Annotated in this window: 57 protein-coding genes (2 of these 57 cut by a window edge); 12 read left to right on the top strand and 45 right to left on the bottom strand. The window is 48.3% G+C overall.

The features are described from left to right. Positions 1-1,268, bottom strand: the 5' portion of a protein-coding gene (locus tag ACZ45G_RS29045) for a sigma-54 interaction domain-containing protein (RefSeq protein ID WP_464174092.1). The gene continues 253 nt to the left of window position 1, outside the view; 1,268 of the gene's 1,521 nt are visible here — the first part of the coding sequence; it begins with the start codon at positions 1,266-1,268; its stop codon lies beyond the left edge, outside the window. Between the two features lie 190 nt (positions 1,269-1,458). Here ACZ45G_RS29045 and ACZ45G_RS29040 point away from each other — a divergent pair, with 190 nt between their 5' ends. Together ACZ45G_RS29040 and ACZ45G_RS29035 are read left to right on the top strand one after the other, a co-directional pair. Continuing rightward, complete coding sequence (locus ACZ45G_RS29040) at positions 1,459-2,637, top strand: GAF domain-containing protein (protein WP_464174091.1); 1,179 nt, start codon at positions 1,459-1,461, stop codon at positions 2,635-2,637. A 95-nt stretch (positions 2,638-2,732) separates the two neighbouring features. Next, on the top strand, positions 2,733-3,938 hold the full coding sequence (locus ACZ45G_RS29035) for a GAF domain-containing protein (protein ID WP_464174090.1): 1,206 nt from the start codon (positions 2,733-2,735) through the stop codon (positions 3,936-3,938). 28 nt (positions 3,939-3,966) lie between these two features. Here the strand turns inward: ACZ45G_RS29035 and ACZ45G_RS29030 are convergent, their stop codons facing one another. The 44 genes from ACZ45G_RS29030 to ACZ45G_RS28815 all read right to left on the bottom strand — a co-directional run bounded on the left by ACZ45G_RS29030 (position 3,967) and on the right by ACZ45G_RS28815 (position 49,693). Further along, positions 3,967-4,788 carry a hypothetical protein gene (locus ACZ45G_RS29030; RefSeq protein ID WP_464174089.1) on the bottom strand — a complete coding sequence of 274 codons (822 nt, stop codon included), beginning with the start codon at positions 4,786-4,788 and terminating at the stop codon, positions 3,967-3,969. Between the two features lie 11 nt (positions 4,789-4,799). Further along, positions 4,800-5,531: a hypothetical protein gene (locus ACZ45G_RS29025; RefSeq protein ID WP_464174088.1), complete on the bottom strand. Its 732-nt coding sequence runs from the start codon at positions 5,529-5,531 to the stop codon at positions 4,800-4,802. Next, a complete protein-coding gene (locus ACZ45G_RS29020; RefSeq protein WP_464174087.1) occupies positions 5,521-6,357 on the bottom strand; it encodes an ABC transporter ATP-binding protein in 837 nt (278 codons plus the stop codon). The genes ACZ45G_RS29025 and ACZ45G_RS29020 overlap by 11 nt, the downstream gene beginning before the upstream one ends. Continuing rightward, a complete protein-coding gene (locus tag ACZ45G_RS29015) occupies positions 6,348-7,370 on the bottom strand; it encodes a FecCD family ABC transporter permease (RefSeq protein WP_464174085.1) in 1,023 nt (340 codons plus the stop codon). Before ACZ45G_RS29015 ends, ACZ45G_RS29020 begins: the two co-directional genes overlap by 10 nt. A 33-nt stretch (positions 7,371-7,403) precedes the next feature. Continuing rightward, complete coding sequence (locus ACZ45G_RS29010; RefSeq protein WP_464174084.1) at positions 7,404-8,459, bottom strand: ABC transporter substrate-binding protein; 1,056 nt, start codon at positions 8,457-8,459, stop codon at positions 7,404-7,406. A 226-nt stretch (positions 8,460-8,685) separates the two neighbouring features. Continuing rightward, positions 8,686-9,561, bottom strand: coding sequence for a 1,4-dihydroxy-2-naphthoate polyprenyltransferase (locus ACZ45G_RS29005; protein ID WP_464174083.1), 876 nt, complete (start codon positions 9,559-9,561; stop codon positions 8,686-8,688). Between the two features lie 260 nt (positions 9,562-9,821). Further along, positions 9,822-10,664 carry a phosphate ABC transporter substrate-binding protein gene (locus ACZ45G_RS29000; protein ID WP_464174082.1) on the bottom strand — a complete coding sequence of 281 codons (843 nt, stop codon included), beginning with the start codon at positions 10,662-10,664 and terminating at the stop codon, positions 9,822-9,824. A 188-nt stretch (positions 10,665-10,852) separates the two neighbouring features. Further along, positions 10,853-11,191 carry a CPBP family glutamic-type intramembrane protease gene (locus ACZ45G_RS28995; protein WP_464180049.1) on the bottom strand — a complete coding sequence of 113 codons (339 nt, stop codon included), beginning with the start codon at positions 11,189-11,191 and terminating at the stop codon, positions 10,853-10,855. A gap of 104 nt (positions 11,192-11,295) precedes the next feature. After that, the gene (locus ACZ45G_RS28990; RefSeq protein WP_464174081.1) at positions 11,296-12,120 is read right to left on the bottom strand and encodes a beta-keto acid cleavage family enzyme; all 825 of its coding nucleotides are present in this window, start codon (positions 12,118-12,120) and stop codon (positions 11,296-11,298) included. Continuing rightward, positions 12,110-12,514: a 3-aminobutyryl-CoA ammonia lyase gene (gene kal, locus ACZ45G_RS28985; protein ID WP_464174080.1), complete on the bottom strand. Its 405-nt coding sequence runs from the start codon at positions 12,512-12,514 to the stop codon at positions 12,110-12,112. Before kal ends, ACZ45G_RS28990 begins: the two co-directional genes overlap by 11 nt. Positions 12,515-12,545: 31 nt before the next feature. Continuing rightward, positions 12,546-13,289 carry a lysine 5,6-aminomutase subunit beta gene (kamE, locus tag ACZ45G_RS28980; RefSeq protein ID WP_464174078.1) on the bottom strand — a complete coding sequence of 248 codons (744 nt, stop codon included), beginning with the start codon at positions 13,287-13,289 and terminating at the stop codon, positions 12,546-12,548. Then, positions 13,279-14,844: a lysine 5,6-aminomutase subunit alpha gene (kamD, locus tag ACZ45G_RS28975; protein WP_464174077.1), complete on the bottom strand. Its 1,566-nt coding sequence runs from the start codon at positions 14,842-14,844 to the stop codon at positions 13,279-13,281. The genes kamE and kamD overlap by 11 nt, the downstream gene beginning before the upstream one ends. Before the next feature lie 36 nt (positions 14,845-14,880). Then, the gene (locus tag ACZ45G_RS28970; RefSeq protein WP_464174076.1) at positions 14,881-16,512 is read right to left on the bottom strand and encodes a MutS-related protein; all 1,632 of its coding nucleotides are present in this window, start codon (positions 16,510-16,512) and stop codon (positions 14,881-14,883) included. Then, positions 16,496-17,476, bottom strand: a complete 981-nt coding sequence (locus tag ACZ45G_RS28965; RefSeq protein WP_464174074.1) for a hypothetical protein — start codon at positions 17,474-17,476, stop codon at positions 16,496-16,498. Before ACZ45G_RS28965 ends, ACZ45G_RS28970 begins: the two co-directional genes overlap by 17 nt. A 9-nt stretch (positions 17,477-17,485) precedes the next feature. Further along, positions 17,486-18,079, bottom strand: coding sequence for a TetR/AcrR family transcriptional regulator (locus tag ACZ45G_RS28960; protein WP_464174073.1), 594 nt, complete (start codon positions 18,077-18,079; stop codon positions 17,486-17,488). A gap of 60 nt (positions 18,080-18,139) precedes the next feature. Further along, positions 18,140-18,826, bottom strand: coding sequence for an ABC transporter permease (locus ACZ45G_RS28955; protein WP_464174072.1), 687 nt, complete (start codon positions 18,824-18,826; stop codon positions 18,140-18,142). After that, a complete protein-coding gene (locus ACZ45G_RS28950; protein ID WP_464174071.1) occupies positions 18,826-19,515 on the bottom strand; it encodes an ABC transporter permease in 690 nt (229 codons plus the stop codon). Before ACZ45G_RS28950 ends, ACZ45G_RS28955 begins: the two co-directional genes overlap by 1 nt. Before the next feature lie 31 nt (positions 19,516-19,546). Then, positions 19,547-20,374: an ABC transporter ATP-binding protein gene (locus ACZ45G_RS28945; RefSeq protein WP_464174070.1), complete on the bottom strand. Its 828-nt coding sequence runs from the start codon at positions 20,372-20,374 to the stop codon at positions 19,547-19,549. A 74-nt stretch (positions 20,375-20,448) separates the two neighbouring features. After that, positions 20,449-21,504 carry an L-erythro-3,5-diaminohexanoate dehydrogenase gene (gene kdd / locus ACZ45G_RS28940; protein WP_464174069.1) on the bottom strand — a complete coding sequence of 352 codons (1,056 nt, stop codon included), beginning with the start codon at positions 21,502-21,504 and terminating at the stop codon, positions 20,449-20,451. 104 nt (positions 21,505-21,608) lie between these two features. Beyond that, a complete protein-coding gene (locus ACZ45G_RS28935; RefSeq protein ID WP_464174068.1) occupies positions 21,609-22,391 on the bottom strand; it encodes an ABC transporter substrate-binding protein in 783 nt (260 codons plus the stop codon). Positions 22,392-22,926: 535 nt separating this feature from the next. Next, on the bottom strand, positions 22,927-23,841 hold the full coding sequence (locus ACZ45G_RS28930) for a sugar phosphate isomerase/epimerase family protein (protein WP_464174067.1): 915 nt from the start codon (positions 23,839-23,841) through the stop codon (positions 22,927-22,929). Between the two features lie 40 nt (positions 23,842-23,881). Next, positions 23,882-25,453 (bottom strand): phosphonate ABC transporter, permease protein PhnE, encoded by a 1,572-nt coding sequence (gene phnE, locus ACZ45G_RS28925; protein ID WP_464174066.1) that lies wholly within the window; start codon positions 25,451-25,453, stop codon positions 23,882-23,884. Between the two features lie 3 nt (positions 25,454-25,456). Next, on the bottom strand, positions 25,457-26,320 hold the full coding sequence (gene phnD, locus ACZ45G_RS28920) for a phosphonate ABC transporter substrate-binding protein (protein WP_464174065.1): 864 nt from the start codon (positions 26,318-26,320) through the stop codon (positions 25,457-25,459). A 122-nt stretch (positions 26,321-26,442) separates the two neighbouring features. Then, positions 26,443-27,276: a phosphonate ABC transporter ATP-binding protein gene (gene phnC / locus ACZ45G_RS28915; RefSeq protein WP_464174064.1), complete on the bottom strand. Its 834-nt coding sequence runs from the start codon at positions 27,274-27,276 to the stop codon at positions 26,443-26,445. A 2-nt stretch (positions 27,277-27,278) separates the two neighbouring features. Then, on the bottom strand, positions 27,279-28,472 hold the full coding sequence (locus ACZ45G_RS28910; protein ID WP_464174063.1) for an alpha-D-ribose 1-methylphosphonate 5-triphosphate diphosphatase: 1,194 nt from the start codon (positions 28,470-28,472) through the stop codon (positions 27,279-27,281). Positions 28,473-28,533: 61 nt separating this feature from the next. Beyond that, a complete protein-coding gene (gene phnL / locus ACZ45G_RS28905; protein ID WP_464174062.1) occupies positions 28,534-29,214 on the bottom strand; it encodes a phosphonate C-P lyase system protein PhnL in 681 nt (226 codons plus the stop codon). A gap of 15 nt (positions 29,215-29,229) precedes the next feature. Continuing rightward, complete coding sequence (gene phnK, locus ACZ45G_RS28900) at positions 29,230-30,033, bottom strand: phosphonate C-P lyase system protein PhnK (RefSeq protein WP_464174061.1); 804 nt, start codon at positions 30,031-30,033, stop codon at positions 29,230-29,232. Continuing rightward, entirely contained in the window at positions 30,021-30,869 is an 849-nt protein-coding gene (locus ACZ45G_RS28895) for an alpha-D-ribose 1-methylphosphonate 5-phosphate C-P-lyase PhnJ (RefSeq protein WP_464174060.1), read from the bottom strand. The genes phnK and ACZ45G_RS28895 overlap by 13 nt, the downstream gene beginning before the upstream one ends. Next, positions 30,870-32,030: a carbon-phosphorus lyase complex subunit gene (locus ACZ45G_RS28890; protein ID WP_464174059.1), complete on the bottom strand. Its 1,161-nt coding sequence runs from the start codon at positions 32,028-32,030 to the stop codon at positions 30,870-30,872. It abuts the gene before it with no gap. After that, entirely contained in the window at positions 32,030-32,620 is a 591-nt protein-coding gene (gene phnH / locus ACZ45G_RS28885; RefSeq protein WP_464174058.1) for a phosphonate C-P lyase system protein PhnH, read from the bottom strand. Before phnH ends, ACZ45G_RS28890 begins: the two co-directional genes overlap by 1 nt. Beyond that, positions 32,620-33,081 (bottom strand): phosphonate C-P lyase system protein PhnG, encoded by a 462-nt coding sequence (phnG, locus tag ACZ45G_RS28880; RefSeq protein WP_464174057.1) that lies wholly within the window; start codon positions 33,079-33,081, stop codon positions 32,620-32,622. The genes phnH and phnG overlap by 1 nt, the downstream gene beginning before the upstream one ends. Positions 33,082-33,259: 178 nt before the next feature. After that, a complete protein-coding gene (locus ACZ45G_RS28875) occupies positions 33,260-34,012 on the bottom strand; it encodes an SGNH/GDSL hydrolase family protein (protein ID WP_464174056.1) in 753 nt (250 codons plus the stop codon). A gap of 361 nt (positions 34,013-34,373) precedes the next feature. Beyond that, on the bottom strand, positions 34,374-35,453 hold the full coding sequence (locus ACZ45G_RS28870; RefSeq protein WP_464174055.1) for a metallophosphoesterase family protein: 1,080 nt from the start codon (positions 35,451-35,453) through the stop codon (positions 34,374-34,376). Positions 35,454-35,593: 140 nt separating this feature from the next. After that, on the bottom strand, positions 35,594-37,987 hold the full coding sequence (locus tag ACZ45G_RS28865; protein ID WP_464174054.1) for a multiheme c-type cytochrome: 2,394 nt from the start codon (positions 37,985-37,987) through the stop codon (positions 35,594-35,596). Between the two features lie 3 nt (positions 37,988-37,990). Further along, positions 37,991-38,668, bottom strand: a complete 678-nt coding sequence (locus ACZ45G_RS28860) for a nucleoside deaminase (protein ID WP_464174053.1) — start codon at positions 38,666-38,668, stop codon at positions 37,991-37,993. Between the two features lie 4 nt (positions 38,669-38,672). Further along, positions 38,673-39,863: a hypothetical protein gene (locus ACZ45G_RS28855; RefSeq protein WP_464174052.1), complete on the bottom strand. Its 1,191-nt coding sequence runs from the start codon at positions 39,861-39,863 to the stop codon at positions 38,673-38,675. Further along, positions 39,860-41,686 (bottom strand): ATP-binding cassette domain-containing protein, encoded by a 1,827-nt coding sequence (locus ACZ45G_RS28850; protein ID WP_464174051.1) that lies wholly within the window; start codon positions 41,684-41,686, stop codon positions 39,860-39,862. Before ACZ45G_RS28850 ends, ACZ45G_RS28855 begins: the two co-directional genes overlap by 4 nt. Next, positions 41,676-42,692, bottom strand: a complete 1,017-nt coding sequence (locus tag ACZ45G_RS28845; protein WP_464174050.1) for a FecCD family ABC transporter permease — start codon at positions 42,690-42,692, stop codon at positions 41,676-41,678. The genes ACZ45G_RS28850 and ACZ45G_RS28845 overlap by 11 nt, the downstream gene beginning before the upstream one ends. Then, complete coding sequence (locus ACZ45G_RS28840; protein WP_464174049.1) at positions 42,689-43,720, bottom strand: ABC transporter substrate-binding protein; 1,032 nt, start codon at positions 43,718-43,720, stop codon at positions 42,689-42,691. Before ACZ45G_RS28840 ends, ACZ45G_RS28845 begins: the two co-directional genes overlap by 4 nt. Beyond that, a complete protein-coding gene (locus ACZ45G_RS28835) occupies positions 43,717-44,595 on the bottom strand; it encodes a class I SAM-dependent methyltransferase (RefSeq protein ID WP_464174047.1) in 879 nt (292 codons plus the stop codon). The genes ACZ45G_RS28840 and ACZ45G_RS28835 overlap by 4 nt, the downstream gene beginning before the upstream one ends. Continuing rightward, the gene (locus ACZ45G_RS28830) at positions 44,583-45,419 is read right to left on the bottom strand and encodes an ABC transporter ATP-binding protein (RefSeq protein ID WP_464174046.1); all 837 of its coding nucleotides are present in this window, start codon (positions 45,417-45,419) and stop codon (positions 44,583-44,585) included. Before ACZ45G_RS28830 ends, ACZ45G_RS28835 begins: the two co-directional genes overlap by 13 nt. A 3-nt stretch (positions 45,420-45,422) precedes the next feature. After that, on the bottom strand, positions 45,423-46,385 hold the full coding sequence (locus ACZ45G_RS28825) for a FecCD family ABC transporter permease (protein ID WP_464180047.1): 963 nt from the start codon (positions 46,383-46,385) through the stop codon (positions 45,423-45,425). Positions 46,386-46,455: 70 nt separating this feature from the next. Continuing rightward, positions 46,456-47,571: an ABC transporter substrate-binding protein gene (locus ACZ45G_RS28820; protein WP_464174045.1), complete on the bottom strand. Its 1,116-nt coding sequence runs from the start codon at positions 47,569-47,571 to the stop codon at positions 46,456-46,458. 82 nt (positions 47,572-47,653) lie between these two features. Then, complete coding sequence (locus ACZ45G_RS28815) at positions 47,654-49,693, bottom strand: TonB-dependent receptor plug domain-containing protein (protein ID WP_464174044.1); 2,040 nt, start codon at positions 49,691-49,693, stop codon at positions 47,654-47,656. A 360-nt stretch (positions 49,694-50,053) separates the two neighbouring features. On the opposite strand from ACZ45G_RS28815, the gene ACZ45G_RS28810 reads away from it, so the two are divergent. The 10 genes from ACZ45G_RS28810 to cobS form a co-directional block, all read left to right on the top strand. Beyond that, complete coding sequence (locus tag ACZ45G_RS28810) at positions 50,054-51,826, top strand: hypothetical protein (protein WP_464174043.1); 1,773 nt, start codon at positions 50,054-50,056, stop codon at positions 51,824-51,826. Positions 51,827-51,841: 15 nt separating this feature from the next. Continuing rightward, complete coding sequence (locus ACZ45G_RS28805; RefSeq protein WP_464174042.1) at positions 51,842-52,450, top strand: MotA/TolQ/ExbB proton channel family protein; 609 nt, start codon at positions 51,842-51,844, stop codon at positions 52,448-52,450. A gap of 1 nt (position 52,451) precedes the next feature. Beyond that, on the top strand, positions 52,452-52,859 hold the full coding sequence (locus ACZ45G_RS28800; protein ID WP_464174041.1) for an ExbD/TolR family protein: 408 nt from the start codon (positions 52,452-52,454) through the stop codon (positions 52,857-52,859). A 7-nt stretch (positions 52,860-52,866) separates the two neighbouring features. Then, positions 52,867-53,571 (top strand): energy transducer TonB, encoded by a 705-nt coding sequence (locus tag ACZ45G_RS28795; RefSeq protein WP_464174040.1) that lies wholly within the window; start codon positions 52,867-52,869, stop codon positions 53,569-53,571. Between the two features lie 55 nt (positions 53,572-53,626). Beyond that, a complete protein-coding gene (locus tag ACZ45G_RS28790) occupies positions 53,627-54,376 on the top strand; it encodes a hypothetical protein (protein ID WP_464174039.1) in 750 nt (249 codons plus the stop codon). Between the two features lie 46 nt (positions 54,377-54,422). Then, positions 54,423-54,959, top strand: a complete 537-nt coding sequence (locus ACZ45G_RS28785; RefSeq protein ID WP_464174038.1) for a GNAT family N-acetyltransferase — start codon at positions 54,423-54,425, stop codon at positions 54,957-54,959. A 218-nt stretch (positions 54,960-55,177) separates the two neighbouring features. Beyond that, the gene (locus ACZ45G_RS28780) at positions 55,178-55,972 is read left to right on the top strand and encodes a peptidylprolyl isomerase (protein ID WP_464174037.1); all 795 of its coding nucleotides are present in this window, start codon (positions 55,178-55,180) and stop codon (positions 55,970-55,972) included. A gap of 51 nt (positions 55,973-56,023) precedes the next feature. Then, the gene (cobU, locus tag ACZ45G_RS28775) at positions 56,024-56,593 is read left to right on the top strand and encodes a bifunctional adenosylcobinamide kinase/adenosylcobinamide-phosphate guanylyltransferase (RefSeq protein ID WP_464174035.1); all 570 of its coding nucleotides are present in this window, start codon (positions 56,024-56,026) and stop codon (positions 56,591-56,593) included. 16 nt (positions 56,594-56,609) lie between these two features. Continuing rightward, positions 56,610-57,545, top strand: a complete 936-nt coding sequence (locus ACZ45G_RS28770; RefSeq protein ID WP_464174034.1) for a radical SAM protein — start codon at positions 56,610-56,612, stop codon at positions 57,543-57,545. Between the two features lie 15 nt (positions 57,546-57,560). Then, positions 57,561-57,671, top strand: the start of a protein-coding gene (gene cobS, locus ACZ45G_RS28765) for an adenosylcobinamide-GDP ribazoletransferase (protein WP_464174033.1). It continues 654 nt past the right edge of the window; only the first 111 of its 765 coding nucleotides appear in the window; it begins with the start codon at positions 57,561-57,563; its stop codon lies beyond the right edge, outside the window.

Here is a 57,671-nt window from a genome sequence, read left to right as displayed (position 1 = left end):
GCCCTCTCAAGGCAGTTCTCAAGCTCCCGGACATTTCCGGGCCAGTGGTATTCCATCATCATGTCAATGGCCGGGGTGGTGATCCGTTTGATGTCCTTTGAATGCTCTCGTACATACTTTTCCAAAAAATGATCCGCCAGGAGGATGATATCGGTTTTGCGCATGCGAAGACTAGGGATATAAATGGGAAAGACATTGAGTCTGAAATAAAGATCATCCCGAAATTTTCCGTGCTGCACCATGTCTTCCAGGTTGGCGTTGGTGGCTGCCACAATCCTGACATCGGAGCGGATGGGTTTGTATCCCCCCACCCGCTCAAATTCTTTTTCCTGGAGGACCCGCAACAGTTTTACCTGGGCACCCAGAGCCATGTTCCCAATCTCGTCCAGAAAAATGGTCCCTCGGTTGGCAATTTCGAATTTTCCTTTTTTCTGGTGGGAGGCACCGGTAAAGGCCCCTTTTTCATGGCCGAATAATTCACTTTCAATGAGGTTTTCCGGAATGGCCGCACAATTGATTTTGATAAAGGGCTGGTGGTTTCGTTTACTATTATAGTGGATGGCATTTGCCACCAATTCTTTTCCGGTACCGCTTTCCCCCCGGATCAGGACGGTGGCCGAAGAGGAGGATACCTGGGATATCATCTGGAGCACCTCCCTCATCTTGTTGGAATTGCCGATGATATTGGTAAAGCTATATTTATTTTCCAGTTCAGATTTGAGTCGAACATTTTCTGTTTTGAGCTGTTCTTTTTCCACCCTTACGGTTTCAATATTGATCACATGGTGGGCCACCATGGCCGCCACCACCGACAAAAGTTTCTCGCCGGCAACCAGGGCTTTTTTGCCTTCATAGGGCCGGTCGGCACTGATGGCTCCCACCACCCGGGTGTCTTTTTTTATGGGAACACAGATAAAGGAATAATCGTGACCTTCGGCAACCTTGCGGGAGTCTGTTTTATCAAGGAACAGGGGCTCTTTGCTGATTCTGGGAACCACCGCAGGGTTTCCGGATTCAATGACCTGTCCGATAATGCCTTCCCCGGGCAGGTAGCGGATGTGTCGGGTGGTTTCTTCTGAAATGCCGTGGGCCATTTCTATCCGTATTTCTCCTGTTTCCGAATTGGTAAGAAAAATGATTCCCCTGACCAGGTTCAGGGATTCAGCCAATACACTCAAAACTTTTATCAGGGACTTTTTCATGTCCATGTGCTGGTTCAGGGCTTCACTGATTTCATACAAAAGGGAAGTTTCTTCAATGGATTTCATAACGGATTCTTTTGGTACGTCCTTGTTATTAAAATATCTTTGTACTACTCATTTAGTCTCTGTTTTGCTATAAATATAGATGAATATATCCTGTTATCCCATAAAAATCAATTTCATAACAGGAGATAATCGGAATCCTAAGGAAAAAAGGATTCGCCAACTGTAGAAAGAAAACCGGAGAAAGAAAGCCGTGGAAAAAAGACCCGTGGAAACGAGAGATGACGCCAAAACCCTTGAGGTGTTGTTTGAAATATCCGAAGCGGTCACCCATACCCTGAATTTGGATGAATTATACAAGGTTATTCACCGTTCCCTTGGCAAAATTTTCAATGTGGATAATTTTTATATCGCCCTCCACCATGAAGAAAAAGATTCCATCACTTTCCCCTACCATGTGGATGAAAACGATGAAAATCCCAGTGAAATATTTAATTTTAGTAAAACCGCATCCCTGACGGGCAAGGTGATTCAGTCCCAAAAACCCTTGATTTTTTTTGAAGAGGATATCATCGGCTTTGCCAGACAACAGAACCAGGATGTCATTGGCACCATCAGCAAAATTTGGCTGGGGGCTCCTTTGATTATTAAAAATCGAGTGATTGGGGTGATTGCCATTCAAAATTTTCATTCCGCCACTGCCCACGGCCCAAGGGACCTGGATTTGCTCAATACCATTTCCCAGCACATTGGCCTGGCCATTGAAAGAAAAGAATCTGAAAAAAAATTTTTAACCCGGCAGCAGCTGCTTGAAACTATTATAGAATCCTCCTCTGTGGGAATTTGCCTGCTGGAAAATCGGCTCTTTAAATGGGTGAATACCGAAATGGTGCGCCTGTTTGGATATGATTCCAAAGCCGCCTTTACCGGTCAGAATATCCGGATGATCTATGCTTCCAAACAGGCTTACAAGGATGCCGATGCCATTGTTCAGAAGAATTTGAACCTAGATGCCAAGACTGACGCTGATCTTGAGTTGAAACGCAGGGACGGCAGTCTGTTTAAGGCCCATATGATTTTAACCAGTTTCGACCGGGAGAATCTCCTGAAAAGCACCATTGCAACCTTTACCGATATTTCATTGAGGGATGTCACCCAGCAGGAAAAACGAGAAAAAGAGAAACTCCAGGGGGTCCTGGAAATGGCCAGGGCTATTGGTCACGAAATCAACCAGCCTCTCCAGGCCATTATCGGTTATACCGACCTGTTTGACCCCCCCGGGGCCATTACCGCCAAAGAATTGGAACAACTTAAATTCCAGGCCGCTCGCATTGGGGATATTACCAAAAGGCTTTCCAAAATTACCCGGTATAAAACCATTACCCATCCCGGAAACACAAAAATCGTTGATATTTGGGAGTCCAGCAGTTGAAAAAGGAGTTTGATTCAAGCGTTGGGTCTTGATTAAATAGGCCATTAATGAAATAATATTGTGATTTTAGACACACTTCAGTGGGCAGGGTAAAAATGGGCGATACGAAATCAAGCGGAAAATATAAAAGGCGGGATCTGGCAAGGACCATTGATGTCTTGTTTGAAATATCCGATGCTGTCACCCATACCCGGAATTTGCCTGAACTCTACAAAGCGATTCATCAGTCTTTGGATAAAATTCTCAACGTGGATAATTTTTTTATTGCCTTGCTGGATGAAGAACGGGATGTCATCACCTTTCCCTATCATGTGGATGAACGAGATGATATTCCCGAAGAAATTTTAAATTTCAGTAAAGAGTCCACATTCACAAGCAGGATTATCAAACAAAAATCGCCTCTGATTTTTTATGAAAAAGATTTTGTTGAAATGGTTCGAAAAAAGGGAAAAAATCCCCTTGGTACTGCCTTTAAAATTTGGCTGGGCGCTCCTTTGATTATACGAGATCGGGTTCTTGGGGCCATTGTAATTCAAGACTATAACTCTGCAAGCGCTTATCGGGATCAGGATCTGGCCCTGTTAAATTCAATTTCTCAGCACGTGGCCCTGGCCATTGAAAGAAAAGAGGCTGAAAAAAAGATAAAAGAACAGCGCGGGATTATGGAAAAAATTCTGGAATCTTCCCCCGTGGGGATGGCCATGGTTCAGAACCAAACTTTTAAATGGGTGAATTCGGAAATGGTGCGGATGTTTGGGTATGAGACCAAAGAAAAATTTCATAACAAAAGTGTCCACATGATTTATACAGCTGCTGAGGATTATGACTATGCCGGTCAGACGATTTATGACAACGTGATTACCCAGGGAACAGCAGATTATGAAATAGATGTGGTGAAAAATGATGGAACGCTCTTTCCCGCCCATATTCTCCTCAATTGTCCGGATAGCAATGACCCAATGGCCTGGACCATTGCCACGGTTATTGATATGTCCCAGAGAAAGGCGGCGGACAAAGAAACCTATGAACGGGAACGGCTCCAGGGAGTTTTGGAGATGGCTGGTGCCGTCTGCCATGAAATCAACCAGCCCCTTCAGGCGATTTTAGGTTATTCTGAACTGCTGCTCATGGGTTTCCCCCAGGAACCCATGGGCGATCACCTGAGCTCTATTAAATCCCAGGCCACCCGGTTGGGGAAAATAACCAAAAGATTGTCCAACATTACCCGGTACAAGACAGTTGATTATCCAGGCAACACCAAGATTGTGGATATATGGGGGGCTGACAGCGATTCTGTATAGGGAAAGCTGCCCAGGCGTTGTTTTTTGTTCAGGGTCTTTTCCAGGTCATTGCCGTAAATCCGGCCAGGGCAAGGATCATCACCCCGTACACCATAAAAAAGAACCTGTTGAGAAAATTATGGGTCAGGGTCAATACCACCCCTAGCTGGTGGTTCGGCTCAAGGGGGTCCGCCTGTTGGTTGTCCGCCTGTTGGTTGTCCGATGGGTGGATTACAAATTTAATCAGGGTGATCTGAACGGATTTGTACCGCAGGGGCGAAAGCATCATCACCTTTTTTGAGGCAAGGATACGCTTGTTTTTCAGGAGGGTCAGAAGGACAAAATTTTCATGGATATGGATGTTTTTCCGGGTCATCAGCTGTCGCTGTTTTTTTTTCGGCGCTGTTAATATTTGTCGATCATCGGTGAAGACCACATCCGAAACCTGGATTTCATACTGGCCAAAGGCGTGCGCCTGACCTGGAAAAAGATTCACCCGGCTTTGTTTCTCCCCTGCCACCAGGATCAGTCCATGGCAGATCAACACCAGTATAAACAGGCAGTGAAGGATAAAAAACAGCCAGTTTTTCATTCGGCCGGATCGTTTTGCCAGGGACAGTTGCCGGGCCAGGCTGCAGCAAAGGGCATTTATCAACAAAATTCCGGCGGTAAGACACAACAGGAAAAACCAGACCACCAAGATGGGATCTGTGTGCCAGGTGGCGTTGAGCCAGCTGAAAATATTGACCTCGTTCATTCGGGTGAAGGCGGCTTTATGGGAGATATTTAAAAGAACCCCCGCCCCCATGAGAAGGACCAGGACAGTAAGGTTGTAAAAGGTGAGGGTTACAGAACTTAAGCGCTGAATCATGGTGTTTTTCCTTAATGATAAAATATCATCCACAAAATAAAAATACCCGGCAGGGTGCCTGTTATTCCCCGGGCGATTTTGTTTCGGGTGAGACCCGGGGGAAGGTGGCAGACCGCCATGATAAGCAGAAAGAGGATGGAGGCTTTAAAGAACCCCCGGCTCCATTGCCAGGAATCTCCGAACCAGTTCAGACACCAGAGGGAGCCTGCCCATTCACTTACAAGATAAAGACAAGCCCCTGCCAAAAGTGTATTTCGTCCTCCCATTGATAAAGTTTCGGTATCTTGTTTTCCCAGGAGATGGGCAAGGTATTGACTGGCCCCGTGGACAAGAAACGCTGCGGTCAGCAGCCGGAAATTAAAAAAAATATTGACCCAGAGGTTGCCATACATGAAATAATCGTCATTGAGTCCCATGGGTTTGTCCCATTGTATGAACAGAATCATCAGGGTTCCAAGGCTGTTGAACAGGGCAAACCCTGAAAGGGGGCCGGCATTTTTTTGGAATACCAGGGCCAGGATTCCCATGACACCCACCATATAAATACTGGCTTCAAAGGGACCGAACAGGGGTGGCCTTCCCACGGAAAAGCATATGAAGAGAATGCCGGCAAGGCAGGTCCCGATCCGCAGGTGTAAAAACAGGCCATATATCCTATTTTGTTTGATTCCTGCGGTGAATAGTTCCAGTATAGCCAGTCCTGTGATCACCCGGTAAATCAGTGTGGGGAAATCAATGGTCACCTTTGTCCTCCTCATTTCTTGTTTTTGTGGGGTTCATGGGTTCGCTTAAAATACTTTCCGGAAAAAATAGTTTTTTCTGCTTATTGATCTTAACAATCCCCAGAGGGATGTCATACAAAGCAGAGATATTTTTTTTTGTCATGGTTTCATCGGCAGATCCTTGTTCCATAATGGTGTTGTTCTTGACCATGATCAGATCATCGGCAAAAAGAGCGGCCATATTGGGATCATGCAGGGTGGCCACAATACTGATTCCCTTGGAGCGGCAAAGGGATTTTATGGCAGACAGCAAATGGTATTGGTTGTTAAAATCCAGGTGGTTGGTGGGTTCATCCAGGAGCATGAGGTGTCTTGTCTGGGTTATGGCCCTTGCCAGCAGGCATATCTGGCGTTCCCCTCCTGAAATTTGATTAAAATTTTTTAAGGCCAGGGAACCGGCATTCAAAAAATCCAAGGCCTGTCGGGCTGCTTTAAAATCCGAGGGGCCTGGCCGTTGTGACAGGCGTAAAAAAGGAGCTCTTCCCATGACCACCACATCAATCACCTGGTAGGGAAAGATGTCCAGGTGCTCCTGGGGGACCAGGCTGATCTTTTGGGCAATCTGGTTCTGGCCCATATCCGCGATATCCTGGCCATGGACCAGCACCTCGCCGGAATCGGGGGTTAGTATGTTGTTCAGGCAATGGAGAAGGGTGGTTTTTCCCGAACCGTTTCGCCCCAGAATGGCGCAGAACCGTCCGGAATGAACCTTAAAAGAGATATGTTCCAGCACCGGTACCTGACGGTAGGTAAACCGAAGATTCCTGCATTCAAGGACTACAGCCATCCGCTTCCCCTGTTTTTAATCATGAGATATCCAAAGATGGGGGCGCCGGTCAGGGCGGTGATGATGCCCACGGGAATTTCAGCCGTTGAGACGGTTCTGGCAAGGGTATCGGCTGCCAATAAAAAAATGGCGCCCAGCAGGGCTGTCATGGGGATCATTCGTTCATGTTTCGGTCCTGCAATGGCCCGGGCCATGTGGGGAATGATCAGGCCGATCCAGGCGATCTGGCCGCAGGTGGCCACCGATATAGCCACCATGAAAGAACTGGTGACGATGAGCAGCCGTCTGAAAAAAGAGGGGCTCATCCCCAGGGATCTGGCTTGGATATCTCCCAGGGAAAGAATATTCAGCCTGAACCCCAGCAGTATAAAGAGAAGAATTCCCGCCAGGGTAAAGGGTGCCATGACCAGAACATTCTCCCAGGTGACCCGGGACAGGCTGCCCATGACCCAGAAAATGATACTGGGCAATTGCTCATAGGGATCTGAAAAATATTTCAGGATCATGAGCAGGGCGTTGAAAAAAGAGAGGACCACCATGCCGGCCAGCACCAGAATCATCACGGCTTTTATGGCGATCATCCGGGCCAGGGCAATGCTCATGGACACGGCCAAAAGTCCGAAACCAAAGGACATGACATGGACCAGATAAAAAGAATCAAAGGGAAGCACCAGCCCGAGGGCAGCTCCAAAGGTGCAACCGGCAGAGACCCCTAAAATATCCGGGGAGACCAGAGGATTCCGGAACAAGGCTTGGTAAACCGCCCCGGAAATTGCCAGGCCCGATCCCACCAGGATGGCCATGAGGCACCTGGGAACTCGGATCCACCAGAAGACCAACTCTCTGGACAGCAGATCCTTTGCAGTTTCATTGCCGGAAAAAAAATTGATCACCAGGGTGAGAAGGTCGCTTGCCCGGATAAAGACCCGGCCCATGGATACGGATACCAGAAAAAGGATCAACAGCACCAGGGAAAAGATCAAGAGTTTGCCTTTGGGGTTAGTGGATCTCAAAAATATTTTTCACCTGTATGATTCATTTTATTATCATCGTTCCCATTGAATGGTATCATCCAGGCTTCCCCCCATTTCATCCATTGTTTTGCCGAACAGGACCCTGTGAAATTCATTGATTTTGTCCAGAAGGTCAATGTCAAAAAAATAGTCCGGATAGACACGTTTTGCCAGCCAGAGACTTGCCAGCACAGACAAGGGAGAAGGGAAATCCCAGGGGGACAGGGAGGAAGGGCAGCGAAAGACCTGTCGGGTTGAGATGGCGGTCACCCGGGACAAGGCTTTGTTGGAAAGCCGCGCGGCTTCGCTTCTTTTCATGTGCCGGGACAACACCATGAGGTCCGGATTCCAGCGAAACAGCTGCTCCGGAGAAATATCCTGGAAATAGCCGGTCAGCTCCCCGGATACATTTTCAATGCCGGCAGTGGTAAAAATTTCATGCTGGAGCATGTTGCCGGTGGTGGTGCTGAACATCCCCCTGGAAGAGGCAAAATAACCGGTTTTCCGTTTTTCTTGGGGAAGATCTTTGAGCCGTTCCCGGATCAGGTGGAGCAGGTTGTCCATCTGCTGTTCCACGGCCAAAATATTGGTTTCCCCTCCCACGGCCCGGGCAATGAGTTCCAGGGAGAGCTGGATGGTCTGAAAACTTTCCGGCAAAATTACAATGGCGGGAATGTTCAGGATAGCCAGGCGATTCGCCATTTGAAGCCCGTCCTTCTGGGAATAGAGAATCACCAGATCCGGTTCCAGGCTGACCAGGGTTTCAAAATTGATGCCCATGGATTTGTTGCCGATGCCGGTCACTTGATTTATTTTCGGGAAAACCGTTTTGGACAATCGATCCCGTTTAGAAGAGGTATCAACGCCAATCAGCTTTGGTGCAAGTCCCAGGGAAAGCACACACAAGGTGGCGGGTTTAAAGGTGGTGACAATTTTATTGACCACTCCCGGTATCACTACCTGGCGGCCAGCCTGGTCCATTACCATGCGGCTGTTCGGGTGTTCCTTGCCAATTGCATTGGGTCCAAAGACATGGATTAAAAGGGTCAAAAGAAGAACACCCGTCCACACTCTTATCTTTTGCGCCATGATTCCCTCCCTTACCTGTGTTGACAACAGCATATTTCCATTATTAATATGGCAATTCAGTTATGATTTTTGGTGGCTTATGTCAAGGTAAGATAAAAATATATGGTTAAACAAACTAAAAAGAACTAATTCTTACAACAAATTTGAACTTGCTGCTTGGGTTCAACTGGTAAAAATTTCCCCCTTTGAATCGGTGCAACCTTTTTATCGAAACGCCTATTCGGTTCTAACCGGCAAGAAGACCGATTGAAAACAGGAGACTGAACATGAGTGACAGCCTGGCTGTGTCGGCAAGGCAGCGGTTCATCACCTCCCCTTTTTGTTCGGAAATGGTTTTTAACAAAGGAAAGGAGATCTTGAAAACCGCCAGGGGCAGCAGGATAAAACCTGTATAACGGCCGGTTGCAAACATCAGGCAGGGCATTAGAAAAGAGATCAGGATTAGGGCGACATACCCGGTTTTGGTATTGGAATGTCCCAGGATGACGGCAAGGGTCCGTTTGCCGGCGTTGGCATCGGTGTCAATGTCCCTTAAATTGTTCACCACAATGATGGCCGTGATCAGACATCCCACCGGCAGGGAAGCTGCAATGCTTGAAAAGGAGATGCTGTCGGCCATGAGATAATAGGTGCCGCAGACAGCCACAGGGCCGAAAAAAATAAAGACAAAAAGCTCTCCAAGGCCGTTGGATGCGATGGGGTAAGGCCCTCCACTGTAGCAGACCACACAGACCAGGGAGGCAATGACGATGAAAAGAATCACCAGCCCTCCCTCAAAGATGAGAAAGAAGCCTATCAGCAATGCTAAAACCTGGGTCAGTATAAAGGCATTTCTCACCGTTTCCGGTTTGATCAAACCGCTCTGGGTCACCCGGACAGGCCCTTTTCTGTCCGGGGTATCGATATGGTGTTTAAAATCAAAATAATCATTGGCCAGGTTCACTGAAATCTGTATCAGCACAGCGCCTGCCAATGCAGCCGCAAAAATTAAAAATGAAAAGGTGAGGTCAGATGCTGCACAGGCTGCACCCACCAGGACGGGGCAGACCGCTGCCGGAAGGGTTTTGGGGCGGATGGCCAGCCACCAGTACTTTATCTTCATAAATTCAATTTCCCAATCTCAGTAGATTCCAAGGGTTGAGAGTGAAAATAGGACAGGCACTGGCCTTTTGTCAATGATATGGGTGAAAATTATCATTTCAAAAAAAGATGGTTCCATATTGTGTTTGTCCATTTTTTGAGTGATACTAAAAAAGTTTCAGTTGGCAGCTGTTATATTTAAAAAGACCATCATACCTATGAATACTTTACTATTTGATGCTGCCGTGAACAAGGGAATCGATCAGATAAGCCCGGATGAAATTATTGCCATCCAAAAAAAATGGCTGAAGAAAAGAATCCACTCTCCTGGAATATTTTTTTGACCTCTTTGTCCATGAGGGTGAAAATGATGAATGTCTTAACGCTCCCTGTAAATTTATTTTCATCCACATATAGAAAAAGAGGTCTCTTTATGGGATGACTTTTATGCCAAAGTTCCTTGTTTCCAATGCCAACGCCATCCACCCGAAGCGGTTTGATCTCCGAATTTATAAAAGAGTGACTGATATACCCGATGGCATTTTCATCTGCCGCGATGTATGCCAGAACAGAACTGTTGGAAACCAGTGTTTTCCCTGTCACATGAGTTTCAGGGGCAAAGATGCGGTGCCAGACGGCAGCTGTCCCAGAGTCGTTGTTTCGATGAATCGCCTCTATCAATGCATCCTTTCCCCCCAGTTCTGACCAGTTTCGGATCTTCCCCCCATAAATCGCTTTTAATTGATCAAAGGAAATGTTGGATACCTTGTTTCCCGGATTTACAATGGGGACGATAAGATCAACCCCCAGCAGGAAGGATTTAATTTTGATTCCCTTGTTTTTTGCAGAAAGTTGATGATGTGGTAGCAGGTCCGATGAGGACATGACAATATCACACGAGCCGTCAAGAAGAGAATTTATCCCGCCAATGGAACCGGGAGCTGTGATGGTGATCTTTGTGTCGTTTGGTCGCTTATACCGAGCTGCCACTTTTTTCATAAACGGCTCAATGGTGGTTGAACCACTGATGTGGATTGTTTTTTCATCTTTCTCAGCGCAAGAGGAAAACAAAAAAAACAAAGACGCCACCAGACATATGCTTAAAAAACCGATTGTTTTATTCATAATACCTCCTGATAAAATTCAATTGCTATTTAAAGATAAACAATTTTTGTTAGGAATCCATTAGGATCGGGCAGAAAAAGGCTTGGCTTCACACCCGATCTGTCTGGTTTTAACAGATATCCAATCTTCGGCAGATGGGCAAAAAGGCAAGCTATTTCATTCAAGTTATAAGATTTGCGGCCCTAGGTTCAAATCACGTCAAGAAATATTGCCAGAGCCCCGAGCAGGGAGTGGGAGATTGCAATCCCCCAGATATTGGGCCATTTTGTGAATATAATTCCCCAGGTCAATCCGCTTATCAATGCAATAAGGAGCAGTGGCGGGTGTCTGTATATGAGATGAAGAAAGCAAAAAGAAAGGGTCGATATCAATAGAATCCATTTGTTGTCGAGTATTTGCGCCCGTTTCATTTCTGCAAAGAGAATTCCCCTAAAAAAGACTTCCTGGACAGGACTTGGCTTAATAGTAAATACTTCTTGAATAAACCTATCCTTTATGTAAAGGCATCCGTAGCAGAAATTGGTCACTTGTTCATATTTCAAACTCGGGTGTTTACAATTTTATAGCAGCGGATGGTTTTTTTGATCTTGCGCCTTAATGATATTTTCTTTTTTCTTGGCCGATCGTATGATCAAGCCCTTTTTATGGAAAGAATCTTTCTGGCCGTTTCAACATCTGCCACCGGTCGATCCAACTCCCGGGCAATTCGCACCACCCGTTCAACCAATTGTGCGCTGGAGGCTGTCATCTCTCCTTTCCGGTAATAGATATTGTCTTCAATACCCACACGGACATGGCCGTCCATGGCAATGGCATGGGTGGTCATGGGCAGTTGAGCTCGTCCCATGGCGGCGACAGACCAGCTTTGATCCTTTTCAAGAAGATCGGTTAAAAGAATCAGGTTTTTAATGGTGGCAGCCATGCCGCCGGGAACACCGAGAACAAAGCCCAGATGAAATTTCTCCCCGATTTTTCCAAGCTTTATAAAACGGGCCACCGTATCCATCATCCCGTAATCAAATACTTCCAGTTCGGGCATAATCCCGTGTTTGACAATCTCGGCGCAGATTTTGCTGATGGTGTGCAGACTGTTCTCATAAATTTCTGAACCAAAATTCATGGTTCCCATGGACAGGGTTGCCATTTCCGGTTTCAGACAAAGGGGTGCGAAGCGATCTTCAAGGTTAGTTCCCACGGCACCCCCGGTTGAATATTGGACAATACAATCACACCGATTATAAATTTTTTCGGTGACCGTCTGGAAAAGATCCACCCGCTGGGAGGGCCTGCCCTCTTCATCCCGCACATGGAGATGGATGATGCTGGCCCCGGCGTTGACCGCCTCCTTGGCAGCATCTGCGATCTCATCGGGTGTCAGGGGAAGCCAAGGATAGGTGCTTTTGTCCAGTTCCGCTCCCACAATGGCGGCAGAGATAACAAGCGGGTTATCGGTCATGGCTGAACCTCTGACACGCTTTGGGTGTAACACAGGTGCCGATAGCCTTGCATACCAGCACGGGTTCTTTAAGGCATTGTGCCGCGCTTTGGCCATTTTCAGGGCAGGAAGAGATCACCTTCCAGGCCTCAAACGCCATCTGTCTGGAGCTGTTTCCTGTCTTGATAATACGGCCCCGGGCTTCAATATAATCCCCCACACGCACCGGAGCGAAAAACTCCACGGAACTGTATGCACGGAAAAGGCCTTCATCTCCGTCATATTGAATCAGAAGTTCCGTTGCCACATCTCCAAAAAGGTTCATCATTTTCGCCCCGTCCACAAGCTCCCCTGCATAATGGGCATCATGGGCACTCATACGTAATCGTATTAAAGATTCTGCCGGATATTTCATTTTTATCTCCTGAAAAGTTATGTTCATAAAATTATATTCTGCCCCTGGCCTTCACCATGGCTGTGGCAATAAAAGAGGCCACATGGGAGGGCCTTGTGCCGGGACCAAACCCGGCGTCATAGCCAAGTTCCACGGCCAGATCATTGGTAATTCTCGGCCCGCCCGCAATCAGGATAAACCGGTCTCTTACCTTTTCTGCTTCAAGCAATTCAATCATCTCGGTGAAATTTGTAATATGGGTTTCTTTTTGTGTCACGGTTTGTGATACAAGAATGACATCCGCTTTTTCGGCAACGGCTTTTTTAAAAAGTTCCTCACAGGGAACCTGGGCCCCCATATTAAAGGCGTTTAGCTGCGGATACCGCTCCAGGCCATAGTCCTGGTCGTAGCCTTTCATATTCATGATGGCATCAATTCCCACAGAATGCGCATCACTGCCGATGGAGGCGCCAACAACCCTCACAGCTCTGTTGAGTTTTGATTTTATCAGTTCATTGATCTGATAAAAATCCAAGCGTTCAACACTGGCTTCGCTGGCGTGCACCGTAGAAAAATCAAGTTCAGGAATTGCTTTCCCGTACACAACAAAATAGGTGAAATTTTCTGCGATCTCCCTTGCATGGGAGACTAAAATATTTGTAAAATTCAGTTTGGCCACATACATCTGTGCGGCTTTTTTTGCCCGGGGCCCGTTGGGAACCGGCAGGGTAAATGCCAATTGAACCATACCGTCATTAAGCGTATCCCCATAGGGCTTGATTATATCATCCGTCATTGATCACTCCTTGTTGTTCAATTAGTTCTAAAATCGGGTTTGAATAGGATGGGCCCTTTTTAAAAACACCGTCCAGGCCCTTGCCGCCGTCCTCGGCACGTTTAATATCGGCAAACTGGCCCTGGGCAATGGCGCTGGTAAGCCCTTTATCTCGAATATCCAAAAGAAATTTTTCCACCTGATCCATCACCAGGCTTGCCCGTTTTGAAATGATACCGTCTTTTTTGAATTCAATCTCATCACCAAAATTTTTTGCTGAATTAAACACATAGTTTATCGAAGAGATGGCCTGAAAACGATCCTGCATCAAAGGGGTATGGATGGCCTCGGTTAAAATTCCTGCCAGATGAATTCCCTGGCCGGTTGCAACAGACGCCAGATTGAACATGGTATCCATGGCATGGGAAAAGAAAATATCCGTACTTTTATATTTTGTGGGGGGCATGTATTTAAGAGGGGCATCGGGAAAGAGCTGACGTGCAAGCTGTGCATGGGCGATCTCATACAGAAAACCGTTTTCAATGGAAGGGTTTATCTCAAATGCATGTCCTATCCCGAGAAGATCGTTTGTCAAAAGAGAATTTTTCCCCATGGCTTCATTGATAAGCTGGGAAGCGGTTACGGTAAAGGCGTTCTCAACGGCATCAGCGGTGGTAAGGTAATTGTCCTCGCCGGTATTGATGATAATGTTGGCCCGTGAGCAGATCAATCGTGAAAAATGCTGGTCAACAAAGGTTCGTTTCATGTTTATATCACGGAAAAGAATGCCGTACATGGAATCATTGAGCAGCATATCCAGATTTTCCTGGGCGGCACAGGCCGCTATTTCAGCCATGCACAGCCCGGAAGCGTAGTTGACCAGACGAATATAACGGCCTGTATCCTCACCTGTTTGGTCCAAAGAGTTGCGCATGATCCTGAAGTTTTCCCGGGTGGCAAATGTCCCGCCAAACCCTTCGGTGGTGGGGCCATGGGGAATATAGTCCAGCAGCGACTGGGCCGTGCTTCTGATCACAGCGATGATATCCGCTCCAGATTTAGCGGCCGCCTGGGCCTGCAGCCGATCCTCATAGATATTGCCGGTGGCGACAATCATATACTTCCAGGGCTGTTCCCCCAAAGGGTATTTTTTTTGTTTTGCCCGTTTGGCCACACGTGTGCCGTCTAAAACCGCCATGGCTGTCTGGACCAGTTCTTTTTCCTTTGCCTTCACCTGCCCATGGGAGAACCGGTTGATAGTTCCAAAATCGATTTTCCCCTGTTCAATCAGGTCAGCCGTGGTTTGCACATCCCTGCCGGATTCAAGCATTGCCGCGGCAAATTGAATGGAAGCCCCTGATTTGAGCAGATCTTTTTCCTTAAGAATATCCACCAATATGTTGGGCAAAGGCGTCCCATCCTCATCAACGCCGTCAACCCCGTAAAGCCGTAAAACAGCCCTTTCAACGGAAACCGTAGAGTAGTTATCTATCATCGTCTGGACCTGGTCGGCGATCTCTTTTGCAAGGCCTTTAAGCCGCTTGATCTGATCGCTGTCTAACTGAATGTGAGCCATATGAATACCCTTTTTGCTAAGTTATTTGAATCGTTCTTAATTTTTTTTCGGTTTTTCCCGGAGATGCAATTGTTTATTTTCAAAACCATCACCTGTGAATTCATCAATTTTTTGCCTGATCTTCTCCTTAATTCCATGGGGAAGGTCAAAGAGCAAAGCGATGTGAAGGGGGGTCAGGTCCTGACTGACGGCTGATTCTCCCACATCCCCACAAATTTGTTCAACCCTGTAAGGCATTATCTTTTGAAGATGATCCAGGTCTATCTTCTGCTTTGCCAGGCAGGCAAGATTGGGATCTTGCATTCTTAACAGGCCGATCCCCGGAATATCCAGCACCTGGGGATAATGGGTGGAGCAGAAAAAAAACATATCGCTATGGGCAAATTCCTGAATAAAAATACGCGATAACCGGGCGCCGTTTACCGGGTCCGTTGACAAGAACAGCTCATCACACAGCAAATACCCCTTTTTCGACCGGCTGCTGGTCAGAAAACAAATTTCCTCACCAAAGCTGGATATATCTGAATGAAGGTCACCCGAGGACTTGAGCAATATGGACAGATCTTCGGGGTAGTCAATCTCAAGGGCCTGGGCGGGAATTGGAAGCCCTGCCCGCACCAAGGTGAGAAGAAAATAAACGGTCTTCAATACCGTGGTCTTGCCGCTCATATTCGCCCCGTAAAGAACATTGGCCCCTTGATCCAGGGTGATGTCCAAGGGGATACACTTTTCTTTTTTCCGTTGTTTGAGCCCAAACACATACCCTTTTTTAATGGTGCATCTATTGGCCGTAAAACTTGGAAGGGCAAACCCCCAGCTATTTTTCACAAAAAGAATTGCATAACGCCATGTGCGCTTTTTGCGCAGATCATAATATTTTTTAAACCCTTGGTAAAATGGCAGCAAGCGAAGATTCAGCTCTCCCAATTTTTTTTCCATCAGGCAGGACAATTGGGCCACAAGCTGGTCTTGTTTTTTCACAAGGTCCCGTATGGTTTGTCCCGGCTGATAGTCAATATGAAAGATATCATCTTGATTGACAACCGATAAAAGCTCAGTTTTTCGTATCTTTTCTGCCCTCCCAGGGGAGATGTGAACCTCCTTGGGATAGGGGTAGATCATTTTAAGCCCGGTGGCCTTAAAAATTTTGTCTTCATATTCCAGCAGCTTTTTTTTCAAACCCGCATTTACTTCATCCATTGCCTGTTGTATAGGGGCTTGGTCATCACCGGCCAGAAACGAGGAGAAATTGTCTCGTGTATATTCGGATAAAAGGGTATACATCTCATTTAAATACCCGTCCAACCCGGAAGCCAGGGCAAATTTTTTCTCCTGATGTACCAGCCTTTTGTTTACCATTAAAAAACGCCCCAGTTCAAATAGGTGGTATTGCTCCAGTGTCCCCGATTGAAAAAACGGCATCAGCTCGTCCAGATTGGGCAGTTCACCGCTTTCTTCTGTAAGCACTTTAATCTGTTGGCCGGTAAAAAAGCTTGCCACCTCAGAAAGGGCAGTAAAATGGGCAATGCCGCTTTGTTTGTCCATGGGCCTTAGTATTTTGGATGGAATCAGCGGGATATTCAGGTCAAAAAGATCAAGAAAAAGCCTGAAATCAAGTTCCCTGTTCAGGGCATTGGTAACAAAATCTTGCTCAAATTCCAATTTCATGGGGGTCCCCTCTAAAAAGATTGACTGCCGGTAAATCTTGGGCAAGCAGCTGGCCGCTGTAATCCATCTCCTGCTTTACAAAAATCTTGCCCACCTTGACAGGGGCGAGCACTTGGATCAAAGGCCTGAAAGTGATTGCTTTGCCGGGCAGAACACAGGCGCCCTGATAATAGGTAAAATTATCAAGCACCAGTGTCAGATTCCCCAAGGGCGCTAAAAAACCATAAAGGGATTTTGTCAGCGCGCCGTTAAGGTAAAGCGTGGTTTTCACCCCGGTCCTTTCCATACAATGGAGGCAAAGATTTTTATCGCAAAAAGGGGCCTGCTCCCCGTGGTAAATTATCCGATCGGCCTCGTCCAAAAGCAGTGTTTTGGTTTTATCACGCTTTTCATTGCCAATCACCTGGGCAATTTCATGATTGCATCCGGCAAGGGTGATGGCATCAAGGAAGGCGGTTGTTTTTTTTAGGGGCCGGCTTTTTGAAAAAAGGACAGAAACGTACACCCGGTCACTGATGATTGGATTGGCAATAAACTGCCGGTCAATGGATCCGTCGATCAACAGATAGCTTTCCCCGGAAAGAATGGAAGCCACACGACACTTTAATCGAATGAGCTCAGGGCCGGTGTTGGGACCTTCAAGAAGGGTTTCAAAAGCAACCCGGCAACGCCCCAGAATATAGGTCTGTGTAAAATCAGGGATCTTGAACACCTCGATCATCTCATACTTGCCGGTATGACCTTTTAAATGGGTGTCTAAGGTTATAAAAAAGCTTTTCTTGCGTATGAGAATCCGCGGCTTAACACTTCCCTCATACTGATCTATATTTTCACCGTTTATACCGATGGAGGTGATGCACACGGCGCTGTTCTTCATCTGTTTGCAGATTTTACCGTAGATGAAGTTAAATGCCGTTGTTTTGCCCGAATTTTTATCTGATCCAATGAAACAATATGTTTCCATAATTTAATATCAGCCGAGGCGATCTGCCAATACCCCCCGGCAAAACAGATCCATATAGGTATCTTCAATTTCATTGATGGTCAAAGGCCCGTCAGGTCTGTACCAAAGAGAGATCCCGGTACACATCTGCAGCAGCGCACGGGAGGTGATGGATAGATTTGTAATCTCCATGACCCCGGTAGCCCGTCCTTCTCGCAGAATATCCCTGTAAACCGCTTCATAATTATTTCTCATACCCACTATGATTTTATAATTATCAGCAGACAGACTCCGAAGTTCAGCGTCGGTAACATAGGTCTCATCCGCATCAATGGTGTGATATTCAATGTGACAGCGCATGGCGCTGCGCAGTTTATCAAGGACCCCCTGTTCATTTTCAATCTCCTGTCTTACCCTTTGGATCAGATTGCCCATGGTGTACTTCATGATCATAAAGAGAATTTCCTGCTTGGATGCAAAATGATGATAAATGCTTCCTCCCTTTATACCCACCCGCGTTGCAAGCTGCCTGAGGGTTGATCCGTTATACCCCTTCTCCCTGAACAGACAGGCAGCTTCTCTTAATATACTGGTTTTTCTTGTACTATCGGGCTCCCATCCCATGGCAAAATGACTCCTTTGACCGATTATAATCAACGGCAGTTCCCTATTGATAATAGGTAATTATTGATACAGGTAATTATTGATATTTTTTTCAACCCGCTTAAAAATAAAAAGCACCCCATAAACAATGATCAGGTAGATTACGGCCACAGCTAAAAACAACTCGTAAAAAGCAAAACTTCTTGCGGAGATCGACCGTGCCACCCCTGTAAGATCCATGATTGTAATAATGGACACCAATGAAGAGGCCTGGAATAAAAATACAACCTCATTGGTATAGGCGGGCCATGCAATTCTGAACGCCTTGGGCAGTATAATCCTTTTAAACAGCCGCACACCGGAGTATCCAAGGGATTGGGCAGCCTCTATTTCACCGGCGGGAACGGCCTGGATTCCGCCACGGAGAATTTCTGCGGTATAGGCCGCCGTATTGAGCATCAAAGCAAGAACGGCACAAAAATAGGCTTCCTTGAAAAAATACCACAACCCTGTTTTTGTAAAAAACTCCTGGAACTGGCCGCTGCCGTAATAGATGAGAAAGATTTGGACCAGCAGAGGGGTACCGCGAAAATAAAAATTAAAGCAGGACGCAGGAATCCTGATCCAGCCGTTCTTTGACACCCTGGCCACTGCAATTAAGATTGCAAGAACCAGCCCCAAAGCCAGGCTGATACTGGTAAGCTCCACCGTAAGAAAAGCGCCGTTGAGAAGCCGCGCCATATTATCCACAATTATTTCCAGATCCATTATACGCTCCTTATCCCTCGGTTTGCCCATGCTTCGGCACGAGATTGAAATAAATAGGAAAAACAGGAGATCATAAGGTACACCAGGGATGCGGCAAAATAACAGGTAAACGGCTGCTTTGTGGCCCGGGACGCAATATCTGCATTGCGCATGAGTTCTGGTAATTGTATCACCGAAACCAAAGCCGTTGCCTTGATCAGGATCATCCAGACATTGCCAAGTCCGGGTATGGCAAACCGCCACATCTGGGGAAGAATAATTCTCCTGAAAGTAAGCATTCGGCCCATGCCGCAGGCATGGGCCGCTTCAATCTGCCCTTTTTCAACGGCCAGGTAAGCCCCCCTGAAGATCTCCGTGGAAAAGGCACCGTAAATAAAACCAATGGTGACAACGCCTGCTACAAAGGGGTTTAAATCGATGTAAACCTCTTTATGCAGCAACCCCGCCACATCCTGTATCAGGGTCGGCACCCCGTAATACACCAGCAAAATAAGTACCAGTTCGGGTATCCCTCTGATAATAAGTGTATAAATTTCGGCAATCAACGCCGCAACTTTGTTTCCAGACAATTTGCCCCAGGCACCTAAAAGGCCGAAGCCCATGGCAACCACCATGGCGCACAAACTGATGTAAATCGTAAGTTTTGCCCCTTCCAGAAGCAAACCACCATAACCGTCAATATTCAGCATATCCTCTCCTTTTGCCTAAGTGTTTTAAGGATTATCCCATAAAATGCGAAAGAAACTCACGGCAGCGTTTTGATTCAGGGGTAACAAAAATTTTATCGGGTTTGCCTTGTTCCTCGATAATTCCATTATCGAAAAAAAGTACCTGGGAGGAGACCTGTTTGGCAAAATCCATCTCATGTGTGGTCATAATCATGGTTCGTCCCTCATCTGCAAGCTTTCGGATCACCTGAAGCACTTCTCCCACAAGCTCAGGATCCAGTGCCGACGTCGGTTCGTCAAAGAGCATTACATCGGGCTCCATGGCAAGGGCCCGGGCAATGGCTGCCCGCTGCTGCTGGCCTCCGGAAAGGTTGCAGGGATAATAGTTTGCACGGTCGGCAATCCCCACCTTGTCCAAGATATCCATTGCCATATCGCGTACCTCATCTTTGTTTCGTTTCAGCACATGGACAGGGGCTTCCATAATGTTTTCGAGAACCGTCATATGACTCCAGAGATTAAAATGCTGAAAAACCATCCCCAACTGGGTTCGTATACGGTCAACCTTTTTTTGGGAGACGGGTAAACGTTTCTTTTTGCGCGGTTTCTCTGATTTTTTTCCAAAATCGATCTTTTCTTGATTAATGACAAGATTGCCTGAATCCGGGATTTCCAGAAGGTTGGTGCACCGCAGAAAGGTACTCTTTCCGGAGCCGCTCGGTCCTATAATGGAAATCACATCCCCTTTGCGGGCGGAAAATGAAATCCCCTTTAAAACCGTGTTACTGCCAAAACTCATATAAAGATCTTCAACAGAAATTGCCAGGTCTCTTTTTGGGGCAACACCTTGTTCCAATTGAGTTGTTGTATTTAATTCCATGGGAAACGCCTGCCTTTTGATGATTTATTTGCGTGTTGATTCAATACCCTGGGCCTGAGCTAAAATTTCGGGTTTCAACAATAAAGTTTCTCGTACATTTTTCGGATTGTTTGGGACTCGTGCATGATATTCAATGCGATCTCGGCATGCCCCTTGGTGTATCCGTTTCCGATGATCATCTCCACATCTTTTCCAATGCCTTCTGCACCCAATGCCGCTTTTGTAAAGGAAGTTGCCATGCTGAAAAAGTAAACTTTGCCCCCATCCTGGCACATCATAATAGAAGCCAACTCGGTATTGGGAATATTGACACAATTGATCACCACATGGGCCAGCATCCCTTTGGTGATTTGAGAAATTGTATCAAAACAGGTCAGGGCATCTGTGGCATCCAGCTTGATCACCTCATCGCAGAGATTAAGTGATTCAAGGGCATCAATCCCTGTGTCGGAAAATTCAATACCGATCACCCGACCCGTGACACCTGCGCGACGCCTGGCCTCCCAGGCACATAAAATACCGGACTTTCCGCCGGCACCGATAATAACCGTGGTATCTCCCTGCTTGACAAGCTTTGCTGTCTGTGCCGGGGCACCGCAGACATCCAATACGGCAAGGGACAGGGTTTCAGGTAAATTATCGGGAAGTTTTGCATAAAGAGAATTTTCAAAAAGGACTGCCTTGCCTCGTATCTGAACCTGGTCTGTCTTGTTTTTCACCTTTATAATCTCATCAATTCTAAGCGGCGTAAGGGACAGGGAAACCAAACTGACAATTTTGTCACCCTTCTTAAGCGGGCATTTATCGGTGAGTTTGTCTCCCACATATTCCACGGTACCGATTAACATACCGCCGGAACCGGTAACCGGGTTGTGCATTTTGCCGCGTTGATCGACTATTTCCAGAATTTTATCTTTAATTTTTTCTTCATCACATCCCACCGTGGCTTTCATCTGGGTAAAGCTTGCTGAGTCTATATTCAAAAACTGTACATCAATGAGTATTTCATTGTCCCAGACCCTTTCTAAATCGTTGTCTATTTTCTCAGCGGGCTGTGGCAAAACCCCCAGGGGGTTTAGAACACGGTGACAACCAAAGGGGTTTCCTGTTTGCATAATTTTTAATGACATAATTTCTACTTTTGTTTCAAAAACAACCTATCGTTTGCTAGGGCCGTTAGATAAAAAAATATTTATCTAAATTTAAATAAAGACCCCGGCAAACAAGATCTCAATTAATTACCATAGACGTCAAAATCAAAATATTCCCCATTGATTTTCTGATAGCTGCCATCGGTTCTGATCTTTTTAATCGCTTTGTTTAAAAGGCTGACCAGCTCTGTATCGCCCTTTCTTACAGCGATTCCGATACCGCTGCCATACCATTTCTCATCGGTATAGCCAGGGCCTTGAAATTCGAAATCTTTACCTGCGTCTGTATTGACAAACCCTTCAAGCAAAACAACTGAATCGGCAATGACAAGATCCACCCGTCCGGAGACAAGATCCATATTGGCCTCATCCTGGGTGGCGTATGAATTAATCCGAACCACATCACCAAAGTTATCACGAATAAAATTTTCATGGGTGGTACCCCGCTGCACACCAATGGTTTTACCCTTAAGACCTTGTTTTGTAAATTCGAAGGCGTTTCCTTTCTTTGTAACAAATCTGGCGGGGGTCATATAATATTTATCCGTAAAATCGACCCGTTTTTTCCGTTCTTCGGTAATGGCCATGGATGCAATAATGGCATCGTATTTTTTTGCTTTCAGCCCGGGAATAAGACCGTCCCAATCCTGAACCACAAATTCATATTCCACACCAGCCGCTTCACACAATTTTTTTGCAATATCCACATCAAACCCCTGGAGTTTGCCATCCTTATCAACAAGATTGAAAGGAGGGTAAGCCCCTTCCGTACCAATACGGATTTTTTTTATCCCATCGGCAAATGAAATGCCGTAGGTACAACACGCAATTACTAAAACCAGAAACACTTTAAACAAATTTTTCATTTTTTACTCCTTGGACTAAGGTTAAACAACACAGCAAATTGAGGTGTATCTTCACATTTACCTGCACACAACAGGTGACTCTACTTTGCATACATCGGGCCATATCCTGAATAAAACTGTGGAATTTACGAGCTATAAAGAATTTACAATTTAAATCCGATCACTTAGAACTATATAAAAAATTTTGCCCGCACATTAACAAATCAAAAATAGCCCCAATAAAGACAAAAAGGTAATTATAGACATACATAAATGTAATTTATTGGACTGGGTGAGTAGATTAACCCAACTCGTGGCATCAATCATAAAAAAAATGGACCTGATCTCACTGAAAAAAGGGCTGGATAGCTATCTTTAGGGCTAATTTTAAGTATAGCTCACCAATGATTCCGCAACACAATTTGAAAAAAAATCAATTCCAATAATCAACAACCGGAATCTGGGCATCTGAATAGTCGTAAAACAATTCAGGGATATAAGCCTGTTGTTTCGCTGCCGGATGTCCATATCGTGTATCCGCTGAAAATCAGGGTATTCACCTAGGGACTAAAAGCTCTGTCAGGTTTTGTTTTGATTCTGGGATGGCGTCAAAATACCGGTTGCGAAGTTCCATCATGAGCAGCCCTTTATAGTCGGGCAGCAAAATATCCAAGATGGATTTGATGGGGATGATGCCCCAGCCCACGGGCATGTGGGAATCTCCTTTGCCAAAGGGAAGTTGGTGGGTCTGCTGTTTTTCCCAGTGGTGGACGCTGCCACCGAAATTGTCATGGATGTGGGTGTGGATTACCAGGTGGCGGATGCTTTCCACAGCTTCTATAAGATCATAGCCGTGGAAGCTGCCGGTCATGAACAGATGGCCGAAATCCAGGTTGATTTTTACGTTTTTTTTGTTAACGGCCTCCACCTGATTTTTGAGTTGGTCAATGAATTCTCCATAGCAGTATGGGCTTTGGCTTAAATAGGGCCTGGCATTTTCAATGGCAATATTCACATCGGGATATTGGGCGGAAATGGACTGTAACACGAGGGCTTCTCGTTCCAGAAGTTCCTGTCGTTCTCTTTGGGCGAGACCCCTGACCGGGAAAATGTTGAACTCTTCCTCCGGGATGAACCGGCCTGCATGGTAGACAACAGCCACAGCCTTGATCTGTCTGGCAAACTCAAGGGTGGCGAGCAGCACATCGGCATGGAGGGTTTCATTTTTGTCCATGAGGTTGATGGGATTGGGGGAATGGATGGAATAGGCAAAGTTAAAATTCTTTAAAATCTCCAGGACCGCCGCCTGCCGTTTGAGGTTGAGCCTTCCGTTTATCACTAGGTCCAGCCCATGGGCCGGCAGCTCAACCGCCCCAATCCCCATGGCGCTGAGTTGTTCAAGGTCCCTTGTGAAGCGTTCCAGAGATCCGTCAATCCGGACTTCGTCAATTTTACTGCCGATGATATTCATACAAAGTTTTCCTGTTAAATACGTCTTTTAAGTAAAACGGTTAAATAAATTTCATTCTGATTTTACCGCAGAAATGGTCGATGATGCCCACGGTCATGATAATAATGATCATCATGGTGCAGACCTCCCGGAACAGATAGCCGTTGAGTTTGTCAAAGATGAGAAAGCCTATTCCTCCTGCCCCCACAAATCCGAGGATGGCCGCACTTCGGACATTGGATTCAAACCGCAGCAGGGTATAGGAGACAAGGCCGGGCAGTACCTGGGGCATCACTGAAAAGACAATGGTCTGGATAGGGTTGGCACCGGTGCTGGTAAGGGCTTCCACCTGGCCTGATTCGATGGCTTCAATCTGTTCGGAAAATACTTTGCCTAAGACGCCGAAGGTATGGATCCAGAGGGCCAGTATCCCGGCATAGGGGCCAAGGCCGATGACCGCCACAAAGATCAGGGCCATGACAAATTCGTTGAATCCCCTGCAGGAATCCAAAAACCTGCGAACCCCAAAGGTGATACTGGTTCTCAGAGATCTGGATCGCAGGTCGTCCGAGGAGATGATCAGGGCCAGGGTGTTTTTGGCGGCAAAAAATGAGACTGGTATGGCACAGACCAATGCCAGCAGTGTTCCCCATATGGCAATGGCAATGGTTTCCACGAGGGCCACCAGATAACCTTTTATCTTTATGGGGGAGGTTTCCGGCGGGAAATACCCCCCTTTTTTCTCCTTGAGGGCATTTTTTTCCGAAGCGTTTCCAAGGGAGATGCGTTCTTCCGGGCTCATTTTCGACAAAAACGCCTGGGTGAGTTTAGCTCTTTCCTGGGCTTTCTCCTGGGGTTTGGGCTGTTTTGAATAGGCAACTCCCCGGTATTTGTTGGACATCACCTCTTCTGCTCTGCCTGCGGCTTCTATCTGGGCGGCTCTGGCTTTCTGGCCATTGACATAGGCCATATCGCTTTCGGACAACTGCCTCCCAAAAAGATATTCCCGGGCATTTCCCCTATTTTCCCATAGCTTGGCCGGGCTGATCCCGCACCAGGCATAGGTGATGGCCAAAACAACCATCAGGGCCAGCGTCTGTCCAAACCGTTTATAGGCCACCTGGATTTTTGGTTCTTGTATGACGTGTTTATAGGAGTCCTGATTTTTATTCCGTGTCGCCTGGAAAACACCTTGGTTCATGAGGGGTAGCAGGAAAAGCAGACCTATTCCCAGGATGTTCAGGAGTGCGCCCATCCCCAAATCCTGGATGGGGTTGAGCAGGATCAGGTTTTCCCCCTGTTTGAGTCTGAGGGTGTCCATTGCCTCTGCCGGCCAGTTGAGGGCCAGAGCACCCGCGTCTGAAAACACAACCAATGAACTCATCAGTACAAAGGTCAGCAGGGCTGCCATGCAGGGGTAGAGGAGGTATCCGGGTTGCTGCCGGTCTTTTGCCAGGGCAAAATACATGACCGCAACGCCGGACAAAGGCAAGATTGCCAAAAACCCATATCCCAGCATGGCAAAGGAAACGCCGGAAAAATGAAAGGGATTCTTGCCCAGCCACGGAAGGATGAAACCTGCAATGAGCATAAAACCCGCACCAGCGGCCGAATATCGATATCCCTTGTTCATTGTTTAGTTTCCTTTCTTTGCCTGTAGTTTTGCTTTGAGTTGTTTCATATACCGCACCACGTCATAGGTGGAATCATCCACCGGTGCATATCCGCCGTTCTGCAGCTTTGCCAACCCTCGTTTATCAAAGTTAAAGGACATAAGCGCCCCGGTAAAGGCCGCTTTCAGGCTGGCAGGAAGGTCTCGTCTTCCGCACATGGGCGCTCCCGGGATCAGTTCCGATTTCCAGATGATATTGAAATCATCGCTGGAGATGGCCCCTTTTTCAATCATTCGGTTAAAATCGATATTATTGGTGGCGGCCACATCAATTTTGTCGTTTTTTATGGCCAGGATGCTGGCACCGTGGGAACCGGAAAAGGATACTTCCTTGAAGAGTTTTTCAGGAGGGGTTTCAAGGTCTCTGTAGAAAAGAACGCTGGGAACCAGGCAGCCCGAGGTGGAGTTGGGATCGGTGAAGGCAAAACTATGGGTCTTGTCCGTGGCCTGGTCCAACGTGGTGATATTGGAGCTCTTCTTGGTGACGATAATTCCGTAGTATCCTTTTTCACCACTGCTGTTCAATTCAAGGGCAAGGGCCTGGGCACCGGACCGGGCAGAGGCTTCCACGTAACTTTTGGGTCCAAAGTAGGCAAATTCAATGTGCTTGTGGCCCATGGCGGTTATGATACCTGCGTAATCGGAAGCGGAGAAGGTTTCAACTTTGATTCCCAACTCTCGTTCAAGATGGTCGATCAGCGGTTTAAACCGGACCTGGATATCGGCCCCCCCTTCTGGGGGGATGAGGCCGAGCCTAATTTTATCCGGCCATTTTTCCATTGCAAAAGAGGTGTTTGCCATTACCATGGTCAAACAAAAAAGGGTCATAAAAATTTTCCAAGAGTGTTTCATTTTGATGGTTCTCCATTAAAGAATAATAGTTAAACTGCTGGTTTTAATTGTTTGTTTTTCATACGGTCTTGTTATGCTGCAATTTATGCTGTCGCGACTTACGCTGCTGCAAATTGGTTTGCAGCAGATTGGTTTGTTTCTGGGGTACACAGGCAGGTTTCAAACTGGGCCCCATATATCCGTTTGGCGATGTCCAGGGTAAAATCTGAGGCCTTTCCGTCAAAGACAAGCGCTCCGTCCTGGATACCGATAATTCGGGTGGCATACTGCTGGGCCAGGTCCACCTGGTGAAGGTTGACAATGACCGGGATATCCTTTGAATCACAAATCACCTTTAAGATACCCAATACCCTTTGGGAACTGGCGGGGTCCAGGCTTGCCACGGGCTCGTCCGCCAGGATAACGGCCGGCTCCTGGGCCAGGGTTCTGGCAATGGCCACCCGTTGCTGCTGGCCGCCGGAAAGACTGTCCGCCCGCTTGGGGGCCAGGTGTTCAATGCCCACTTTTTTCAGGGCATCAAAGGCTGCTTGTTTGTTCTTTTCGCTGAAGATTCTGAAAACTGAGGCCGTGGACCAGAACAGATTGCCCGTATGCCCAAGTCTTCCGGCCAGAACATTTTCAAACACGGTGAGCCGGGGGATGAGGTTAAACTGTTGAAAAACCATTCCCACATCACTTCGAAGCTGCTGCAATGATCTGCCCCGGCATTGGGTGATATCCCGGCCGTTCACCAGAACCTCTCCGTTGGTGGGGGCAATCAGCCGGTTCAGGCACCGAAGCAGGGTAGACTTTCCCGCCCCGGAGGGACCGAGGACGGCAATCAATTCTCCTCGTTTTACCGAGAATGAGACATTGTTGACGGCGGTCACATCTCCCGGATAAATTTTGGTGAGCCGATTGATCTCCAGTACATTTTTTTGGGTAGCGTCCATTTTTAGGCTCCTTTTAATAGTTTGGGGGTGTGGGAGGAATAGGGGGGCTTTTCGACCTGAAAGATGATTCTGCCTGCCACAAATGCTTGTGTAATATGTGCCCAGGTGTGATTCTGGTTCACAATGATAATGTCTGCATCGGCAGCCGGGGTCAAAAATCCGGGACGGGTGGGGGTGTTTAAAAAAGCCCCGGGGCCCGAGGTAACCGTGGAAAGTGCCGTTTCAAGACCGGTATAAATGGCAGCCATGAAAGATGCCTGGACCAGGGATTCTGGGTAGTAGTCGGAAACAAGCCCTGTGCACAGCCCCTCTTTTAGCAGGTCCGAGGTTTTGAGATTGCCGTTGGTGGATGCGTCCCGAACCAGGTTGGGTGCCCCCATGAACATCGATAAGCCCAATTGCTTTGCCCGTTTGGCCGCAATCATGGTCACGGGGAATTCACAGGCAGAAACCCCCATGGCCTCAATCAGATTTATTTTATCTTCTGTATCGTCATCATGGCTGAGAATGGGAATTCCGGCTGCTGTTACGATCTGGGCAAGATCCGCCACCAGCGCCCATGCCAGATGGTTTTTTCCCTGTTTTCTCGTGGCTTTTGCAACAATTTCATCCAGGGGAAGGTCATATTCCGCCTTGTGAAAGCGCATATACGCTTCCATGGATTTGAACTGGCCCTGGCCCGGTGTATGGTCCATGATGGAGATCATGTCCACAAGCCCCTCGTCCACGAGCGCTTTGATGAGATGAAAGCTTAATTTTGACCCCACTTCGTATCGAAGATGGGTATGGTGTTTGATCAATGCCTGGCCCGAGGCCTGGAAGGCCTTGATGCTGCGAACACAGCGTTCCGCTTCTGTGGGGGATCTTAAGCCCAGCTCATTGTCGGCAAAGCTTACGGCATGGCAAAAGGAGGTGATGCCGCAGCCGGCCAGCTGCCGGTCCAGATTCAAAATGGCAAACTCAATGTCAAAAAACACCCCTTTTCGTTTTTCAATGCTTCTTTCCAGGCTGTCCGAGTGCAGATCCACAATGCCCGGCATGATCAGATCGCCCTGGGTGTGGATGCAGGTTGCCCCGGCAATGGTCACTTCGGTTTGAAAAACCTCTTGGATGATACCATTTTCAATGAGAAGCGATCCCTGGTCGTAAAGTCTGGTGCCGTCAAACAGGGGACCGCCGGTGATAAGTGTTTGCATATGGTTACGCCTCCATTGGCTGATGGGGTTTTGGGGAGATTTTTTTTGGGGACAGGCCATTTTAAGAAAGGTCGATGGTCCTGTCTGCAATTTTTTCCTGGTCGGAGCGGTTGTGGAAAACCCCCAGGACACAAGATCCGTTCTGAACCGCTTCCTGAATGAGTTCCAGGACGATGGCCCGGTTTTTGGGGTCCAGGGATGCCGTGGGTTCGTCCAACAGCAAAATCGGATAGGGGGCAATAAATCCACGGGCCAGGTTGATGCGCTGTTGCTCGCCGCCTGAAAAGGTGGAGGCGGACAGGTTCCAGAGGTTTTCCGGGATTCCTAGGCGGGCCAGGATCTGTCTGCCTTTTTTCAGGGCGAGATCCGGGTCCATGTTCCTCAAGATCAAGGGCTCTATTACCGTGTCCAGGGCAGATATCCGCGGTACCACCCTTAAAAACTGGCTGACATAACCGATGGTTTCCCTGCGGATTTCATAGATCAAACCAGGGCAAGCTGCGGCGATATCCACACTTTGTTTCCGGTGGCGGATAAGAATGTTACCCTTGCCGGTTCTGTAAGTGGCATAAATCATTCGTAGCAGGGTAGATTTTCCGGATCCGGATGGGCCTATCAGGACACTGGCCTGGCCGGGGAAAAATTTCATTGAAAAATTTTCCAACACTATAATTTGTGTTCCCTGCTGGTGGTGGAAGACAAAATCCTTACACACATTGATAATGTTTAATATGGGGTCCAATTTTTTTCCTTTGGCTTAGGGTTTTAAGATGGACGAGACCAACAGCTGGGTATAGGGCTCTCTGGGGTCATCCAGTATCTGGTCGCTCAGGCCCGACTCCACAATTTTCCCCTCCTTCATCACATAGAGCCTGTGGCTCAAAAGTCTTGCCACGGCCAGATCATGGGTGACCAGGATCATGGAAAGGTTCAGCCTATTCACCAGCTTTTTCAACACATCAATGAGTTTTGCCTGGACCGAGACATCCAGCCCTGACGTGGGTTCGTCCATGAGAATAATTTTGGGATCTGTCACCAGGTTGGCCGCGATCTGAAGGCGCTGCTGCATACCACCGGAAAAGGTTGTGGGCAGATCATCCATTCTGGCGCTGTCAATTTCAACGGTTTCAAGCCAGTCCTTTGCAATTTGTCGGATCTGGCTGTAATTTCGCATGCCGTTGGCCAGCAGTCGCTCGGCTATATTGCCCCCGGCACTGATATTCATTCGAAGTCCCTCAACAGAATTCTGGGTCACAAACCCTGTCTGGGATCGCATGATTTTTCGCAACAGGGCCTCCTCCGCTTTGCAAAGATCCAGAAACCCCTGATCGGAATTGAAAAACACAGATCCGTTGGTGGGGGGGATTTTTCCGGCAAGACATTTTAAAAGGGTGGATTTGCCCGATCCTGATTCCCCTACAATCCCGATGACCTCTCCCTTGTCCAATTCAAAATTTACCTCGTGGCAGCCCACGGTTCGTCCATAAAATTTGGAGAGATTTTGAACCCGGAGCAGGGGCAGGGTTTCTTTGGGGCTTTGTTTTGGGGTTATTTTTGACATGGGTCCCCCTTTTTCAACGTATTTTGGCAATATTCCGAATCCGAACACACAAACATCCTATTTCCCTGGTCATCCATGATGATTTCATCCAGGAAACTTGTGGGGGATCCACAAATGGCGCAGGATTCGTCCCAGGTTTCAAGCGTAAAGGGATAATCTTCAAAATCAAGGCTGACCACATCGGTATAGGGGGGAATGGCGTAGATCCTTTTTTCCCTGCCCGCCCCAAAAAGATGAATGGCCGGGGATAGATGCAGTTTGGGGTTGTCAAATTTGGGAATGGGCGAAGGGCTTGCGATATACCGGTTATGAACCCGGACCGGATAATCAAATGCCGTGACAATGCGGCCATGGCGGGCAATGTCCTCATACAGCTTCACGTACATGGCCCCGTATTCCTCAAAGGCATGCATTTTAGCAGCTTCAGGTCTTTTGGGTTCGATAAACTGCAGGGGGTCTGGGATGGGAACCTGGTACACCATTATCTGTCCTGCTGTTAAGGGGGTTTCCGGGATTCTGTGACGGGTCTGGATGAGGGTGGCATGGGGGGTGCTTTCGGTGATCTCAACAGCAGCGGTTCGCTTGAAAAAATCTTTTATGCTCACGGCATTCACCGTATCATCGGACCCCTGGTCAATGACTTTGAGAACGTCCTGTTTGCCCAGAAGGGAGGCGGTAAGCTGGATGCCGCCAGTTCCCCAGCCATAGGGCAGGGGCATTTCCCGCCCGCCAAAGGGCACCTGGAAGCCGGGGATGGCCATGGCTTTTAAGATGGCCCGCCGGATCATTCGCTTGGACTGTTCATCCAGGTAGGCAAAATTATAGAGTGAAGGCATTTATTTTCCTGTTTTTATAGTGTTTTTTCGGGTATTTAATTGCTTTTTTGGGTGAGGGGTCTGAAGGTTTCTCACGGACAGGAGTTCTGATTGGAAATCAACATAATGGGGCAGTTTCAGGTGCTGAACAAATCCGGAGGCCTCCACATTATCTGAATGGGCCAGAATAAACTCCTGGTCCTGGCCCGGGTATTTCACCTCCGTGCCGTTTTCGGCGTTTTGCAGGGAGCGGTCCAGAAGAGACACGGACATGGCCTTTCTTTCATTCTGGCCAAAGACCAGCCCATAGCCGTTTTCAAAGCCAGGGGCCTTGTTCTTTCCCCCATTGAACCGGTTGATCATAAAGCATTCGGTGATTTTGATCTCTCCGATTTTGATCTCAAATCCCAGTTCCGGCGGCGTGTAAAGCACCGCCACAAACCCCACCCGCAGTTCTCCCAGAAACGGGTGGCGATCCAATCCAAATCCCCGTTGAAGGGAATAGGCCGAGCTGAGCAAAAAACCTTCATCCCCTCTTGCAAGGGCCTGGAGGCGGATACTTCTTCCGGCGGGAATCTTCAAGGGCTGCCGGGTCAGATCCTGGGTGGGCTCTCCGATCAGATCGCCTGTGCCTTTTTCCATTAATCCCTGCTGGATCAGTATTTTTGTAACCCGGTGCAGGGGTTCCGTGGTTTGAGCCCCCTTCCCTTCTCTGGTATGCGACTTGTTTGTGTGTTTTTTTTCGCCGACCTCTTTTGGTGCTTGTTTGTCCGCATCCTTGTCTGTGTCAAACTCAATGAGTCTGTGGGTGTAATCATAGGTGGGGCCGAGGATCTGTCCGCCGGGAAGATCTTTAAATGCACCGGATACCCGTCGGATGGCCCTCATTCTTTCCGTGTTCACCGGGGTTGAGTTGCCAAATCGTTTCAGGGTGGTTCGATAGGCCCGAACCAGGAAAACAGCTTCCACCAGATCTCCCTGGGCCTGTTTGATGGCCTGGACAGCCGCCCGCCGGTCATAGAGGGCACCTTCAGCCATCACCCGGTCCACGGAAAGACCCAATTGGTTTTCGATCTGGTCCGCACCGATTTCCGGAACCGTTTCAGGCCCCCGTCTTGTCCGGGCAACCAGGCGCCGGGAGTTTCTAACGGCGGTTTGCCCCCCTTTTACAGCAACATACATTATAAAACCTCCAGAAGGGTGGTTCTGGGGATGGCGACAAAAATGGTGTCCCAGACAAAAATCATGTCCACCCCCAAAGGATAGGTATTCAAAATTTTGGCTCTTTTCTCGAAAAACCGGTTGGGTACCCCGGTGAGTTTCAGATTGGTGTGGGTCTGGATGCCGGGACCTTTTAACCGAAGGGAACTCCTTTCATCAATCCCCCTTGTCTGAACGATGAGGGTGGTCGATTCCTGGGGGGATTCAATGGTTCCAGGGCTGAAGTGTCCCGGGTCCCCAAGGTTTTTATCATCGGTGCACAGGGCAAAGGCGGCATTTTTTTTTACCTGGGTAAAGGGGGCACCGGTATGAAACCGAAGCCATTGGATGGCTTCTGAATCATGGGCAAGATCGGACCACAACGGGGTTTCAAAATCCAGGAGTGTTATGAGAATGGCGCCTGAGGCAGGAGCTATCATTTTCGGAGGCCCTATTTTGATGGGCAATTCCATGATTTTTCCGGGGGTTGCCATGGCATCCAAGACTGTTCTGAAAACCGCCTGGCTGTCAAATGTTTCCGATTGAAACCCTTTTTGCATCAGTTGTCCCATTATTCGCCCCTTTTCAGGGTAAAAAATTCCACCTGTGTGTCCGACGCATCCTGTGCCAGCTGTTTATTTTTCGCGGTTTGTTTTTCTTTCAGCTCTTTTATAAGGGTGGTTGCCAATCTGTCGTGGGTATCAGGATCCTGGAGCAGAGCATCAAAGAGAGCTGCCAGTTCCGCATGGCGAAGATCAGACCCCATTACCCATGAGGTGCCCATAAATCTTTTTTTTACTTCAAGAACACACCGGGAGACAGTGACCTCGCCCAGGTTGAACCGGCCGTTTGAACCATCTGCTTTTGCCTGGACCATGATCATGCCGGTTTCAGGTTTCACCACAAAGGTGATGTCCACCTTGTCGGCAAGCTCTTTTCTTGCCGCTTCAAGGTCTTGCAGATCAGCACTGCCAAGCAGTCCGATCCATTTCCCCCGATCTTTATTTGTCACAATTGTGTCTTGGCCCTTCATTTTTTTTCCTTTTGTTGAATGTGTGTTGAAGGGCATTTAACATAAATTTTATGAGCAGGTGATTAGGGAAATGTGATAACCCTGTTAAGGGTGGTGGGGGGGATTGTACGTGGCTATCAGGGATATGGAAAAAGAAGGATGGGTTGGCCCGATATGCTTCATTCTATTTTTTAGGGCATCATTGCCCCAAGATCATCCTTGCGACCGCAATACCAAGGGTCAGATGACCCAGGCCGTTCGGGTGTACGTCGCAGCCCTGGAAATCGTCTTCCGTCAACAGGGTGTAGACGTCGGGTCCACAAACCACACCCTTACGTGAGCTGCACATGGCCCCCACGATGGTGCGATATGCTTCCAGACGCATAATGACATCTGCATTGGTCGATTCACACATGGGGGGTGGCGGCATCAGCATGACTTGTCCCGCACCATCATTGAGCAGGTTCGTCACAAGGTTGGCGAGGTTGTCACGGTATTCATCTGGAGAAATCGGTGCAGGTTCAAAAAAACCGGTGGCATCGTTGGTTCCCAGCATGACAGTCACCACATCAGCGGGAAGATTCGGCCGAGCCCGAGCTTCATAGACATTCTGGTCCCAGAACTGGCCGCTGCAAAGTGTTACGCCGCCGAGCGAAGACCAATCCCATGTTGTGGCCCCACCGCAACCGACCGAAGTGACCGTAAATTTTTTTCCCAATACTTTTGCTGCAACGGTGGTGTAGGGTTCGGCTGAAGGATTGCTCTGTACCCCCTCGGTGATGGAGTCCCCTATCATGAGGATACTGGTTCGCCGCCATGTTTTGACAGGTGTCACCATGTTTATTTGATGGGTGCAGGATATTACTGAAATAATTGAAATGATGACAACTGAATAAAGAAAGATTAATAATCTGTAATGAATCATTGATTTTTCTTTATGCGTATTCGACAAAATATTCCCTCGAAAAATGGCTTAACTTGGTCTCTTTTTTTGTTGAACATACAAAAATAACAAATCGGGTAACACTCAAATTGCTATCAGGGATGCCGGGTAATTACAATAAATATTTTTAAACAAGATTTAATCTTTCATCTCTAAAATATAAGGCAGTTTGATGTTTTTGCATGAAGTAAAAGAGAGGGTTGCATCGGTATCTTTGCGTTTTTTACAGTGGGCGATTAAGCAATAAGTCGTCAGCCTATAGGATGCTTTGGCATGCCCGGCGAATTGCAGAAAAGCCCCCCTGTGGCCAATAGAAAAATCGGTCTTGGAAACCGGGTTACCGAATCAATCGCCCAGGGGGACTTCGGGCCTAACTAATTTCTTTTTTACCCAGGACCATGCTGGTGTTTTCATAGAGGGAGAGCACCTGGTTGTCTGTGAATGAATTTCTATTTTTATACTGGGTTGCCCGCCACCACTCGGCATTGAGCAGATTTTCCCTGGCTTCCATGTGGACCTTTACGGGCAGTCCTACCATGGGGGTTTTCCAGGAAATGGATTGGTGGGTCAGCTCAAAAAGCGTGTATCGCATGGGATGGGAGTTGATGGAGGGCACGGCAAAGTAATTGACTCCGGCAAGTTCTTTGTAGTTCAGTCCGATGTGTCGATGTCCCGAGATGATCACGGGAGCCGCCTTGGAATGCTTGGCCAGCAGATCTCTTACCGCTGGTGCATTGTCAATGGTGAACCATTGTTTGGGGCCGCCGGCAAGCTCGTCCGCCGTCCATTGGACCAGGTTGTGGTGGATCATAATCAGGTTCAGCTCCTCTTTGTGGTCGGTGAGTTGCTTGTCCAGCCAGGTGAGTTGTTCTTCAGGAAGTACACCGCCCCATTTTTTCGGTTCTTCGGGAAGACAGGCATCCAGGCCGATGACCCGAAGGCCGGGTTTGATCTGCTGGGCCCAATAGCGTTTCATGGGGGTGTCATATCCGTGACCCTTAAATGTTTTAACAAAATCATCAATGGTGAGATAGGAAAAATTTTTCCGTCTTTTTTTTGGGTCTGCCGGGATATAATCATGGTTTCCTGCGATGACAAAATAGGGATATTCCAGGGTGTCCAGGAGGGCTTTTATCTGGGCGGCATTTTCCTTTTCCCCATCCAGCAGGAGATCTCCGGTTACCATCACAAAGGACAGATCCTCTTCCATGTTCAAGCCTTCAACGGTTTTTTTGACGCTGTTCACACTTTCAGCACTCATTTTCATGCCGTTTTTTCCCTTGATATCCAGATGGGCATCGGATATCACCCCGAACTTTATGGTGCCGAAATCCCGGGAAGCCGCCTGTGCAAAAACAGTGGAACCCAATCCCGTGGAAAGAAGCGTTCCTGCCAGGGCGGATCCTGAAAATTTAAAAAACTGCCGTCTTGAGATATCCCTCGTCTTCATTTGTTTGCTCCTGAATTGAATGTTTTTATTTGGTTTTCCGGGCTTTTTTTCAGCCCGTAGTTGCATATCCGCCGATAAAATTACCAGGCAATGGTTACGATCTTGTTTGTTTTTTATTGTAATTTGATGAAAAAAACTGGTTACCGGTCACGGAATTGGGTTTGAACGCGTGTCGGACCGGGCCGTAACAACTGTTGGTAAACGGTTTTATGCCTAGGCATTTTGTCTGTTTTGAACAGGACAAGGCCCAGAAAAACACAGACAATTAAAAGTATCAGAAGGCCGTGGGCCATGGGAAAAAATAGCCCGGGTGCAATGGTGGACCAGGGGGGATGCCATAACGCAAGCCCGGTGACAGCGATCATCAGTCCAAGCGCCAGCAATATCCGCCACATTTTTTTGTTGCGGATTCTTTTTCGAATCAAAGTTCCCATACCAATGAAAGAGACCAGGATGAACACCAGACCCAGGCTGTCCGAAAATTTCATGGCAGATGCAAACAGAGTTGTGACCCCTCCCAGGTCTTTGAGTATCAACAAATGACCCAGAAAAAAGGCAACCATCAGGGTCAGGGACTGGAAGGCAACCCCTCCCGGTAGAATCGGTTTTTTTAAAAACAGGTTGAATCCAATGAGCAGGATCAACAATGCCCCCCCTGAAAGAAAGAGCCCCGGGGCAATTTTCAGGTAGAGACCAAACAGGTGGTTCCATGTTTGTGTGGCCGGGGGCAGTCCCAAAAACGTGGCCATGGGAATGGTCACAGGATTGCCCTTGTTGCCAAAATAATCGGTGACCACCCGCCCGTTAAACAGGTGGGCGTCTTCGGCGTGGCAGTCGGTGCATCCATTGGCACCCAGGGCCTTGTGAGCAGGGGCCACATTGTGGCTGATGCTGAAATAGGGAATTTTACTGACCCAGGTGGTGTCTTGCTTCTGGACGAGAGAGGCGCGGGCATCCAGACGATACAGGGTGTCACCGTCATGGAAACAGGGGGCAATGGTTGAAAACCGTCGGTTGTCTGAAAGGGTTCGGGTCAGGGTGTTGAGCAGGAGGACTATGTCCCGGGGGTCATGGAAATCATAGGGTGTTTTTTTCTGGTGCATCTGGTCTTTGCACTGTGCATAGGCTGTTTTTACCTCGGAAAGGAACAGGGGAACATGGTTGCCGTTTGTTTCTCGATTGGTGAACAAAGAGGCGTAAAAGGGGTTGACCGGGGTGATCCTGGCGATTTGATCCTTTTCTTTTTTTCGGATCACATAGGCGGGTTTCCAAGCTTCTGGTTCACCATAGCGGTGGGTGTTGATCTGGCCATGCTTGCCAAATTGTCCGGTATTCAGGCACATGGCCCCGATGGCGCTTCGGTTCAATTGGGGGATGTGGCAGGCTTCGCAGGACAGTTTGTCCAGATGGTTCTTACGGATTTTTTGGTGGACCATTCTGGTGGCCCCTTTGTAGCCGGTGGTATGGCAGTCCCGGCAGGACCGCATGGTATTGTTCAGATCGTCCCTTACGGTATTGGCCGCGGCATTTCCCTTGGCAAAATTATGATTGATATCGCCAAAATGGCAGTCAATACAGGTCAATCCGGCCAGGTGATGGACATCCAGATTGAGGGGATCGTTCCAGGTGGTTCCCCTTTTGCCCATGTCGATGGTGGCATGGCATAATAGACAGTTATCCGCCCTGGGTTTAAAGACCATTTCCGGCATGACAAAGCTGCCGTCTTGATTGAACAGCCGTCGGTTGTAAAGAACTCTGGGGATCTCTCCCTTGTCCACCCGTCCGGTGACCTGCCCGATGCCCGATGCAGCCACCCCGGCCCATTTGAAGTTCAGCTGTTTTAACTGGCGGAACCGGGTCTGCATCTGATACCGGCTTGAATGGCAAAAAAAACAGTCCGGTTCAATCACCCCTGTTTTGTCCCAGCGGCTCTGGTAATAATCCCCGTCCAGTGTATCTGCCAGGCCGGGATTCTTGGTAAGCCTTCGATCATAGCGAAACCCGTCCCTGTCGTGTTCCAGCATTCCGCCTCCGGGGTGGCAGCCGGCACAGCCGGGTTTCTGATATCCCTTGGACGCCTTGGGAAACCGGCTGATAAAACTAAAGGATGTCAGGTCCATTTCCTCGGGAAAGGTATTTTCTTTTTTGGCCAATAGGAAAAACCCCACCGGGGTCAACCCCCCGGTCAGGCCGGTTGAAATCAGCCAGGGCGTCTGTGTGTCCTTAAATCGATGATCATCGGCCTTGTCCCAGTCCATGACAAAGTGATATCCCTGACTGATTTTTTCAACATCATGGCAGGCACCACAGGTCTGCCGGGTTGAATAGGGCTGATCGGCATTTTCCCCGGAGATGGGGTTGATGATCTGGTTGGTATCGGTCCGTAAAAAAAAAGGCGGACAGGGCGCTGCAAAACAGGGGGGCACGATGAAGATCAGGAGGATCCAGAAAACAAGAGACCATTGATTCACCTGATTCTGGTTCATCCGATTCGTCTTGGCATATTTTTTTGGGTAAGGGCAAAGGTCAGGCATGGGTTATTTTTTCCGATTTTTCGCAAAATCTCTCTGGGAAAAATGGAACATATCATGGGAAATCTGCTGCAGTTCCGGCGAACAGTCAGCCTTTCTAAATTCCCTGTCAGCTGCAAATTCCCGCCAGAAAGGCGGCAGATCGTTCATTCTGGTGACCATGCCCCCCTCCTTGTCCTCGGTGACATAGAGCACGGTTTTAATCCCGGCATTGATGATGCGGGTCAGGCACATGGGGCAGGGCTCCATTGAAGAGACCAGCACCAGGTTTTTACACTCCCTGGGGTTCTCTTGTGCTTGGGCGTTGGTTGATTTTTTCATCCGGTTTTCATACCGGTTGAGCAGGTCCATTTCCCCGTGGAGGTCGCTTCTGAAATAGCCGCTGGTCTGCCGGTTCCGGCCATATTCGATGACCTCGCCCGTGGTGCTGTCCACAAGACAGGCCCCGATACCGCCGGACCCTTCCTTGAGGGACTCCAGGCCGGCTTTTATTACCGCAAGCCCATATGCGTCGTCTCGATAGGCGGTGTTGATCTGATAGTCTTGAATTCGTCGTTCAAGGGCGGTAATTTTTTCCAGCCGGGTTTGTTTTTTTTGGTTTTCCGGGGTTTCATTGCAGTTTGCCAGGGGGATGCAGACAAGCAGGAACATTACCAGAAAGGCCCCGAGGGTTTTTTTGATCATTTTTTTATCCTTGGAATTGTTTATGGTTGGGGGACGGGTCATATTTGGCCGTGGTGTGAACAACGCCCATGCACCCCTGGTTGAACAGATTTCTGGCAAAGCATTCAATGCCGATATCCGCCCCAAAGACCAGGTGCATGAACATGCTCCTATTGCCGACGGCAATGCTTTTTCCCGGATAGTCCAGGGCCAGAGTGTTCTGGGGAATCTGGTTCATATAACCTGAAAAGGGAAATTTTATATTTTCCGCATCCTCGTCAAAATAGCGATAGCCCATTGGGTAGGCAAAGGGCTGGTGTTTTCCCGTGGAAAGGGTCAGGTAAAAGGCATCCCCGGGTTCATTGCAGAACCCGCTGGGGCCGTTGTTGCACAAAAAAGAATTGTCGGGAAAATAGGACTGGCCAACCCCTTCCAACAGGATGAGGGCAATTTTGTGGGTGGTAAGATGGGAGCGGATCAAGTGTTTGATATCTCTTACGTCAGTGACCTGTCCCAGGGGGGTGGTGACCGGGATTTTAAAATTATTTTCAGCCAGATTAACCGGTTTTCTCAGGGTGGCGCCCATGGTTTTAAAGGCATATCCCTGTTTTGCCGCAACGAGAAAATCCGGCATAAGATCCATATCCTGGGGAAGGTCCAGGTCCGGCTGTTCGGATTGGAACAAGTGGATCCACTCTTTTCTGGAGACGATGAACTCGATTGGCTCAATGGCACGGAGGAATGCCAGGTCCTGCTGGCTGGGAGAATGAATCCCGCAGTACCGGGCAGACCAGTTGGAGGAGATGGCGAGACCGTCCAGGCCGGACAGATCAATATTTCCTATCAAGGGTGTCATGTCGCCGGTGCCGACGATCACCGGGGTATATCCAGACGCCTGAACAAAGCGATCTGCCTCGGCCATGGCAGCCCGATTTATTTGGTCCCGGGCCTCTTTTGAATGATCAAAATACCGGTTGGCAAAAAACTGCTGAACATAGCTCAGGCAGACCAGATTCGGCTGGTAGCCGTCGATGAGGTCCAATGCGGTTCGGGTGACCCAGGCGTTGGCACGTTCATCCACATCTCCTGGATAGGGGTTGTCCCCGAGCACTTTGCTGACCAATTGGACCAGGGGGGAGTTTTCATTTCTTTTCTGGCCGGTTTCAAGATCAAACTGGTTCTGCCACTCCCTTGCATCAACAATTGCCAAGCTCATATTTTTTGTCCTCCGCTGTCTGGTTTGTATTGTTTCTCATTCCAGGCCACCTTGGTGCCCAGCAGGGCAATTTTTGCCCCGCAGGCAGGACAGGTGTTGCCCGGGGCCAGAAATTCATCCAGCTGGTCCCCAGAGCACCCCAGGCTGAATCGCTTGATCACATCGGTTTTGCAGTGGGGACAAAGGGTATTCACCCAGTCGGACCCTACAAAATTGTGAAAATAGATATAGGGCAAAAGGATTCTTGCCGATTCCAGGGCCTGGCTCATCCGTTCAATATTGGGGTAGAGGGAGGCTTTCATATTATGTTCGGGCAGAAGCCTGAATACATGCCAGGGGATCTGGGGGTTGATGTCGTGGATAAACTGGGCAATTTCATGGAGTTCATGGTCATTGACATCTTCTATCACAGGCGACGCAATTTCCAGATGGCAGCGCTTTGAAAAGGTTTCAATATTGCGAAGAATGGGGGCCATATCGTCTATTCCCACATAGCGTTGATAAAAGTTATTTGAAAATCCCTTGAGTCCCACATGGACAAAGGAAAAAATGTCCGCCATCATTCGTGTGGCCTCTTGGGTGGTATACCCGTTGGTCAGGCATCCCATGGGAAGATCTGCTTTTTGGGCATATTCTTTGACCCGGGCAAGACTTGGCAGGGACACGGTCGGTTCGTTCACATTGAAGACGATGTTATGGCATCCCAGTTTCTGGGCCATGGCCACCAGCTTTTCCGGGGCAAACTCATACATGATTTCCTGGATATTGTCCGGGTTCTGGCAGGCAATAAATCCATTGGAGCAGTACGAGCACCTGAAATTACAGCCCCCCGTCCCGATGATCATGGACCGTGATCCGGGGTAGGCATGGTAGAAGGGGACCGACTCCACCCGGGAGGCGAAATAGGTGCACCATCTGTTTGGATATCGTTCCACAACCGCGCCCTTTTCTTCCTTGTACATCCCGCAAAAGCCGTTGGTTTTGGTCAGGTCACAGCGGCGTTCACAATAGTTACACTTCATGGGGTCTCCTCTAAATTTTTTATGGAGGGAATAAGTTTCGGGGTAATTACCAACAGCCCCTTTCGGGTGATATCGGTTTGAATATTGTCGCCCAGCACCTTGGCCAGTACCGGGTCTGTCAGGGTGGGGGGGGGGCGGTCCTGATGCTATCACGCTGCCCTCATGGAGCAGAATCACCTCATCGCAATAATAATGAACCAGATTGGGGTCATGGAGGGTGATGAGCACCGTAAGATTCTTTTGTTTTACCAGGGTCTGCATCAAGGCCATGACCTTATGCTGGTTGGCAAAGTCAAGGTGGGCGTTGGGTTCGTCCAGCAAAAGGATGGGGGTTTCCTGGAACAGTCCCCGGGCCAGCATGACCAGTTGCCGCTCTCCCCCGGACAGGGAATTATAGGCGCGCTTGGCCATGTGATCGATACCGGTTTCCGCCATCACCGCCAGGGCCTTTTGGCGGTCGCGTTTACCCGGGGTGTGCCAGGGATTTATTCTGGCGGCACAGGCCATGAGCACCATGTCCATGCAGGAAAAAGAAAAGGGGGAAAAATGTACCTGGGGAACCAGGCCGATCCGCTGGGAGATCTGGCTGCGGTTCAGCCGGGAAATTTCCTCATCCAGGAGAAAAATTTTTCCTTTTTTAGGGGGCAGCACTCCGTTGATACAGCGCAGCAGGGTGGTTTTTCCAGAACCGTTCCGGCCCATGAGGCCGCAGATGGTTCCCGGTTTTACCCTAAGATTGATCTGATCGATCACCAGGGTGTTGCCATATCCTGCCCTAAGATTTTCCACCCTAAGTGTCATTGCCAAACCTCTCTTTGCCGGTGCTGATGACCAGGTACCCCAAAAAGGGGGCGCCAAAAATGGAGGTCACGATGCTGATGGGAATTTCAGACAGCATGACACTTCTGGCAAATGTGTCCATGACCATGAGAAAGATGCCCCCCAGAACCGCTGTGACCGGTATGAGTTTGCCATGCTCTGGCCCTGCCAGGTAACGGGCAATGTGGGGGACGATGAGGCCGATCCAGGCCACGGATCCCACCGACGCTACAGAACAGGCCACCATGAGGGTGGAGACCAGAACATAGAAGATGCGCCACCGCAAAACAGGGATGCCCATGGACAGAACATCTTCTTCTTCCTGGGTCATGAGGTTGAGGCGCCAGGAAAAAAGGATCATCAACAGGATACCGGGGACCAGGATGGGCAGGGTTATCTGGACCTTGACCCAGGAGGCGGTATTAAAACTGCCCATGGTCCAGAAGATGATCTGGGACAGCTGATCATAGGGGTTGGCAATATACATGATAAAAGAAAGCCCTGCCTGGAAGATGGCCGAGATGACAATCCCCGAGATAACCAGAACCGAAGGCGAATGGTCCCGGCTCCAAGAGGCCAGAAGATAGGCCAGGGTTACTGCGGTAATGCCGACGATAAAGGCGCTGGTGTGAATCACCCATGCCAGGGGCGCCAAGAACAGGATGGCCGTTGCCGCACCAAAGGATGCCCCTGCCGTCACCCCCAGGATATCCGGGGCTGCCAGTGGATTTCTGAACAGTGCCTGAAAGACCGCTCCGGCCGTTGAGATCCCTGCGCCGATCAAAACGCTCAACAAGATTCTGGGAACCCGGATGTTCCAGAAAATCATCATCATTTCCCGGGGGGCGGTGAAACGGGCAGTTTCAATCCCTAGGCCTGATAAAAGCAACCCCACCACATGAGAAGGGTGGATCGGGTAGCGCCCGGTGCACAGACAAAAGAACAGGGCCACCAGGAAAACCACGAGTATGAGTCCCCATTTTTTCATGGTGCCAGTTGGCCTCCCAGTGCTTCAAAGGAGAACCCTGAAAAATTTTTATAAAATTCATTGGCCAGTTCGGTCATGTCAATGTCCACAAAAAGGTCCGGATAAAGGGTTTTGGCAGACCAGACCACCCCGATCACGCAATGGGGCGCCGGATAATCCCACCATCCGACATTCGAAGGAAAGGGATGGATGGCCCTTTTTTTGATGGCATTGATGGTGGCAAATTGGGGATTGGTATAAATTTTTTCCCGGTCGTCGGCATTAAAGTAGGACCCCAGGAAAATAACATCGGGATTCCAGTTGGCTATCTGTTCGGGAGAGACATCTACCCAGAACCCGGATAATTCTTTTGCCACATTGACCGCACCGGACAATTCCAGTATTCTCGTTTGAAGCATGTTGCCCGTGGCCACGGAATACATGCCTTTGGGTCCTGCAAACATCACCTTGATGGGGGCGGTTACCTGGCCTGTTAATCTTTTTTCCACCATTTTCAGAAGATTTTTACAGGCCGTGATATAGGCATCTCCCTGAGCTTCGCACCTGAGGATAGTGGCCATCAACCGGATGGCGTCAAAACTTTCTTCAAAGCTTTCCCCCTTTACTGCCACCACCGGGATACCGGCATTTTCAAACTGTTTCATTTCAGATGTGTTCATGGAGGCATAGGAAAAAATAATTTCCGGGTTGAGGCTGACCAATCCTTCTACATTGAAGCCATGGCCTTGTATCAGGTTGGGAAGGGCGGCAAAGGCGGGGTCAATTTTGTTTCTGGCCATGGCCTCCCTTCCGTAGATGCCGCGCTCCACCAGCAGGTTTTGTTGGTTCAGGGCATAGACAATTTTTCCCCCAAAATGGTGGAGGGCCGCAATATGCCGGGGATGTTTGGGAACTGTTACCTGCCGGCCCAGCTGATCGGTGATGGTGAGGGTTGCCTGGGGTGGTTTGTCTGAAAAATTACACCCGGAGACACACAAAATTATCAAAAAAATCCCCAGGGGGGTGACAAGGCGAGTGGGGTTCATCATACCTCCCAATAGACCAGGGCAGAGCGGTTGCCGGCGGGCCATACCACCCGGTCTTTCTCATAAATGAGATTCTCTTTGAGCAGACTTGTAAGAAAGAGGTCATGTTGGGTCTCCTTCCCAAGGTCCAGCCGGTTTTTCAGCTCAGCCAGGGCGGCTTCAAAATTGTCGTTCTCCCAGCCGGGCCATGATCCGTCGGCTTCCATGATCACATCGGGGTAAATGTCCATTGCCAGCAGAATATTATAGGCAATCTGGAAATTGGGGCTGTCATAGGGCTGTCCAAACACTCTTGTGGCGGCTTTTGCCATGATGGCATCGGCAAAGGGAGCTCTCAACACCATGATGCACCCCTTGGTGGCGGTGGCTATCATTTTATTCACAAAGGTTTCAAACTCTTTTACCCCGTACATGGAATGGGAGGCCAGTACATAATCGTGGGGGGCCATGGGTTCTTTCGGCCAGGTGCCGGTGACAATGTCGATGTTGGTGATTTTTTCCGCTTGAATTTTTTCCCTTAACACCTGCTGCATGGCCAAAGAGGGCTCAAGCGCCGTCACCTTTGCGGCTTGGGGAGAGGCCAGGACGGACCATTTGCCCGTGCCCGCCCCTATGTCCAGGAGGGTGGAACCGGGATTTTTTCGTAATTTTTGAATAATAAAATCCCTGGAGAAATCCGGCTTGGACCAGCGGTCCTCCACCATCTTGTCAAATTGTCGGGCCTTGTGTTTCCAGAAATCCTCCGATTGATTTTCTGGTTGGTCTTCCTCCTGGCCCTCCTGACCATTTGTCTGGTTTGATTTTTTTCGGGCAAAGGCCTGGGATTGAATCGCTGAAAGCTGTTCCCATAGGGTCTGCCAATGTGTCAGTTTTTCCATTCGTTGTCCTTTGTTGGTTTAGGTAAATGGGGGGCGGCGTTTTTTAAAAGGGGAACACAGATTTTTCGATCAACACCGTCACCGATACTGAAAACTCGTATGGGGGTACCATAGGTTTCCTCCAGGAGTGCCTGGGTCAATACCCGGTCTGGAGCGCCCACCCCCTGCAATGATTTGTTTTTAAGAATTCCCATCTTGTGGGCCGATAAAAAAGCATGGTCGGGAAAATGGGAGGCCATGATAATGGTCATGCCTTCTTTTGACAGGCTGTCCACTATTTCCAGAATTTTGATCTGGTTGCCCAGATCCAGGTGGGAGGTGGGTTCGTCCAACAGCAGCACCCTGGGCGACTGGGTCAGGGCCCTTGCAATGAGCACCATCTGCCACTCCCCGCCCGACAGGCGGTTACAGGGCCTTTGGGCCAGGTGGGCAATGCCCAGTTTTTCCATGGCAGCCCTTGAATGGTGCTGGTCGGTTTTGGAGGGGGAAGCGGTCATACCGATCCGGGAGGCCCGTCCCATGACCACGATATCCGCCACGGTAAAGGGGAAGGCGGACACAAGGCTCTGGGGGACGAACCCCAGCAGTTTGGCAATTTTTCCCGAAGGCAATTGCCCCAGATTCTCCGAGTCCAGAAGTACCCTTCCGGTGGGAGAGGACAATAGTTGGGCTATACACTTGAGCAGGGTGGATTTTCCCGAGCCATTGGGCCCGAGCAGGCAAAAGACCTCTCCTGGGTCCAAATTAAAACTGATGTGTGAAAAAATTGGATCTTGGGTTGTAAACCCGAAGGAAAGATTTTCAATCTTGATGCGGCCGGTCATCTTTCACCCTGTTTTCTGGGTTTTTTTAAGCAAGAAGGCAAACACAGGGGCCCCGACAATGGCGGTTAAAATACCAATGGGAATTTCGGTAACAAGGGCTGTCCTTGCAATGGTATCCACGGTTACCAGATAGGCGGCGCCGATGAGCATGGAGATGGGCAGCAGATATTTGTGGTCGGGGCCGACGATGAGGCGGCCGATATGGGGAATCATGATGCCGATCCAGCCGATGATCCCGCTGATACACACCGCCGATGCCGTGGCAATGGTGGCAGATATAATGATCAGGGTTTTCAGGGTTTCTGTGTTGACCCCCAGGGAGCGTGCATCTTCTTCTCCCATGGCCAGCAGGTTGATCTGCCACCGGACCATGAGCAGGGCGCTTATGCAGGCGATGAAAATCGGGGCGGTGATCAAAAGGTCCTTGGAGGAGACATGGTTCAAGGAGCCCAGGAGCCAGAAAACAATGGCCGGCATTTTGTTCATGGGATCGGCAATATATTTTAAAAATGAGGTCAGAGCGGAAAAAAGTGAGCCCACCACAATGCCGGAAAGCACCAGCATGAGAATGGGGGTGGTTTTGTAAACCCGTGACAGGGCATAGGTCATGCCCACCGAGGCAAGGCCGAATAAAAAGGAGACCAGATGGATGATTAAAAGATTGTCAAATAGTAAAATGGCAAGGCCCGCGCCAAATCCCGCCCCCGCTGCCACCCCCAGGATGTGGGGGCTGACCAGAGGGTTCTGGAATACCCCCTGGAAGGATGCCCCGGAAATGGAAAGGGCCGCTCCCACGAGAACCCCTGCCAGAATTCTGGGCAGCCTCACATCCATGACCACGGAATAGGCGGTGGCAGACCAGTCCTGATCCAGGGGAAAGATGGTGGAACATAATATTTTCAATACCGTGGCAAAGGGGATGTTAACCCGACCAAACCCTAGGGAACCGAGCATTGCCAGAACCAGCAGGATCGTAAAGAGGGTAATCCAGGTTTCCGGTGCCGGAGCGGAGAATTTTTTGACGGGTTTTGGGCTGTTATCCTTTATTTTTAATCCCCTTCATCATTTTAAACTCATAGGTTCCCCTTAAAATATCATGGGTCTGCTGATCACTCAGATCAAATTGGAAGATTTCGGTGTAAAATTTTTTGACCAGGTCCGGTACACAGACGTCTTTAAACCGTTCAGGATAGGCAATGCTGGCCAACCATAGGGGAAAAATCACCGCCGATTCCATGGTGGGGCGGTTAAAAATAAACACCCCGGCCGGCTGGGCATAGATATGATTATTTTGAACTGCCCGGATATGGTGCCATTGGGGATCGTTGATGAATTCTTTCGGCTTTCCATAATTGATCACCAGAATGTCCGGGTTCCAGTCCAGCACCTGCTCCATGGAGATTTCTCCCAGGCCCGCATGGAGCCCAGCCCGTTTGCCGATGGTGATAACGCTCTTGGCGGCATTCAGGCATCCGGCCAATTCGATGCGTTCCTGCATAAAGGTGTCTCCCCCCAGGGTCACCAAATGGCTGGGGCTGTAGCCCTGAAACACGCGTTTGCGCTGGGAGGCCGGGATATCCCTGGTTCTTTCGGTCACAAGGGTGATGATCCGTTCCAGAAAGGCAACATAACGTTCGGCCCTTTCCGGGGTATTGAAAACATAGCCGTAAAACCGGATTTCTCGTTTCATATCCGCAATCCCGTCCCCCATGCTGTCTTCCAGAAATGCCACGGGAATGCGGGTTTTATCAAGGACGATCCGGCCGTCCAGGTCCCCGGCAATGGCGATGTCCGGGTTTGACTGGATCAGTTCTTCCACATTAATGCTGCCCGAAGTAGTCCGGGGGCCGGGAAGATGCTGGATTTTTGGGTACATTTCCTGGACCAGTTTTGACATTTTAAGCGTGTTGGTCACGGCACAAAGCCTGTCCTGAACCCCCAGTATAAAGGCTACCTGGCCCGTGGGTCCCCCCAGCAGGGCAATGCGGTCTATGGGGTCGGCCACGTTAAAGCTTCGGCCCTTCATGTCCGTTATGATGCGGGAGGCCTTCCCGGCAATTCTTTTCGTTTTTTCGGGGGTAAAATAGAGCTGGGAAAGAAGGAGCAGAAAAAAAGCAGATAAAACCAGCCAGAAGATTCTTTTTTTTGTCATATTGGGTAAGCGCTTTTAAAATCTGGGACCCTAAAATCAATTGTTTTTTGATTTTAGGGTCCCAAGGTTTTTTGGATATGGATTAAAAGGTGAAGGACATCCCTGCCAGAAAGCTTCTGCCCGGCGTCGGGCCATGGCCTTCCTCGTAATTTTCATCAAAGAGGTTTTTGACTTCAATGAAAAGATCGGTGGATAATTTGGGGGTTAATGAGAATTCCTGGTTCAGTTTAAAATGGCACAGGATGAAATCATCTATTTTATAGGCAGTGTCATCGTCATATTCGATCTGCTCTCCGGTGTAGATGGTCTGGAAGGAAGCGGACAATCCAAAGTCAAAGGCATATCGAATATCCAGGGTTGCCTTGTGGTCGGGGAGGTATTCCGCATCTGTTTCCGGGCTGGTGCTGTCTTGTTTTTCCTTTGACGAGAGATAGGTATATCCCAGGCCGATATCCAGCCGCCAGGGGGTCTTGATACGGAGTGTGGCTTCAACGCCCTTGATGGTTGTTTCCCCTGCATTTATGTTTTCATCGTCAGCGTCTTCTATAATTCTGTCTTCTATGTCATTGTAAAAAACAGCCCCGGAAAAGGTAACCATGTCGCCAAATTGTTTCTCCCCGCCGATTTCATAGGCAATGGTTTGCTGGGGCTTGAGGCTGTCGTTTCCGCCGGAAAGATCAGAGTACAGCTCCTGCATTGTGGGGAATCTTGTCTTTTTGCCTACGGATGCATAGAGATTGAAATCTTTGGTCACATCATAGGCAAGGCCTGCCTGGGGGTTCCAGGAGTCTGATTTACCCCGGACATACCCGTCATAGTTTTTAATTGGATCATGGACATCATAGCTGACGCCTGCCTTGAGGATGAGTTTTTCAAAGAGTTTTATTTCATCTTCAATGCCATAGGAGTAAATATCGGTTTCATACTCTTCTTCGGGCTGAAGTCCCTCATCTGCCCAGCCTTTGATAACGCTCAGGGTGGTGGCATCATAATAATCCTGGGAAATATGGTTGTCCTTCATATAAGAGATTCCCATTTTAACCAGGCTGGCGTCACCGAAATCCAGGTATGCCTGGATTTCGCCTCCCAGGGTATAGTCGTCATAGGAGCTTTCCTGGAACCATTTTTTGGAAGTGGTGTGATCGTCATCCCAGCTTACATCCTTGATGGTATCGTTGTGATCCACATAATAGATCCTGGATTTCATGGTCAGGATATCGGTGAAATCATGTTCCCCCACCAGATTTAAATGCCATTGTTTCCATTCGTCAAATGCCCAGTATCGAGAGGAATCAGTGGGTTGGCCTTTCTCATTGTCATGGTAGTCAAAGGAAAGGTAGAGCTTGGAGGTGCTGTCATATTCATACCCGATTTTTGCGTTAAGGGTATGATCCTCATAATAACTTAAATCCCGGGTACCCCCGTCTTCATTGTATTCTGTCCCCAGCCCGGTTCTGTCGTTGCTGGGATCAAAATCATCGGACAGTTCAAATCCGTCGGATTTCCGAAGGCTGCCGGATACCCAATAATTGAAATTTCCAACCGAGGATCCATGGTTCAATATATAGTTCTGGGTATTGTTTTCTCCAAAGGAGGTTGTCACATTGGTATAAGGTTCGTTACCGCCTTTTTTGGTAATGATATTGATGACCCCGCCCATGGTGTTCGATCCGTATAATACGGAAGATGCCCCTTTAACGACTTCTATTTTGGCAATGGTATCCACGGGAATCTGGCTTAAATCCAGGGACCCGTTATAGGAGACATGGGCGGGAACGCCGTCAATCAGAACTTTTACATCCTTTTGATCAAATCCCCGAAGTGTCAGGCTTGCCTGGCCTTTTTTACCGTTTTGGACATCCACGCCCGGGACCATTTCCAGGGCCTGGGCCGCTGACTGGGCCCCCTGCATTTTGATGTCCTCCATGGTGACCACATCGGTGGTGGTGATTTTATCGGCTTTGCCTGATTTTCCCACCACCATTACCTGGCCCAGGTCAAATACCTGGCTCTCCTCTTGTACAGCTGTCGCTGTTTTTTGTTGATCTTCTGCCAGCACAAGGCCGGCAGGTATTGCCATTAAAAAAATTAAATAAAGTAATACCCGGGTAACAAATTTCATAGTCTCCTCCTTAAAAGCACGCAATTAACACCCAATTTCAACACGAAATATGCCCGGTATAGTTATCTTGTAGCTATTTGTCAACATTTGTTAAAAATATTTATTAAAAATTATTAAAGCTACCAATAGCTACCAAAAACAACATCATGTTCCTATGAACTTGGAGTAGATCACCCAATCAACCCTTGGAGGTTTTCCTGTAATATGATTCTTCCAGGAGCACTATTGGATAATTATCACTTTCATGGTAATAAGGAGTTGTTTTTTGTCTGTCTGGAGAAGTGAACGTAAGCCTGCTTGACAAAAATAACCAGAAATAATATTTGGTTGTTTGATATGAAAATGACACATGGGGATAGCATGGATATTCGAAAAGGGATGGGGGAATGGTCTAAAATTTTTTGCCTTGTGGCGATTTTTTTTTCATTTACGGCAATCGCTCTGGCGGACAAACGGATTGAAAAGGATCTGGATGAAAACGGACAGATCGACCAGGTGCTCATTTACAGTGATGCCGGGATCATATTGCGGGTTGAGACCGATGCTGACCATGACGGGGTTGCTGAAAAAAAACAATTTTATGAAGCCGGCAAGTTGGTGGGGGTTGAAAGGGACACGGTTGGGGATAAAAAGATCGACACCATCGATCGTTTCAAAAACGAGAAAAGAACCCTTCAGGAGAGGCTGGACCCGGACGGGAATCTGGTTCAGGCCTCTTTATTTGATGAGAATGAACAGATTTATCTGATGAAAAAGGACACCACCCACAACCGCCACTTTGATATTCATTATCATTTTACCAATGGCTTTCTGGTCTCTTCCACCCGGGATACCAATGACAATGACCGGGTGAATGTCTGGACCTCGTTTGAAAATCAGCTGCCCACCCTGCAAAAACAGGATGAAGATGAGGATGGCGTCATGGACAAAATTTTGATCTTTGATGCCAGGGGGGACCTGAAACAGATGTCTAAAGATCCCTATGGGAAGGGAAAATACAAGAGCATCGGGTTTTATGAACGCGGAGAGATCAAGCGCCAGGAAAGGGACAACAACGAAGATGGAACGCCCGATACCATAACCGTGTTTGCACAAGGTCTTCCCCGGGAGCAAAAAAAAGACACCAATTTTGACGGACGCTTTGATGTGGTGACAAGCTTTTCAAACAGCCGGATGGTGAGCCAGGAAAAAGACACCAATTTTGACGGTGCACCGGATTATTTTGCCTCCTTTGATGAAAAAGGCCAGCTTGCAAAGGTCAGGGAAGCAACCAGGGAAGATGCAAAGATTGACCGGATACGGTTCTACACGGCTGGAAACCTTTGTCGGATTGAATCGGACAATGACGGGAACGGTTTTTTTGAAACAGTTTCCACCATTAAAAATGATAAAATGGTTAAAAATCTCATCGATAAAAATCAGGACGGCAAGGTTGATACACAAGTCACCTTTGATGAACGAGAAGAAAAGAAACAACTGGTCAGCGATTCGGATTTTGACGGCAAAAAGGATGTCTGGCAGTTTTATCAAGACAACAAACTTTCCCGGGTCGAGCGAGATGAAAACAAGGATGGCCAGGTGGATTTGAAAGTTTTTTACAAGAACGGGGTCAAGCGGTTTCTGGTCAAGGATGGGGATTCTGACGGATATTTTGAAATCACCCAGACCTATGATGATCCTGCCTGGTCAATGATCCTGGACCAGGATATCAATGCCGACAAAATTTGTGATCTTCGATCCTTTTATGTGGAAACGGTTTTAAGAAAAAAAGAACGAGATGAAAATTCTGATGGTCTTGTGGATTGTGTGGAGCACTACAATCAGGCCGGACTGCTGGAAAAAATAGAAGAAAAAAGTCAGGAAAAGACCCGTCTCACCTGGTTTTATGACACCAAAGAAATTCCTGTCCGGGGGGAAGAGGACAAGAATGGCGACGGAAAAGTCGATACCTGGTACCTTTATGAAAACGGAGTCTTAGAGCTGGTGCGAGAAGATACCAACGGGGATGGTAAGCCGGATCTGTGGGAAGAATATGATGATACCCAGGCCATCGTGAAACGGGAGAAGGATCTTGATTTTGACGGGGTGCCTGATTTTACCGATATGAATGAACCAACTGAAACAGGAAGCTGATCAGCCGGAGGCGTTATGCTGGAAATTTTATCAAAGGGCGGGATGCTGGTGATTCCCATTGTATTTTGTTCTGTCCTGGTGTTTGGGATTTTTTTTGAACGGATCATTCGATATGCTATCAACCGAAGCCGGGGAAAGGATATTGAAAATAAAGTGGCAAGTCTCATGGCCGCCGGGGACACCCAGGCGGCTCTGGCGCTTTCCCAAAAAAGCAATTCTCCCATGGGCAGGGTTTTGACCAAGGCCATCGGGGCCAAAGACTTGAAAAGTCGGATGTTGGAATCGGTTATTGTCAATGCCGTTGAAACGGAAGTCAGGGAGTTGTCCGCCTATCTTCAAACCCTTGCCACCATTGGAAATATTGCCCCCTTACTGGGACTTTTGGGCACCATTCTCGGGATGATAAAGGCCTTTATGGTGATCCAGCAGATGGGGGGCAAGGTTAATGCGGCTGTTCTTGCCGGCGGCATATGGGAAGCCATGCTGACCACGGCCCTGGGGCTTGTTGTGGCCCTGCCCACCATGGTGGCCCATAGTTATCTTCTGGCCAAGGTGGAAACCTATGAGGCCAGGCTCCGGGACGGATCTGTTGCTTTTTTAAAGGCCATTGCCAAAAGGGCTTGATATGCTGGAATTTAAACAAAAAAAGAATCCATACCAGATCCAGGCCCCGCTGACCTCCCTGATTGATATTGTCTTTTTGCTGCTGATCTATTTTATGCTGACCACCAATTTTATTGTGGAAGAGGGAATCAAGATCAAGCTTCCCAATGCCAAGGCATCTGCTCCCCAGGTAAAGCAGGAAATCACCATTTTTGTGGACAAAGAGGGGGCTACCTATATTGCAAATGCCCAGATTCCCATTGACCAGCTGTACACCAAGATTAAACAGATGATCAACAATGAAACAGACCGGCTGGTGGTGGTAAAGGCCGATCGAACCGTGGTGTTGAACAAAGCGGTCCGGGTGATGGACATTGCCAAGGCCGCAGGCGCTTCCAAACTTTGTCTGGCAACGGAAAAAGGGCTGTAACCCTGTCATGGAAAAAACGGGCAAACGACCCAATTTTCTTCTCTGGGGATTTATCCTCATCTCCCTGGTTGTCCATCTCCTCGTTTTTTTGCATGCGGCAGGTATTTATGAGAGCCGGGCAATTTCTTATATTGAATTGTCCATGCACCCGCTGGACAAACCCGATGTCCGAAAAATTCCCAGACCCAGGCGTCGGGAGCAAGCCCCCAAGGCAGCAGCAATAAAAACGGTTCAGGTGAAAAAGGTTCATATTCCCAACATTCAGGTGACGGCAATGGAAGACCCCAAACTACAAAAAAAATTTAGGATCGATCTTCCTCAATTGCCGGGCTCCATGGATGTTGCAGGATTCTCTGTGCCCGGGTTGACCATTGCCAATGGTGTGGCCAATGTTCAGGTCCATGAAGCCCCGGTTGAATTTATCAATGCCAAAGATTATTTTGAAATGCTTCATTTGCGGATATATAGTTTTAAGCGATATCCTGAATCCGCCAGATCGAACCACATTGAGGGACGGGTCAAAGTTCAATTTGTGTTGTCAGCCGACGGAACCCTCACAGATATAAAAATTCTTAAAAGTTCCCGGCACAAACGACTGGATGAGGCGGCAATTGAGGCCATTCAAAGGTCGGCGCCCTTTCCAAGGCCGCCGAGTTTTATTTTCAAGACGCCTGTAACGCTAAGGATCGATATCCTGTTTGAGCTCGCATGACGCCATAAACCAAAGGCAAACTATTAAATATAAAAGAAAAGAAAAGGAAATGATTATGAAATACCTGATCTGCATAGATGATACCGATATGCCCGGGACTAAGGGAACGGGGTGGCTGGTCCAGGAGCTGTGTGAACAGATTGAAACCCTTGGATGGGGAACCTGTTCTAGCATAAGCCGTCACCAGCTGTTTGTCCATGAGGATATCCCCTATACCTCCCACAATTCGTCCATGTGTTTTGAAATAGACCTGGAAAACCAGACCATGGAATCCATTATTTCCTATATGGCCAATTTTCTTGAAACCCGGTCTCAAAAAGGGTCAGATCCCGGACTATGTGTGGCAAAACTGGACAAGGCCCTTGCCCAAAAAGAGCTGATTGCCTTCGGGAAAATGGCCAAACAGGCAGTGACTTCCAAGGCTGCAGCCTATGACCTTGCCCGGAAAACCAAGATCCATCTGTCAGAACACGGGGGAACTGGAGACGGGGTTGTTGGTGCCATTGCCGGGGTTGGCTTAAGGCTTTCCGGTAATGACGGAAGGTATCGGGGGTGGTATCACCTGGGGCGGCCCGGCAGTATTGTTCGTGTTGACACGCTTTGTGACTTCCCTTTTATCGACCAATTGGTCACCAGGTCAGGAGTCGCACTCTCCACAGATATGTCTGTTTCCATTGGATCTGAAAAAACCAAAACCGTCCGTATGGGCAACAGACAGGTGGTGGTGGTGTTAAAAAATGAAGAACTTGAAAAAACAGGGATAGAATACCGGACCATCACCAAGCAGGAAGCCAAGCAATATTAAAAGGGACTCATAAATATTTTGACGGGCACGCTCCAGGGGGTTATGGTTGGTTTTTATACGTGCCAAGGGGAAACACCATATGGCGGATATGCTGGTCAGATTATACGATATTCCAGAGGTTGCCCCTGTGTTAAAGGGGCTTGGAGAAAAGATTCTAATCCGCAGGGCCAGAGCCTGCGAGAAATATATAGTTGTTCAGTGGGTAGGGGACTTGTTCAGTGATGGCTGGGCAAGTGAATGTGAGGTTGCTTTCAGCCATCATCCGGTTTCCTGCTTCATTGCCACCGAAGCGGGGGAAATTCTGGGCTTTGCCTGTTATGACAGTGCCTGCAAGAATTTTTTTGGCCCCACCGGTGTTACCAAGGAAAAACGGTGCCATGGAATCGGCAAGGCCTTGTTATTGTCCTGTCTTCACTCAATGGCGGCCAACGGATATGCCTATGCCATTGTCGGCGGAACAGGCCCTGCTGACTACTATGCCAAGACCATCGGGGCGATAAAAATAGAGGGGTCCACCCCCGGTATTTACGGTGATAAATTGATAAAGAAAATAGCGAAAGAACCGGATGCTGAAGAGGATTAGAACTTTGGTTCTCCGATTCAGGAAAGGCAAAAGCGAATAGAATTTTAGACCAACTGCAAAAACTTGGCTGATATCATGCAATCAGATCCGTCATTCAAAATTTTGGAAAGGAAATATTTTCCGGGACTTTTTGTCTATGGGATTATATACTGCCCCATTTTTAACCACAGATGATGGAGGCTGGAATCGGTTGATTCTGTCTAAAAGGAGTTATATTTATGAAAAAAATAGTATTGATTATCCTGATCAGTTTAATGATGCTGCCGGCGGCAAATGCAAAGATTGTGGCAAAAGTAGGCACCCTTGAGATTACGGATAAAGATGTTGACACAAGATTAAAACAACTTCCACCCCAGTACAAAGCCTCCTACGCCTCGGAGGCGGGCCGGAAAATGCTGGTGGAACAGCTTGTTCAGGAAAAACTCATTTATCTCCAGGCCAGAAGCGAAAATTATGACACCAATGCCCTGGTGTTAAAACAATTGGAGACGGCCAAACAACGTCTAATGGTCGGACAATACCTAGCCGATGTCTTTAAAAAGATTGATGTGACCGAAGATGAGCTGAAAACCTATTATGATAAAAATAAAGCCATGTTTGTTCAAAAGGAACAAGTCAAGGCAAAACATATTCTTTTCAAAACCCAAGAGGATGCCGTGGCCGCTAAAGCGCGTATTCTAAAAGGCGAATCCTTTGAAGATGTTGCCAAAGAGCTCTCAATTGGGCCCAGCGCCACAAAAGGCGGGGACCTGGGCTGGTTTGAAAAGAAACAAATGGTGCCCGAATTTGCCAACTCAGCGTTCAGCTTGGGAATAGATGAGATAAGCGATCCTGTGAAAACTCAATTTGGGTATCATCTTATCAAGGTAGATGATAAAAAAGCAGCCGGGACCAAATCTTTTGCCGACGCCAGGGCTGAAATGGAAAGGACGCTCACAGGGAACAAACAAAAAGAAAGTATGGAAGAACTAATTAGAAAAGTGAGAGAAGAAAATCCCGTAACAACCTTTTAATGGTTTATGTCCTTGAAATATGAGAGTACAGATAAAAAAAAGAGGCTGATTTTGGAAAATAAAGCAAAAATTACCCTGGTGATTGGCGGGTGCAGAAGCGGCAAAAGCCGGTTTGCCCTGGATGCCGCCGATCAAATTATAGGCAATCAGGTCAAGGCTGACCCGGCCGGAGGTGGCCGAAAAGTATTTTTGGCCACCTCGGTTCCCATGGATCCGGAAATGGACAAGCGGGTGGCTGCCCACCAGGCGGAGCGGGGTGAGGACTGGCAGACCATTGAAGAACCCGTCATAATTCATGAAGCCATTGAAAGGGTTTCAAAAACAGCAGATGTGATTCTGGTGGATTGCCTGACCCTGTGGATCTCCAATCTTTTGTTTGCCGAATATGATGAACCCCGGATCATGGAGGCCACAACTCTTTTGGCTGCAGCACTGGAAAAAAGTTGTTGTCCTGTTTTCCTCGTATCCAATGAAGTGGGGTACGGAATTGTGCCGGACAATTCCCTTGCCAGGCAGTTTCGGGACACTGCAGGGCTTGTGAACCAGAAAATAGCGGCAATGGCCGACCAGGTCATCCTGACGGTGGCGGGTATTGACGTTCCGATCAAACCTAAAATTTAACCCGGAATTTGTGTAAATGAGTTATCACCATATTTTTGGTCCAGTTCCCTCTAGGCGCCTGGGCATCTCCCTTGGAGTGGACCTTGTCACCCATAAGATCTGCAGTCTGGACTGTGTCTATTGCGAGTGTGGAAAAACAACAAATTTGACACTTCAACGACGGGCCTATGTCTCGTTTGAGGCGGTTAAGGCAGAATTGGACCACTATTGGGAACACAATGATGATCCAGATTATATAACCCTTTCAGGTTCGGGTGAACCCACATTGAACCTGGAACTTGGGAGAGTGATCGCCTATATAAAAGATCAAAAACCCGGGGTAAAGGTGGCTGTTCTGACAAACTCCACCCTGTTAAAGGATCCAGACGTCAGACAGGAATTATCCCTGGCTGATCTGGTGGTCCCTTCCCTTGATGGGGTCTCAACGGCGGCATTTGTCCGAATTAACCGGCCGGTTAAAGGGGTGTCGGTGGAAGATATTATACAAGGAATTCAAGCCTTTGCCAGAGAATTTACCGGAAAAATATGGCTGGAAATTTTTATCCTGCCCGGGATCAATGACACCCCCCAGGAGCTCAAAGCGCTCAAAGCAGTCATTTTGTCCATTGATCCTGAAATGGTTCAGCTAAACACCCTGGACCGGCCGGGCACAGTTTCCCATATCCAACCGGCAACACCTGCGCAACTTGACCGGGTAAAAGAAATTTTGGGATTGGATATCATCCAGATCATTGCCCGGACAACGGACAAAAAGAACAAGGGGCAGCACCGGGACATGGCATCTGCCATTCTTGAAACCATCCACCGCAGACCCTGCACCCGGGAGGATCTGGCGGCTATTTTATCGGTCAATCTGGATCAGATGGACACCCTTCTGGCAACCCTTGAAGCCGAGGGGCGTATTGAAGCAAGACAGCAGGCCCGGGGTGTTTTTTACCAGACTATTAAATAATGGGTAACTAAAGTAATGGACGAGAAAACCAGCAGTTTAACAGATTTAAGATCTGCCATTTTATTTATCACTATTTTGCCTGCGGGCAAAAATGTGGCCTATTCCCCCATGGGCATGATCCGGTTT

The organism is Desulfoconvexum algidum, assembly GCF_055382125.1.
This window is presented reverse-complemented; position numbering and strand designations above follow the sequence as displayed.

What these genes read in the sequence shown, in the direction of transcription:
- phnG (WP_464174057.1), bottom strand. Translation starts at nt 33,081, where the DNA reads ATGAAGGGCCAAGACACAATTGTGACAAATAAAGATCGGGGGAAATGG.
- phnC (WP_464174064.1), bottom strand. Translation starts at nt 27,276, where the DNA reads ATGGACGCTACCCAAAAAAATGTACTGGAGATCAATCGGCTCACCAAA.
- ACZ45G_RS28815 (WP_464174044.1), bottom strand. Translation starts at nt 49,693, where the DNA reads ATGAAATTTGTTACCCGGGTATTACTTTATTTAATTTTTTTAATGGCA.
- ACZ45G_RS28835 (WP_464174047.1), bottom strand. Translation starts at nt 44,595, where the DNA reads ATGGAAAAACTGACACATTGGCAGACCCTATGGGAACAGCTTTCAGCG.
- phnK (WP_464174061.1), bottom strand. Translation starts at nt 30,033, where the DNA reads ATGTCAAAAATAACCCCAAAACAAAGCCCCAAAGAAACCCTGCCCCTG.
- ACZ45G_RS28865 (WP_464174054.1), bottom strand. Translation starts at nt 37,987, where the DNA reads ATGCCTGACCTTTGCCCTTACCCAAAAAAATATGCCAAGACGAATCGG.
- ACZ45G_RS28770 (WP_464174034.1), top strand. Translation starts at nt 56,610, where the DNA reads ATGAGTTATCACCATATTTTTGGTCCAGTTCCCTCTAGGCGCCTGGGC.
- ACZ45G_RS28805 (WP_464174042.1), top strand. Translation starts at nt 51,842, where the DNA reads ATGCTGGAAATTTTATCAAAGGGCGGGATGCTGGTGATTCCCATTGTA.
- phnH (WP_464174058.1), bottom strand. Translation starts at nt 32,620, where the DNA reads ATGGGACAACTGATGCAAAAAGGGTTTCAATCGGAAACATTTGACAGC.
- ACZ45G_RS28820 (WP_464174045.1), bottom strand. Translation starts at nt 47,571, where the DNA reads ATGACAAAAAAAAGAATCTTCTGGCTGGTTTTATCTGCTTTTTTTCTG.
- ACZ45G_RS28850 (WP_464174051.1), bottom strand. Translation starts at nt 41,686, where the DNA reads ATGACACTTAGGGTGGAAAATCTTAGGGCAGGATATGGCAACACCCTG.
- ACZ45G_RS28845 (WP_464174050.1), bottom strand. Translation starts at nt 42,692, where the DNA reads ATGAAAAAATGGGGACTCATACTCGTGGTTTTCCTGGTGGCCCTGTTC.
- kamD (WP_464174077.1), bottom strand. Translation starts at nt 14,844, where the DNA reads ATGGCTCACATTCAGTTAGACAGCGATCAGATCAAGCGGCTTAAAGGC.
- ACZ45G_RS29005 (WP_464174083.1), bottom strand. Translation starts at nt 9,561, where the DNA reads ATGAAGATAAAGTACTGGTGGCTGGCCATCCGCCCCAAAACCCTTCCG.
- ACZ45G_RS28895 (WP_464174060.1), bottom strand. Translation starts at nt 30,869, where the DNA reads ATGCCTTCACTCTATAATTTTGCCTACCTGGATGAACAGTCCAAGCGA.
- ACZ45G_RS29010 (WP_464174084.1), bottom strand. Translation starts at nt 8,459, where the DNA reads ATGGCGCAAAAGATAAGAGTGTGGACGGGTGTTCTTCTTTTGACCCTT.
- ACZ45G_RS28970 (WP_464174076.1), bottom strand. Translation starts at nt 16,512, where the DNA reads ATGAAATTGGAATTTGAGCAAGATTTTGTTACCAATGCCCTGAACAGG.
- ACZ45G_RS28800 (WP_464174041.1), top strand. Translation starts at nt 52,452, where the DNA reads ATGCTGGAATTTAAACAAAAAAAGAATCCATACCAGATCCAGGCCCCG.
- ACZ45G_RS29030 (WP_464174089.1), bottom strand. Translation starts at nt 4,788, where the DNA reads ATGATTCAGCGCTTAAGTTCTGTAACCCTCACCTTTTACAACCTTACT.
- ACZ45G_RS28910 (WP_464174063.1), bottom strand. Translation starts at nt 28,472, where the DNA reads ATGCAAACACTTATCACCGGCGGTCCCCTGTTTGACGGCACCAGACTT.
- ACZ45G_RS28790 (WP_464174039.1), top strand. Translation starts at nt 53,627, where the DNA reads ATGAAATACCTGATCTGCATAGATGATACCGATATGCCCGGGACTAAG.
- ACZ45G_RS28950 (WP_464174071.1), bottom strand. Translation starts at nt 19,515, where the DNA reads ATGCTGAATATTGACGGTTATGGTGGTTTGCTTCTGGAAGGGGCAAAA.
- ACZ45G_RS28855 (WP_464174052.1), bottom strand. Translation starts at nt 39,863, where the DNA reads ATGAGCTTGGCAATTGTTGATGCAAGGGAGTGGCAGAACCAGTTTGAT.
- kal (WP_464174080.1), bottom strand. Translation starts at nt 12,514, where the DNA reads ATGAAATATCCGGCAGAATCTTTAATACGATTACGTATGAGTGCCCAT.
- ACZ45G_RS28945 (WP_464174070.1), bottom strand. Translation starts at nt 20,374, where the DNA reads ATGGAATTAAATACAACAACTCAATTGGAACAAGGTGTTGCCCCAAAA.
- ACZ45G_RS28840 (WP_464174049.1), bottom strand. Translation starts at nt 43,720, where the DNA reads ATGATGAACCCCACTCGCCTTGTCACCCCCCTGGGGATTTTTTTGATA.
- kamE (WP_464174078.1), bottom strand. Translation starts at nt 13,289, where the DNA reads ATGACGGATGATATAATCAAGCCCTATGGGGATACGCTTAATGACGGT.
- ACZ45G_RS28965 (WP_464174074.1), bottom strand. Translation starts at nt 17,476, where the DNA reads ATGGAAACATATTGTTTCATTGGATCAGATAAAAATTCGGGCAAAACA.
- ACZ45G_RS28830 (WP_464174046.1), bottom strand. Translation starts at nt 45,419, where the DNA reads ATGACCGGCCGCATCAAGATTGAAAATCTTTCCTTCGGGTTTACAACC.
- ACZ45G_RS28990 (WP_464174081.1), bottom strand. Translation starts at nt 12,120, where the DNA reads ATGACCGATAACCCGCTTGTTATCTCTGCCGCCATTGTGGGAGCGGAA.
- ACZ45G_RS28870 (WP_464174055.1), bottom strand. Translation starts at nt 35,453, where the DNA reads ATGAAGACGAGGGATATCTCAAGACGGCAGTTTTTTAAATTTTCAGGA.
- ACZ45G_RS28795 (WP_464174040.1), top strand. Translation starts at nt 52,867, where the DNA reads ATGGAAAAAACGGGCAAACGACCCAATTTTCTTCTCTGGGGATTTATC.
- ACZ45G_RS28930 (WP_464174067.1), bottom strand. Translation starts at nt 23,841, where the DNA reads ATGAATATCATCGGCAGTAAAATTGACGAAGTCCGGATTGACGGATCT.
- ACZ45G_RS28780 (WP_464174037.1), top strand. Translation starts at nt 55,178, where the DNA reads ATGAAAAAAATAGTATTGATTATCCTGATCAGTTTAATGATGCTGCCG.
- ACZ45G_RS28960 (WP_464174073.1), bottom strand. Translation starts at nt 18,079, where the DNA reads ATGGGATGGGAGCCCGATAGTACAAGAAAAACCAGTATATTAAGAGAA.
- ACZ45G_RS28935 (WP_464174068.1), bottom strand. Translation starts at nt 22,391, where the DNA reads ATGAAAAATTTGTTTAAAGTGTTTCTGGTTTTAGTAATTGCGTGTTGT.
- ACZ45G_RS29000 (WP_464174082.1), bottom strand. Translation starts at nt 10,664, where the DNA reads ATGAATAAAACAATCGGTTTTTTAAGCATATGTCTGGTGGCGTCTTTG.
- kdd (WP_464174069.1), bottom strand. Translation starts at nt 21,504, where the DNA reads ATGTCATTAAAAATTATGCAAACAGGAAACCCCTTTGGTTGTCACCGT.
- phnE (WP_464174066.1), bottom strand. Translation starts at nt 25,453, where the DNA reads ATGAACAAGGGATATCGATATTCGGCCGCTGGTGCGGGTTTTATGCTC.
- ACZ45G_RS28810 (WP_464174043.1), top strand. Translation starts at nt 50,054, where the DNA reads ATGGATATTCGAAAAGGGATGGGGGAATGGTCTAAAATTTTTTGCCTT.
- ACZ45G_RS28890 (WP_464174059.1), bottom strand. Translation starts at nt 32,030, where the DNA reads ATGTATGTTGCTGTAAAAGGGGGGCAAACCGCCGTTAGAAACTCCCGG.
- ACZ45G_RS29020 (WP_464174087.1), bottom strand. Translation starts at nt 6,357, where the DNA reads ATGGCTGTAGTCCTTGAATGCAGGAATCTTCGGTTTACCTACCGTCAG.
- ACZ45G_RS29035 (WP_464174090.1), top strand. Translation starts at nt 2,733, where the DNA reads ATGGGCGATACGAAATCAAGCGGAAAATATAAAAGGCGGGATCTGGCA.
- ACZ45G_RS28860 (WP_464174053.1), bottom strand. Translation starts at nt 38,668, where the DNA reads ATGATCAAAAAAACCCTCGGGGCCTTTCTGGTAATGTTCCTGCTTGTC.
- phnD (WP_464174065.1), bottom strand. Translation starts at nt 26,320, where the DNA reads ATGACCCTTTTTTGTTTGACCATGGTAATGGCAAACACCTCTTTTGCA.
- ACZ45G_RS28955 (WP_464174072.1), bottom strand. Translation starts at nt 18,826, where the DNA reads ATGGATCTGGAAATAATTGTGGATAATATGGCGCGGCTTCTCAACGGC.